This window comes from Levilactobacillus angrenensis, from assembly GCF_003946085.1.
GTDB lineage: Bacteria > Bacillota > Bacilli > Lactobacillales > Lactobacillaceae > Levilactobacillus > Levilactobacillus angrenensis.
Window position 1 is genome coordinate 1 of record NZ_RHOB01000007.1, and the last position, 57,671, is coordinate 57,671.

Annotated in this window: 58 protein-coding genes, 1 other RNA gene, 1 pseudogene and 1 other annotated feature (1 of these 61 running past the window's edge); of the genes and pseudogenes, 44 read left to right on the forward strand and 16 right to left on the reverse strand. The window is 50.0% G+C overall.

Translation table 11 applies throughout. The annotated features are described in order from the left end of the window. Positions 1 to 233: 233 nt before the first annotated feature. Positions 234 to 881: an EAL domain-containing protein gene (locus tag EKM83_RS05230; protein WP_125575580.1), complete on the reverse strand. Its 648-nt coding sequence runs from the start codon at positions 879 to 881 to the stop codon at positions 234 to 236. Positions 882 to 1,367: 486 nt separating this feature from the next. Beyond that, entirely contained in the window at positions 1,368 to 2,486 is a 1,119-nt protein-coding gene (locus tag EKM83_RS05235; protein ID WP_125575581.1) for an LCP family protein, read from the reverse strand. A gap of 368 nt (positions 2,487 to 2,854) precedes the next feature. On the opposite strand from EKM83_RS05235, the gene EKM83_RS05240 reads away from it, so the two are divergent. From EKM83_RS05240 to EKM83_RS05275, 8 genes are all read left to right on the forward strand, one after another. Next, on the forward strand, positions 2,855 to 3,802 hold the full coding sequence (locus EKM83_RS05240) for an AEC family transporter (RefSeq protein WP_125575582.1): 948 nt from the start codon (positions 2,855 to 2,857) through the stop codon (positions 3,800 to 3,802). Between the two features lie 40 nt (positions 3,803 to 3,842). After that, a complete protein-coding gene (locus EKM83_RS05245) occupies positions 3,843 to 4,877 on the forward strand; it encodes a DMT family transporter (RefSeq protein WP_125575583.1) in 1,035 nt (344 codons plus the stop codon). A gap of 824 nt (positions 4,878 to 5,701) precedes the next feature. Continuing rightward, positions 5,702 to 6,013: a hypothetical protein gene (locus EKM83_RS05250; RefSeq protein WP_125575584.1), complete on the forward strand. Its 312-nt coding sequence runs from the start codon at positions 5,702 to 5,704 to the stop codon at positions 6,011 to 6,013. Beyond that, positions 5,940 to 6,881 (forward strand): hypothetical protein, encoded by a 942-nt coding sequence (locus tag EKM83_RS05255; protein WP_125575585.1) that lies wholly within the window; start codon positions 5,940 to 5,942, stop codon positions 6,879 to 6,881. The genes EKM83_RS05250 and EKM83_RS05255 overlap by 74 nt, the downstream gene beginning before the upstream one ends. 299 nt (positions 6,882 to 7,180) lie before the next feature. Further along, positions 7,181 to 7,852 (forward strand): 2,3-bisphosphoglycerate-dependent phosphoglycerate mutase, encoded by a 672-nt coding sequence (locus EKM83_RS05260; protein WP_125575586.1) that lies wholly within the window; start codon positions 7,181 to 7,183, stop codon positions 7,850 to 7,852. Between the two features lie 162 nt (positions 7,853 to 8,014). Further along, positions 8,015 to 9,247, forward strand: coding sequence for a serine hydrolase domain-containing protein (locus EKM83_RS05265; RefSeq protein WP_125575587.1), 1,233 nt, complete (start codon positions 8,015 to 8,017; stop codon positions 9,245 to 9,247). 416 nt (positions 9,248 to 9,663) lie between these two features. Beyond that, entirely contained in the window at positions 9,664 to 10,920 is a 1,257-nt protein-coding gene (locus EKM83_RS05270; protein ID WP_125575588.1) for a serine hydrolase domain-containing protein, read from the forward strand. 11 nt (positions 10,921 to 10,931) lie between these two features. Continuing rightward, entirely contained in the window at positions 10,932 to 11,225 is a 294-nt protein-coding gene (locus EKM83_RS05275; RefSeq protein ID WP_125575589.1) for a hypothetical protein, read from the forward strand. Between the two features lie 122 nt (positions 11,226 to 11,347). Here the strand turns inward: EKM83_RS05275 and EKM83_RS05280 are convergent, their stop codons facing one another. The 4 genes from EKM83_RS05280 to EKM83_RS05295 form a co-directional block, all read right to left on the reverse strand. Then, positions 11,348 to 11,815 carry a YhcH/YjgK/YiaL family protein gene (locus EKM83_RS05280; protein WP_125575590.1) on the reverse strand — a complete coding sequence of 156 codons (468 nt, stop codon included), beginning with the start codon at positions 11,813 to 11,815 and terminating at the stop codon, positions 11,348 to 11,350. Positions 11,816 to 11,839: 24 nt separating this feature from the next. Next, entirely contained in the window at positions 11,840 to 13,090 is a 1,251-nt protein-coding gene (locus tag EKM83_RS05285) for an MFS transporter (RefSeq protein WP_125575591.1), read from the reverse strand. A gap of 10 nt (positions 13,091 to 13,100) precedes the next feature. Beyond that, positions 13,101 to 13,550 (reverse strand): YhcH/YjgK/YiaL family protein, encoded by a 450-nt coding sequence (locus EKM83_RS05290; RefSeq protein WP_125575592.1) that lies wholly within the window; start codon positions 13,548 to 13,550, stop codon positions 13,101 to 13,103. Between the two features lie 416 nt (positions 13,551 to 13,966). After that, on the reverse strand, positions 13,967 to 14,974 hold the full coding sequence (locus EKM83_RS05295; protein WP_125575593.1) for a LacI family DNA-binding transcriptional regulator: 1,008 nt from the start codon (positions 14,972 to 14,974) through the stop codon (positions 13,967 to 13,969). 444 nt (positions 14,975 to 15,418) lie between these two features. Between EKM83_RS05295 and EKM83_RS05300 the strand changes: the two genes are divergently transcribed. From EKM83_RS05300 to EKM83_RS05320, 5 genes are all read left to right on the forward strand, one after another. Continuing rightward, on the forward strand, positions 15,419 to 16,375 hold the full coding sequence (locus tag EKM83_RS05300) for an NAD(P)-dependent oxidoreductase (protein WP_125575594.1): 957 nt from the start codon (positions 15,419 to 15,421) through the stop codon (positions 16,373 to 16,375). Between the two features lie 120 nt (positions 16,376 to 16,495). After that, complete coding sequence (locus EKM83_RS05305; protein ID WP_125575595.1) at positions 16,496 to 17,503, forward strand: hypothetical protein; 1,008 nt, start codon at positions 16,496 to 16,498, stop codon at positions 17,501 to 17,503. 12 nt (positions 17,504 to 17,515) lie between these two features. After that, on the forward strand, positions 17,516 to 19,048 hold the full coding sequence (locus tag EKM83_RS05310; protein ID WP_125575596.1) for an FGGY-family carbohydrate kinase: 1,533 nt from the start codon (positions 17,516 to 17,518) through the stop codon (positions 19,046 to 19,048). Further along, entirely contained in the window at positions 19,045 to 19,929 is an 885-nt protein-coding gene (locus tag EKM83_RS05315; protein ID WP_125575597.1) for an L-ribulose-5-phosphate 3-epimerase, read from the forward strand. Before EKM83_RS05310 ends, EKM83_RS05315 begins: the two co-directional genes overlap by 4 nt. Before the next feature lie 14 nt (positions 19,930 to 19,943). Next, positions 19,944 to 20,675: an L-ribulose-5-phosphate 4-epimerase gene (locus tag EKM83_RS05320; RefSeq protein ID WP_125575598.1), complete on the forward strand. Its 732-nt coding sequence runs from the start codon at positions 19,944 to 19,946 to the stop codon at positions 20,673 to 20,675. Between the two features lie 97 nt (positions 20,676 to 20,772). On the opposite strand, the gene EKM83_RS05325 is transcribed toward EKM83_RS05320, so the two are convergent. The 6 genes and pseudogenes from EKM83_RS05325 to EKM83_RS05350 all read right to left on the reverse strand — a co-directional run bounded on the left by EKM83_RS05325 (position 20,773) and on the right by EKM83_RS05350 (position 25,248). Next, positions 20,773 to 22,107, reverse strand: coding sequence for a C1 family peptidase (locus EKM83_RS05325; RefSeq protein ID WP_125575599.1), 1,335 nt, complete (start codon positions 22,105 to 22,107; stop codon positions 20,773 to 20,775). Positions 22,108 to 22,325: 218 nt separating this feature from the next. Then, entirely contained in the window at positions 22,326 to 22,745 is a 420-nt protein-coding gene (locus tag EKM83_RS05330) for a type II toxin-antitoxin system PemK/MazF family toxin (RefSeq protein ID WP_125575600.1), read from the reverse strand. Continuing rightward, a pseudogene (locus tag EKM83_RS05335) lies at positions 22,657 to 22,872 on the reverse strand (hypothetical protein); the annotation flags it as partial. The pseudogene EKM83_RS05335 and the gene EKM83_RS05330, both read right to left, overlap by 89 nt. Before the next feature lie 69 nt (positions 22,873 to 22,941). Then, complete coding sequence (locus EKM83_RS05340) at positions 22,942 to 23,748, reverse strand: aldo/keto reductase (RefSeq protein WP_125575602.1); 807 nt, start codon at positions 23,746 to 23,748, stop codon at positions 22,942 to 22,944. Positions 23,749 to 24,214: 466 nt separating this feature from the next. Further along, positions 24,215 to 24,901: a ribose-5-phosphate isomerase RpiA gene (gene rpiA / locus EKM83_RS05345; RefSeq protein WP_125575603.1), complete on the reverse strand. Its 687-nt coding sequence runs from the start codon at positions 24,899 to 24,901 to the stop codon at positions 24,215 to 24,217. A gap of 5 nt (positions 24,902 to 24,906) precedes the next feature. After that, positions 24,907 to 25,248 carry an N-acetyltransferase gene (locus EKM83_RS05350; RefSeq protein ID WP_125575604.1) on the reverse strand — a complete coding sequence of 114 codons (342 nt, stop codon included), beginning with the start codon at positions 25,246 to 25,248 and terminating at the stop codon, positions 24,907 to 24,909. Between the two features lie 421 nt (positions 25,249 to 25,669). Here EKM83_RS05350 and EKM83_RS05355 point away from each other — a divergent pair, with 421 nt between their 5' ends. From EKM83_RS05355 to mprF, 18 genes are all read left to right on the forward strand, one after another. Beyond that, complete coding sequence (locus EKM83_RS05355) at positions 25,670 to 26,209, forward strand: dCTP deaminase/dUTPase family protein (protein WP_125575605.1); 540 nt, start codon at positions 25,670 to 25,672, stop codon at positions 26,207 to 26,209. Between the two features lie 92 nt (positions 26,210 to 26,301). Next, positions 26,302 to 27,684 (forward strand): DNA repair protein RadA, encoded by a 1,383-nt coding sequence (gene radA, locus EKM83_RS05360; RefSeq protein WP_125575606.1) that lies wholly within the window; start codon positions 26,302 to 26,304, stop codon positions 27,682 to 27,684. Positions 27,685 to 27,716: 32 nt separating this feature from the next. Continuing rightward, the gene (locus tag EKM83_RS05365; protein ID WP_125575607.1) at positions 27,717 to 28,883 is read left to right on the forward strand and encodes a PIN/TRAM domain-containing protein; all 1,167 of its coding nucleotides are present in this window, start codon (positions 27,717 to 27,719) and stop codon (positions 28,881 to 28,883) included. Between the two features lie 686 nt (positions 28,884 to 29,569). After that, on the forward strand, positions 29,570 to 31,060 hold the full coding sequence (gene gltX / locus EKM83_RS05370) for a glutamate--tRNA ligase (protein ID WP_125575608.1): 1,491 nt from the start codon (positions 29,570 to 29,572) through the stop codon (positions 31,058 to 31,060). A 155-nt stretch (positions 31,061 to 31,215) separates the two neighbouring features. Beyond that, positions 31,216 to 32,628, forward strand: coding sequence for a cysteine--tRNA ligase (cysS, locus tag EKM83_RS05375; protein ID WP_125575609.1), 1,413 nt, complete (start codon positions 31,216 to 31,218; stop codon positions 32,626 to 32,628). Then, the gene (locus tag EKM83_RS05380) at positions 32,628 to 33,035 is read left to right on the forward strand and encodes a Mini-ribonuclease 3 (RefSeq protein ID WP_125575610.1); all 408 of its coding nucleotides are present in this window, start codon (positions 32,628 to 32,630) and stop codon (positions 33,033 to 33,035) included. Before cysS ends, EKM83_RS05380 begins: the two co-directional genes overlap by 1 nt. Beyond that, positions 33,035 to 33,805 carry a 23S rRNA (guanosine(2251)-2'-O)-methyltransferase RlmB gene (gene rlmB / locus EKM83_RS05385; RefSeq protein WP_125575611.1) on the forward strand — a complete coding sequence of 257 codons (771 nt, stop codon included), beginning with the start codon at positions 33,035 to 33,037 and terminating at the stop codon, positions 33,803 to 33,805. The genes EKM83_RS05380 and rlmB overlap by 1 nt, the downstream gene beginning before the upstream one ends. 29 nt (positions 33,806 to 33,834) lie before the next feature. Next, positions 33,835 to 34,404 (forward strand): NYN domain-containing protein, encoded by a 570-nt coding sequence (locus EKM83_RS05390; protein WP_125575612.1) that lies wholly within the window; start codon positions 33,835 to 33,837, stop codon positions 34,402 to 34,404. A gap of 648 nt (positions 34,405 to 35,052) precedes the next feature. Beyond that, a complete protein-coding gene (locus EKM83_RS05395) occupies positions 35,053 to 35,622 on the forward strand; it encodes a sigma-70 family RNA polymerase sigma factor (RefSeq protein WP_125575613.1) in 570 nt (189 codons plus the stop codon). Positions 35,623 to 35,697: 75 nt separating this feature from the next. Further along, positions 35,698 to 35,847, forward strand: a complete 150-nt coding sequence (gene rpmG, locus EKM83_RS05400) for a 50S ribosomal protein L33 (protein WP_082153174.1) — start codon at positions 35,698 to 35,700, stop codon at positions 35,845 to 35,847. A 42-nt stretch (positions 35,848 to 35,889) separates the two neighbouring features. Further along, positions 35,890 to 36,066, forward strand: a complete 177-nt coding sequence (gene secE, locus EKM83_RS05405; protein WP_125575614.1) for a preprotein translocase subunit SecE — start codon at positions 35,890 to 35,892, stop codon at positions 36,064 to 36,066. Between the two features lie 124 nt (positions 36,067 to 36,190). Continuing rightward, positions 36,191 to 36,742 (forward strand): transcription termination/antitermination protein NusG, encoded by a 552-nt coding sequence (gene nusG, locus EKM83_RS05410; protein WP_125575615.1) that lies wholly within the window; start codon positions 36,191 to 36,193, stop codon positions 36,740 to 36,742. A gap of 159 nt (positions 36,743 to 36,901) precedes the next feature. Continuing rightward, positions 36,902 to 37,327 (forward strand): 50S ribosomal protein L11, encoded by a 426-nt coding sequence (rplK, locus tag EKM83_RS05415; protein WP_020088139.1) that lies wholly within the window; start codon positions 36,902 to 36,904, stop codon positions 37,325 to 37,327. A 98-nt stretch (positions 37,328 to 37,425) separates the two neighbouring features. Beyond that, the gene (gene rplA / locus EKM83_RS05420; RefSeq protein WP_125575616.1) at positions 37,426 to 38,124 is read left to right on the forward strand and encodes a 50S ribosomal protein L1; all 699 of its coding nucleotides are present in this window, start codon (positions 37,426 to 37,428) and stop codon (positions 38,122 to 38,124) included. 70 nt (positions 38,125 to 38,194) lie between these two features. Next, positions 38,195 to 38,319 (forward strand) — a sequence feature (ribosomal protein L10 leader region). Between the two features lie 24 nt (positions 38,320 to 38,343). Further along, complete coding sequence (rplJ, locus tag EKM83_RS05425; protein ID WP_125575617.1) at positions 38,344 to 38,850, forward strand: 50S ribosomal protein L10; 507 nt, start codon at positions 38,344 to 38,346, stop codon at positions 38,848 to 38,850. A 50-nt stretch (positions 38,851 to 38,900) separates the two neighbouring features. Beyond that, positions 38,901 to 39,266, forward strand: coding sequence for a 50S ribosomal protein L7/L12 (gene rplL, locus EKM83_RS05430; protein WP_125575618.1), 366 nt, complete (start codon positions 38,901 to 38,903; stop codon positions 39,264 to 39,266). Positions 39,267 to 39,530: 264 nt separating this feature from the next. Further along, a complete protein-coding gene (locus EKM83_RS05435; RefSeq protein ID WP_125575619.1) occupies positions 39,531 to 40,130 on the forward strand; it encodes an NADPH-dependent FMN reductase in 600 nt (199 codons plus the stop codon). A gap of 247 nt (positions 40,131 to 40,377) precedes the next feature. After that, the gene (gene mprF / locus EKM83_RS05440; protein WP_125575620.1) at positions 40,378 to 42,987 is read left to right on the forward strand and encodes a bifunctional lysylphosphatidylglycerol flippase/synthetase MprF; all 2,610 of its coding nucleotides are present in this window, start codon (positions 40,378 to 40,380) and stop codon (positions 42,985 to 42,987) included. Between the two features lie 769 nt (positions 42,988 to 43,756). Here mprF and EKM83_RS05445 read toward each other — a convergent pair. Further along, entirely contained in the window at positions 43,757 to 44,335 is a 579-nt protein-coding gene (locus tag EKM83_RS05445; protein WP_125575621.1) for an LOG family protein, read from the reverse strand. A 181-nt stretch (positions 44,336 to 44,516) separates the two neighbouring features. Here EKM83_RS05445 and EKM83_RS05450 point away from each other — a divergent pair, with 181 nt between their 5' ends. After that, the gene (locus tag EKM83_RS05450) at positions 44,517 to 45,419 is read left to right on the forward strand and encodes a 3-hydroxyacyl-CoA dehydrogenase (protein WP_125575622.1); all 903 of its coding nucleotides are present in this window, start codon (positions 44,517 to 44,519) and stop codon (positions 45,417 to 45,419) included. A gap of 173 nt (positions 45,420 to 45,592) precedes the next feature. Here EKM83_RS05450 and nrdF read toward each other — a convergent pair whose 3' ends face one another. From nrdF to EKM83_RS05465, 3 genes are all read right to left on the reverse strand, one after another. Beyond that, positions 45,593 to 46,588 (reverse strand): class 1b ribonucleoside-diphosphate reductase subunit beta, encoded by a 996-nt coding sequence (gene nrdF / locus EKM83_RS05455; RefSeq protein WP_125575623.1) that lies wholly within the window; start codon positions 46,586 to 46,588, stop codon positions 45,593 to 45,595. Positions 46,589 to 46,626: 38 nt separating this feature from the next. Further along, positions 46,627 to 48,792, reverse strand: coding sequence for a class 1b ribonucleoside-diphosphate reductase subunit alpha (gene nrdE, locus EKM83_RS05460; RefSeq protein ID WP_125575624.1), 2,166 nt, complete (start codon positions 48,790 to 48,792; stop codon positions 46,627 to 46,629). A 109-nt stretch (positions 48,793 to 48,901) separates the two neighbouring features. Then, a complete protein-coding gene (locus EKM83_RS05465) occupies positions 48,902 to 49,129 on the reverse strand; it encodes a redoxin NrdH (RefSeq protein WP_125575625.1) in 228 nt (75 codons plus the stop codon). A 199-nt stretch (positions 49,130 to 49,328) separates the two neighbouring features. Here EKM83_RS05465 and EKM83_RS05470 point away from each other — a divergent pair, with 199 nt between their 5' ends. The 12 genes from EKM83_RS05470 to rsmI all read left to right on the forward strand — a co-directional run. Then, complete coding sequence (locus EKM83_RS05470) at positions 49,329 to 49,931, forward strand: class I SAM-dependent methyltransferase (RefSeq protein ID WP_125575626.1); 603 nt, start codon at positions 49,329 to 49,331, stop codon at positions 49,929 to 49,931. 24 nt (positions 49,932 to 49,955) lie between these two features. Then, a complete protein-coding gene (gene tadA, locus EKM83_RS05475; RefSeq protein WP_125575627.1) occupies positions 49,956 to 50,486 on the forward strand; it encodes a tRNA adenosine(34) deaminase TadA in 531 nt (176 codons plus the stop codon). Between the two features lie 53 nt (positions 50,487 to 50,539). Further along, positions 50,540 to 50,626, forward strand: an RNA gene (ffs, locus tag EKM83_RS05480) — signal recognition particle sRNA small type. A 586-nt stretch (positions 50,627 to 51,212) separates the two neighbouring features. After that, complete coding sequence (gene dnaX, locus EKM83_RS05485) at positions 51,213 to 52,961, forward strand: DNA polymerase III subunit gamma/tau (protein ID WP_125575628.1); 1,749 nt, start codon at positions 51,213 to 51,215, stop codon at positions 52,959 to 52,961. Between the two features lie 22 nt (positions 52,962 to 52,983). Next, positions 52,984 to 53,301, forward strand: coding sequence for a YbaB/EbfC family nucleoid-associated protein (locus tag EKM83_RS05490; RefSeq protein ID WP_125575629.1), 318 nt, complete (start codon positions 52,984 to 52,986; stop codon positions 53,299 to 53,301). A 21-nt stretch (positions 53,302 to 53,322) separates the two neighbouring features. After that, positions 53,323 to 53,922 (forward strand): recombination mediator RecR, encoded by a 600-nt coding sequence (gene recR, locus EKM83_RS05495; RefSeq protein WP_125575630.1) that lies wholly within the window; start codon positions 53,323 to 53,325, stop codon positions 53,920 to 53,922. Between the two features lie 14 nt (positions 53,923 to 53,936). Beyond that, complete coding sequence (locus EKM83_RS05500) at positions 53,937 to 54,188, forward strand: YaaL family protein (RefSeq protein ID WP_125575631.1); 252 nt, start codon at positions 53,937 to 53,939, stop codon at positions 54,186 to 54,188. Between the two features lie 641 nt (positions 54,189 to 54,829). Continuing rightward, the gene (tmk, locus tag EKM83_RS05505; RefSeq protein WP_125575632.1) at positions 54,830 to 55,474 is read left to right on the forward strand and encodes a dTMP kinase; all 645 of its coding nucleotides are present in this window, start codon (positions 54,830 to 54,832) and stop codon (positions 55,472 to 55,474) included. Positions 55,475 to 55,500: 26 nt separating this feature from the next. Further along, entirely contained in the window at positions 55,501 to 55,830 is a 330-nt protein-coding gene (locus tag EKM83_RS05510; RefSeq protein WP_125575633.1) for a cyclic-di-AMP receptor, read from the forward strand. 9 nt (positions 55,831 to 55,839) lie between these two features. After that, on the forward strand, positions 55,840 to 56,853 hold the full coding sequence (gene holB, locus EKM83_RS05515) for a DNA polymerase III subunit delta' (RefSeq protein ID WP_125575634.1): 1,014 nt from the start codon (positions 55,840 to 55,842) through the stop codon (positions 56,851 to 56,853). 29 nt (positions 56,854 to 56,882) lie between these two features. Next, the gene (locus tag EKM83_RS05520) at positions 56,883 to 57,221 is read left to right on the forward strand and encodes a DNA replication initiation control protein YabA (RefSeq protein WP_125575635.1); all 339 of its coding nucleotides are present in this window, start codon (positions 56,883 to 56,885) and stop codon (positions 57,219 to 57,221) included. A gap of 14 nt (positions 57,222 to 57,235) precedes the next feature. After that, positions 57,236 to 57,671 carry the start of a 16S rRNA (cytidine(1402)-2'-O)-methyltransferase gene (rsmI, locus tag EKM83_RS05525; RefSeq protein WP_125575636.1) on the forward strand. 446 nt of this gene lie beyond the right edge of the window, so only the first 436 of its 882 coding nucleotides appear in the window; it begins with the start codon at positions 57,236 to 57,238; its stop codon lies off the right edge, out of view.

Here is a 57,671-nt window from a genome sequence, read left to right on the forward strand (position 1 = left end):
GTTTCAATGACAACACGGTTCTGGAATGATAAAATAGTGGTGCTCATCAAGGTCCTTCTTTCTAATGGATTGTGTGGTAACACCATTAAAGACCTTGATGGGTTTTTCTGTCCACTTAAATGTTCAATTTAAATTTTACAATCTGCCTTACATTAAAATATAACAGTTGTGTTGATTTGGACAAAAAAAGTGGGCGTTCCCCCACTAACAGCTAGCAGGGACGTCCAGATTGGTTAAGCTAAACTTGGTTTGCCGTACAGGTAGCCTTGATGTAACGTGATGCCATATTGTTTGGCTAACGCTTGATCGTCAGCGTCTTCAACGCCTTCCAAAACCAGGCGTAACCGATATTCGCGGGCAATCTGCGCCCAGAAGGCCAGACTGGCGGGAATCAGGTCCCCTTCGCCACTCATCCGCAGATTTTGCATGGCGAATTTGATTTCATCGACGAAGGGTAATAAGTCGCGAATGTTTTGGTAGGTGTTCGAACCGGTGCCCACGTCATCGAGAACTAACCCGATGCCATACTGGTGCACGGCCAGACTGAATTGCTTCATTTCCTCAAGGGTCGGGGCCTCCGTTAGCTCAATGGTCAAGGCCGCCGGGGTGATGCGCTTTTTGAGCGCAATCACGGTCCCCAGGGTTAGGGGATGACGCAACTGTTGATTGTTGAGATTGAACGCGAGCACCTGATTGTTGACAGCGGTCTTCAATGAGGTGGCTGTCTCCTCAAGAAGTTTCGCTTGATCGGCTACGGAAATATCCGTGAAGTGGCGGGGGAGAACCCAATTATCGTCTTCCTGTTTACGCAACAGAACTTCGTAGCCAAAGACGCGGTGGTCATCTTGATTGATTTGTGGTTGTACAAAGAAACGATACATAACCGATCCACTCCTTTTGCCTCTCTACTCGTAAGTTTAAGTTCATTCTACCGCAATTCTTAAAAAGTACAACGCCATATATCGTTCAGTGTGATAACTGCGATAACCTATAACCGGCTCGGGGCGCTAGTTATCACCGAATAAGTCGGTTTAAAAATAAGTTGATCCGGTCGCCCGCTTAACTTTCTAACCACGAATTTAGTCGTGATTATCACGAATCGCAGTGGCGGTCAAACTAAGCGCATCCCCAAAAGTGTGAGTTAGTTAACGATTGATAAGTCAGGTGTTGCCCAATCATTTAAGTCTAAGTAGCTCCGCCAACAATACTGTATCTGTTGGCAAAAAGCAAGCAAAACTTTTTTGGGGGGGGAGGTTGGGTCTCATCCAAGCAGTAGCGGACGGTAGGCGGCCAGGCCAGACCAATTATCAAAAAAAGCGCCATCCGCCAGGTCGCTGTGACCCGTGGATGACGCTCGGTGTGCTGGTTTAATACCCGTAGCCGCTGTTGCCAGTGCTGTCGGTGGCGTAGCCGGTACCAGTCGAACTGGTGTCGGCGTCCGTTGTGAATTTTTTGGTGTTGGCTAATTCCAACGTCTTGCGAATGTGGTTCGAGACGCGTTTTAGCTCTGTCATGGTTGGCACTTGATAGGAAAGGCCGTCGATCATAGCATCTTGTCCCTGAAGTGTTTCGGACTTGATGTGGTGAGAGGCATCGCCGTACTTGGCCCGGATTTGCATTAAATCATCAAAAGTCAGGTCAGTCTTTAAGTTGCCGTTTAACGACTTCAGAATCGTTTGGTAGCGGGTGATGGACGATAAGCCGGCCGCCTTGACGACTAATTTCTGTAAGACTTCGCGTTGACGCTTTTGTCGACCGTAGTCGCCCAGCGGATCTTCGTGACGCATCCGCGAGTAGTCGAGGGCTTGTTTCCCATTCAAATGGGTCTTTTTGCCCTTGACCACGTTGGCCGCCCCGTATTGGAAGGTCAGTGTGGGCTTCACGTCGACCCCGCCGACTGAGTTGACCATCTTTTCCAGCCCGCCCATGTTGACGATGGCGTAGAAGTCGATGGGCACGTCGAGCAGGTTTTCCACGGTCTTGACCGCGGTCTTGGGACCGCCAATCGTATAGGCCGCGTTGATCTTTTGAATCGACGCGTTGACCCCGGAACCGACCGTGACGCGTGTATCCCGCGGAATACTGGTCAGGTAAGCCGTTTCCTTAGTCGGATTGATGGTAGCGACCATCATCGTGTCGGTCCGACCGACATCGGAACGCCCCAAGGCCCCGGTATCCGTTCCCATCAACAGAATTGAGAAGGGCTTGTTGGACTTCAAAACGGCGGACACATTACGACTCTTAGCGGCGTTAGAGGCCTCATAGGTCTGGCTAAACGTCTTCTTGGCCGAATTCCACGCTTGATACCCGTAGGCTAAGCCACCGCCTAACAAGACCAGCAGGGCAATGACGATGGTCCACATGACCGGCCGGTGGGGGTGGACCGCCGGCGTCTTGAAGTGGGAGTTACGGTCAGAGCGGCGATCGTAGACCTGTTCGAAATCCTCAGGTGCGTGTTGCCGTTTTGGTTCATTATCGTTTGGCATAATTATTTCCTCATCCTCATTAAAATCTTGACCAATTTCAGTTTGGGGCCGCACCACGACATCACCGCGGGGCCTCAGCTACATACAGATTGATAAATTCCCCTGAAATCTTATCTGTAGACTCAATTAATTCATTAGACCATAAAAACGGTCATTCGTAAATGTTTCTCCCGGACATTTTCGGGATTTTGTTCGGTTGTCTAGACCGGATAAACGTGGATTTCACAAGTTGTCAAGGTAAGTAAAAGTGGCTAACACCGCTATTTGTAACCGGTTGCGGACATAGTGACCGGTAGAACCGTGCTATAATAAGAAGCGTTGCTTAAGAAAATCTAATTTTTGGTAATGTTTCGAGGGGAGGTCGGCAGATGGCCGTTTTTATTCGAAGTGTTTCGGGTGTCTTAATCATTTTAGTCATGATTGGTCTCGGTTACGTGTTATCGCGGCGGGGCTGGTTTGACGACCAGGCACCGAAGTTAATTGCGCGCCTCGTGACGCAGATTGCGCTGCCGGCCTACATGATCAGTACGATCACCGCGAAGTTTTCAGCGGAGACGTTGAAACGTACCTTGCCGGATCTCCGGTTCCCGGTGGTTTCGATGCTGATCATGTTTGGTCTCTCCATTGTGGCCTTCCACGCCTTTCGCATCAAGCCGGGGCACCGCGGGTTGTTTGAGTCCATGTTTTTGAACTCGAACACCGTTTTCGTGGGCTTACCGGTCAACGAAGCGTTGTTTGGCCCGAAGAGCTTGCCGTTCGTGCTGGTCTATTACATGGCCAACACGACCTTTTTCTGGACGCTGGGGGTGTACCTGATTCAGCGCGATGGCCAGGGCAACGCCAAGTTTAATTTGAAACAAACCCTGCAAAAGATCTTCTCACCACCGTTGTTAGGCTTTATCGTGGGGGTCATCTTGGTCTTACTCGACATTCAGTTGCCGGGCTGGATCATGCAGGACTTTCAGTACATTGGCGGTCTGACGATTCCACTGTCCATGATTTTTATCGGGACGGCCATCGCCGGGGCGGGATTGCAAAATATCCACGTGGACCGCGACAGTCTCGGTATCTTGCTGGGGCGCTTCATCGTGGCCCCCGTGTTGATGGGGCTGTTGGTGTTGCCCACCAGCATGCCAATATTAATGAAACAAGTCTTTATCTTACAAGCAGCGATGCCCGTTATGACCAACGCACCCGTCGTGGCCAAATTGTACCGCGCCGATGCGGATTATGCGGCCATCATGGTAACCGAAACGACCCTCCTAAGTTTAGTGGTGATTCCGATTCTGATGGTCATCGTCCAGCACGTTGCCTAATTGATCTGGTAGTTACTTTAAGGAGGAACAATTTTTCGTTTTGAGAAAAACACTGTTGTACATCGCATTTTCAACGTTAATGTTCAGTTCTATGGAAATCGCTTTAAAGTCCGCGGGCAATGCTTTTAATCCCATTCAGTTGAATCTGATTCGCTTCTTCATTGGCGGTTTGATTCTCTTGCCGATTGCTTTGCGGGCCTTACATAAACAAAGCCACCGGTTGACCGGGCGCGATTGGGCGTTGTTTGCGCTGACTGGATTGGTCTGTGTCATCATCAGTATGACGCTGTACCAGTTGGCCATTAGCGTAGACGAAGCCTCGACGGTGGCTGTGCTGTTTAGCTGCAACCCCGTCTTTGCACTGATCTTCTCGTACTTGATTTTGCACGAACGGCTGGGTCGGGCGAACTTGATCGCCGTCGTTGTGTCAATCGTTGGGCTGGTCGTCATCGTCAACCCGGCCCATTTGACCAATCCGGTCGGCTTAGCGTTGGCCATTGGCTCCGCATTGACGTTTGGCCTGTACAGTATCGTCTCACGGTGGGGCTCTGTGCGTCACCATTTCAACGGCATCATTATGACCTGTTTTACGTTCTTAGCTGGGTCAGCGGAACTGCTAGCCATCATGTTACTGACGCACGTACCCGCCGTGGCTGGTGGCTTGCGTCAGGTCAGCTGGACGCGTCAATTTGCGGCTATGCCCATCTTGCAAAATGTTAGCCTGCAGTACTTCTGGATTCTGTTCTTCATCGGGGTCTGTGTGACTGGTGGCGGGTTCGCCTTTTACTTCTTGGCCATGGAACGCTCCGACGTGTCGACGGCCTCATTGGTCTTCTTCATTAAGCCAGGGTTGGCCCCTATCATGGCGGCCGTTCTGATTCACGAAAAGATTTTGACCAATACCATCGTCGGTATCGTCATCATCTTGATTGGGTCGGTCATCACCTTCATGGGGAACCGGGTCAAGGCGCGCGAATCTGCATTGGCAGAAGAAGACGCCAGCGAGTTCCAAGAAGCAGACAGTGCTGTGGCTGCGGATAAATTAGCTGCTCATTCGGAATCTTCTGTGGATTAAGTTAAAATTAGTTGTGAGTCCCTTCGCTCGGCATGATTAGCTGAATGAAGGGACTTTTTTGCGCTTAGAGAGAAAGGCTATTTTTTTCTTAAGAATACGTAAACAGGGGTATCAAACGCGATTGCATTTCGTTGGTAAAGATATGGGACCTGAGTGCCAACTGATACCAAAGAATTGGTGTAAAAGTAGCCAGTAATATAATAGTCAACTTTTGAAATGTTTTTGTCATATTATCTTGCAATTAGTTTAAGGGAGGCGCAATGTAAGAAATGTAATAATTCGACTTTATTGGGATACTGCTGATTGAAAAAACCGGTGACAAGACAGATGTATTCGGGGATATTCGCAAATTGGGGATGCCGCAAAAGACCCCATGTGAATTAAAGAACAATCGTATCTAACTCCACTAAGGTAAACTTGTGAGGGTACAGATGGAATTGATTGTGCCAGTGAATTCAGTGAATTATCAGTCAATTGTCGGTTACCAGGGGTCGAAACACTATTTTAGTAGGGGGCTTAACAGAAGATCAACGGTAAATAGCCGTAATAGTCTTCACGTACAAAGTCGCTAAACTACGGACTAATAATAGTGGAAAGAATTAGAGTCTATTTAACGTACTACAGTGCTTTTATGTCGTTCCCTGTTAAGAAGATGAGACGAAAAATGACAACTAAGGATGTCAATTTTACTGTCCTTGAGAGTAAGTATTATCGTGAATCGGAAGGCATGGGTATTACCAGTAGTGGATATGGATATATGATTTTTAATCGGTTTGCTGAAGCTGCGCGTTCTGATAGGACAGTAAAGTAGGGAGTGATAGATCATGAAGTCGAAATTTGTATTTGCGTTGTCATTAGGACTGCTGGTTGCTGGGTGTAGTTCGAATGCAATATCTAATGATAATGCAACGGCCAACACCGGTCTTTTTACCAATCCTAAAATTGGGCGCGTCAAAAGCAGTACGAAGCCAGATGTAGACGTTGCCTATAAAATGGCAAATAAAAAGGTTATTTTCTATCGGAGTCTGAAGTCATTTGGTACGAAAGCAGGAGAGCTGTCAGATGCCGTTACCGAAGCAGGAGAAGTGTTTGGGGACAACTACCAAGGGGACATTTTACCATCTGGTTGCGTATGAGTCGGGTGGCTTTGAGGGAATCGATGGACCAAAAACAATTAGTAACTTTTCAGACTTTGCTAACGTGGGTTACGTTAAAGCTAGCGATATGAAGCGGATACAGACAGTTCATTCCGTTAAGACCTGTAAGCGGCCATATTATGTTGCCGATCCCAACTTACATCGAATTTGGAACCGACCAATCTACACGGTGCATTACACGTACGTTTCAGGTGTTTTTGACCGGCTGGCTGCACAACAACTCTATGCCACCAAGGAAGTAACGAAGTATAATGGTGTCCATTTCCTTTATTTGGAGACGGCCAAGGGAAAGAAATTAGGGTGGACACAGAAGACGCCTAAAACTCTGATTGCTGGCAAGTATCGGGATCCGGGGAAACAATTCTTAGCACCCAAAAGACATGAATCGTTGCGAAAAAAGGTGCAAAGTGCTCGCTCAACGGGGAATCGTGTTACCACGAATGAGAGTCTATCAATGCCACAGCGTGCCTATATATTACGAAATCGACAGCATCATATCAGTAAGGTCTTAGTGACGGGGATGGACAATCGCATTTCCAAGATTAACTTTCAACAGGGACGTGCGACTAAGCTGACAGTTTATACGTATCGTCGGAAGCCGTGGAAAGTGATTACGAATCGTAAACGATTACGGACCCATTACCAGGCCGCTCATGCGTACACTCAGGTTGATGAAACGCGGGTGAACTTTCATGCGACCAATAAGAAAAAGCTGGTGACAGTGATTACTTATGGCTATGATGGTACGGCAAAAACGACGATGTATCGTAATGGACATGTGACGTTTAGTACGCGAGCGTACAAGCACATTATGACCTATCCGCTCTCTCAATTTAACTATAAGTGATTAGGGAAATAGAAAGGTGAAAATGGGACGGCTGCGACGTTGGCAGGACTAGTTACCTTTGCTGGTGGTTGCGCATGCAACGCAAGAGAAAAAGACGCCCTAGTTCCGCTTGAATCGGATGGTCAAACGATTCAAACCCGGGATCAATCAGCCTTGATGGTCGCCAGCCGTCTTTTAGGCTACACTTTTCATTTTCGCCAGAAAAATAAGTGAAAACTGACACAAATCACACGAACCCGGCCAAAACCTATGGTATGATGGTCAGTGAGAATTGATAAGAGAGAAAGGGATCATGATCAATGGCAACGCTGGTCATTTTACGGCACGGGGAAAGTGTCGCGAACCGAGATAACATTTTTACCGGGTGGAGTGATGTGCCGCTGACGGCGAAGGGACGTGAGCAAGCGGTGGCGGCTGGTAAATTAGTCGCAGCCACGGGCCTGCAATTCGGGGCGCTGCATACGTCCATGCTCCATCGAGCTATCGTGACTTCCAACATCGTCTTAGAGGCTATCGACCAGCTGTACATTCCAGAGTATAAGTCCTGGCGGCTGAACGAACGCCACTACGGCGCGCTGCGGGGCAAGAACAAGGCGGCGGTCAAGGCTCGCGTGGGGGACAAGCAAATCAAGATTTGGCGGCGAAGCTTCAAGACCGTGCCGCCATTGTTGGACCATGTCAGTCAAGACCGGCGTTATGACCAATTTGGCCCGCACGTCGAACCCCGGGGCGAAAGTCTGGAAATGGCTTACCACCGCTTGATGCCGTATTGGACTGACCAGATTGCGCCGCGACTATTGGATGGGCACAATCAGCTGGTCGTGGCCCATGGCAGTACGTTACGTGCTTTGATCAAGTACCTGGATCACGTGGCGGATGCGGATATTAGCCAGGTGGAAGTTGCTAACGGTGAACCAATTCGTTACGACTTTGATGACCGACTGAATGTCTTACGCAAGCAAACCCTGTGAGTTTTTAAAGTAAATAATAAGTTCACCCAGCCGACGAAGACTTTTATTGTCTTTAGCCGGCTTTTTCGTATAATCAGAACTAAAGGACCGACGACTGGGGAAGTCGTTGCCAACTATGATAGAGTAAGGGGTTCACCAGTTAGCTAATTGGGGGAGAGAAAAGTGAATACACGAAACCTACGCCATTGGGCGGTATTGTTTGCCATCATTCTGGGGATTGGTGGCGTGGTCTGGGGCATGCACGCGATTGACCAGCAAGACCAACAAGAAGTCGCAACCAGCAATCATCAGCACGCCAAGCAAATGCACGCGACGATTGCCAAGGATGCCGCGGCCAGTCAGCGGCAACGCGACCCGGGGAAGACGGCCTTTGACCGAACGAACCGCGGCCAGGCCACACCGAAATTTAGCAAACGCTTCACGCGTGAGTTGAAGGACAAGAAGTTTGTCGGCACGGCGCTGGTCGTCAAGGATGATCAGGTCGTCTACCAGCGGGCCTTTGGGAAGGCCAACGCTAAGAAACACCGCAAGAATAAAGTCACGTCGCAATTCTTGATCAACTCCGTGCAGAAATCTATGACGGGGATGCTGGTCATGAAGGCGGTCCAGGCCGGTCAATTACAGCTGACGGACCGATTGAGCCAGTATTATCCTAACATCCGCCATAGCGGCCGGGTCACGATTCGGCAAATGCTGAACATGGAAGCCGGCATCACGGGCGAGCTACAACCCGGTCGGACGCTGACGGAAAATGAAGTCTATCAGTACGTCAGTCAAAATGCGCAGATTAATACCAGTAAAATTGGAAAATTCGACTACCAGCAGATTTGCTTCACGTTGCTGGCGGGGATTTTGCATCAAGTCACGCATGATTCGTATTACGACTTATTTTATCAACAATTGGTCACGCCACTGAACTTGAATCACACTAGTTTTGCCCAACTGCGCTCGACGACTAAGGGCATGACCACGGGCTATGCCGGCAGTATGCCAGGGGACTACAGCGAACCGCACAAGCCCTCAGCCGCCAGCATGGCCGTCCAGATTGCGACCGGGAACGCCACGATGAGTGCCGGGGACGTTTACCGTGCCGAACGGGCCATCGTTCAGGGGTCGTTGTTGTCCACGCCAGCGGGTGCGCAAGTCTTACACGAGACACAGAATAACCAGCTGCACTATGCGGGGGGGATGTATCACCTCGATCAGCTGGGCTACTACGGCCACGGCATGGGAGACGATTACGAGAGTACCTTTGTCATCAGTAAAAATGGCCGCAATGGGGTCGTCCTGTTGTCTAACAACTTCGTGAAGAAGACGATGTACCCGGACTGGTCGACGGAAGACCTGGCCATTCAAACCTTCAAGCAGATCGACCGAGCCAAGGCGTTGCGGTAAGCGTTGAAATGACAATGTCGACACAACTGGCGTCTTTGAGACGCGGGTTTTCGGCTCAAAGCGAGGCCGAGACCGTCCCTCAGGCTCGGTCCGGTCCGCCCACCGCGTTCCAACCCATAGTTGGCGGACGGTAGGCGGCCAGCTCAAACTACGAAGCTGCAAACGACTAATTTTTACACCATAAGTCGCGTGGTGACAATGTTTCTAGCTGATTTTCATCTTTCAACATTTAGGTAAGACTACTAAGCCGCCAATGGCTCGTTAGTGCGAGTTGATTGGCGGCTTTTTTGCGACAACGTAAGTGCTCAGGACTCGGCAGGTTGCTGGTACCATAATGACCGTTTGGCGGTTGGTATTTTCCCGAGAGTCTCGTATAATCAAAGAAGTAAGTTTGACAAGACAGGGGCTTTGACAAAATGAAACAAGAAACACGAAAGCAACGACACGCCGCGCCCAGCCATCTCCATTGGGGCAGATGGCTGGTACTGGTGGTGTTACTGGGCTTGGCTGGTTACGGGGCTGTCCAGTGGTACCACGTCGACCAGCAACGGCAATTAACAGCTACACCGACGACGGTCAAGCAGACCAACCGCTTGATTCGGCGTAATGCGCAGGTCAGTCGTGAGCAACGGCACAGCCAAACGACGGCGCTAGACCGCACGGCGGGGAGTACCAATCCTACCTTCACGGCCAATCTGACGCAGCAATTGACGGCCAAGAAATTTTCCGGGACGGCGTTGGTCGTGAAAAACGACCGCGTGATTTACCAAAAGTCCTTTGGCTGGGCCAATGTGGCGAAGAAGCAGCGCAACACGCCTAAGACGCAATACCTGATCAATTCGCTGCAGAAATCAATGACGGGCTTATTGGTCATGCGGGCCATTGAGCAGGGCAAACTCAAGATGACGGATACCCTGCATCAATTTTATCCGCAAATCAAGCATGGTCAGCAGGTCACGATTCGCCAGATGCTTAACATGGAGGGTGGCTTACTGGGCGACATGAAGCCAGACAAGGACTTGGGCGAACACCAAATCTACCGGTACGCGGTCAAGCACGTGCGCGTCGACACATCACAGTTGAATCAATTTAACTACCAACCAATCTGCTATGTGATGCTGGCCGCCATTTTAAATCAGGTGACGAACCAGTCGTACTACCACCAATTTTACCAACAAATCGTGACGCCACTGAATCTGAATGGCACCAGCTTCGTGCAGTTACGCCAGCAAAATTCGGCACTGTCGCTGGGTTACAATGGCCAGACACCGGGCACGTATTCAGATCCGGAAACGCCGGCCGCCAAGGATGTCAGCTCACGGCTCGGAACGGGCAACGTCACCATGAGCCCGAGCAACGTGTTTAAGACCGTCCAGGCGATCGTTCAGGGCAAACGGTTCAAGCACGCTGCTAGTGCGAAGACGTTGCTGGAACCGGGAGTCGCGACGCCGAAATACACCGGTGGGATGTACCATTTCGCGGACCAGGGCTACTACGGTCACGGGGTGGGCAACTTCTATGAGGACACCTTCCTGGTCAGCACTGATGGCCGAACCGGCGTGATCTTCATGTCGAACAATTTTTATAAGAAGACCATGTGGCCGACCTGGTCAACCGAAAAGATTGCCAAGGCCACGTTCAAACAGGTGGTAGCCGCCACCACGATTCAGTAGGAGGTGGGCGAGTGAGTGAGATTCGCATTAATTATGGCCTGACGGACCTCTACCAGATTAGTCTGGTCTTGATGGTGGTCCTGTCGGTCATTGTCGTGCCGCTAGTGCAGAAGCATTGGCATCGCCGCTATCCGGTGCTCGAGAGCATGTGGTGGCAGCTGACGCCGATTCTCGCGTTCTCAGCCGTGCAGATTGCCTACGTGACCTTTAATTTGTTTTTGGGTGGGCTGTTCTTGTTGATTGATTTGATGCTGATTTTAGATGGGTATCAGCGACAGCAGGCACGGTTGCACCGGCATCACTAGAGCAGTGAGTTAAAAATCATACCTGTAGCCTATTTATAATGAAATGATATTGTACCTAAACTAAAAAGGTTCGTGTAACTCTGGCAGTAGCCAGGATTACACGAACCCTTTTTAGTCATTCATTAGTTCAACGCAATCTTAACGCAAAGCTTGTGGTTGTGACCAATCTTACCGTCGACCATCCCGTGGGCAGCGTGTAAGTCAGTTGGATCAAAGATAGCGTAGTGACGATCGGTTAAGAGGGCCTTGCTGTGGAAAGCAGGGTGACCAAACCGTTGAATTTCTTCTTCAGGATCGTATGGGCTAACTGGTTCAGCATCGCCATCATCTGCCCAACGAACCCATTCAGCACCTTTGATCATGTAGTGGATATCGATATGTTCGCGGTGAGTTTCGTAGGTCATACCAGCGTAGTCGCGAGTATCGTATTCTTGGAAGCGTAATTCAACGCCGTCAGCAATCACCTTTGGGCCAATAGGTTCAGCTAATAATTCTTCAGTAGAGCGAGCATCGAGCCAATCTAAAGCCGTTTGAATCCGTTGCTGTACCTTTTCGTTGCGTTGGTGATTCTTACTAAGTCCAAATTCCATGAGTAATTTCTCCTTTAAAATAAATTATTTGTTTTTATCGGCGTCGGATTCACGAACGAAGAGTAAAGCGACGACCGCGATAATCGGGAAGACAGAGATAATTAAGTATGAAGATACATAACTACCCGTTGAAGCTAACAATTGTCCTAAGAGGACAGGGGCCAAGAAAGAGCCCACTTGGTTGAAGACGTTGATGAATCCGGAAACAGTTCCTCGCTGGTCAGCAGGAGCGACTTCAACGGAGAGGTTATTGGTAATGGTACTGAACATAAAGGCACCAACACCCATTGCACCAGTCCAGAAGTACAGCATGCCGAGACTACCTTGTGGCGTCAAAGCAAACCCAATAATGGTTGGGGTAAAGATGGCCATGAAAATAGCGGCCCAAACGTGACGAGACCATTTCGAGTGATCAGAGATCCAGCCAGCAACAACCATGGAAACCACGGAAGTAATCCCAAAGATGGACATAGCGGTACCAGCAGTGACAACGTCAAACTTTAAATTCTTAACGATGAACAAGTTGGCCCAGTTAGTAACGCCCCACTTAGCACCAGTAGCAAATAAACCAGTGATGGCAAGCATCCACACACTACGGTTGTTAATGGCTTTCTTCAACCGAGACATGGATGATTCAGTTTCAATTTCGCCGTCTGCTTCTTTTACCCCAAATTGTTGAGGGAATGGTGGATTACCGCGAAGAGCAAAGAAGGCGAAGATTAAAGCAGCTAATGGGAAGACAGCGGTAACACCCAGAGCAGCACGCCAGCCATAATGAACCATGACAGTTGGTGCGTATAAGTTGATAACCGTTAGCCCAAATGAGGTACACGTGTTAAAAATACCAGTTGCGGTAGCTCGCTTTTTACCATCAAACCATTCAGTAATGATCCCCAAACAAGCTGACAAGTCAGGACCACTAACCAACCCTAAGATGAACCGCAAAGCTAATCCATCCCAGTAACCTTGCATGAAGACCATGGCCCCCATCACAATTAAGTTACCTAAAACGGCGGCGAGTAGTAATTTCTTGTAACCGAACTTATCGGCAAGCATCCCACCAGGTAAAACGGTGATGGCATAGCCAATGTAAAAGGCGGTTAGATAGGAGTTACCTTGTTGAACAGTAAAGTGTAACGAATCAATTGCAGAAGGCATGATTGTCGACCAGGACAATCGGGTAATGAAACTGATTAAGAAGGCGAACCAAATGCCCGCGATGACCATCACTTGACGAAATGTCCAGTGACTACTTGTGGCTGTAGAATTTTCCATGATAATGCTCCTATCTACCTAATTTCAAAACGATTTTTCTTACATGGGTGGGCTGATCAATAAAGCCATTAGTCCGATGAGGTTCATGCATCCCGATTAAGACAAAGTCACCTTGGTGCAACAAGACTTGATTGAAATTTGCTGGGCGTTGCACATACTGGAGATCTCTATCCGGATTATAAGGGGAGAGACCGACAAAGTTGGTATCCGGAGATACATCGATACGTTCTTCACCAGACACAATGTAGTGTAGATCCAAACGGTGTTGATGAATCTCAAAATCAAAATTTTCAATGGATTCGGTTTCATATTCAAGCGTTTGGACGTAGAAGCGGTCGCCATCTTGGTGACTGCGCCCAAGCGGCGTTTTCGTTAGATCGGTCTGTTTTAGGAAGTCGACAGCTTCCTGAAGACGCTGATAATCTTGCGCATCAAAGGATGCTAGGTTTACGTAGAGCAAGTTGATTCCTCCTCATGTTTTAGTTAAGCGATTAACTAAAACTTTAAATAAAAAGGCAATACATTAATTGCCGTTATGACGGGCTTATTACAAACAATAGCAGAATTTCTAAAATATAGTTAATCGCTTAACCACCATCAAGCAACGTAAGTGTAAACGATTACAAAAAATAATGCAAGAGGATAATGAAAAAATCACAAAGTTAGATAAGGTGTAAAAGATCTCTTCATAGTGGCAATGACTTGTTAGTGGTGGGTTTGGGTGGGGATTACCCACAAGAAAAAAATATGATCATTTTTTTATTTCACAAATTATATTTGGGTGAATCTTTAAGATAGCATAAAAGCCCGTCATTATGATCGTTAGATGCGTTAACGACCGTAATGACGGGCTTAATGGAATAACAAAGTTAAAAATTAAAAGCTTTGGCGGATAACCTGTTTAGTTGGAATAATCTTAACCTTCGGCGATGGTTCGCTGGAAAAATGGTGATCGAGTTTTTCTTTGATCAGATCCATAGCAGCACAACCAATGGCAAATGAATCTTGTCGAATGCAACTAATTCCTGGCTTCATGAGCTGCATCCAATCGAATTCCTCATAGGTTGCGACTCCGAAGTCGTCAGGGTAGGTGTACTTCAAGCGCTGTGCCGTAATCAGCATTTTCTGTAAGACTCGAGAGTTCATAGTAAAGAACCCAATCTTCTTTTTCTTATCATTGAAGACAGATTTTAGGTGATCGACGAAAAGTGTCATCTCCCGTGGCGAGTCGCCATAAGGAATCGTGATGAGATGGGAGTCATCTAGGTAGCCGGTAGCCAATTTGAAACCATCATAGCGATTCAACCGGGTACTGATGCCTTCAAGTGGCCAAGTGACGAAGTAGAGTTCATCGTACTTTTGATTGACCATTTGGGTGACCATACTTTTAACGGCATCACGGTTATCAGTCACGATGGAATCAATCACACTGCGACGGGCTTGCCGGTCGACAATTACCGTGGTGGCATTGGAGAGTTGGTTGTAGACGTTGCTATCTGGATTGACTGGGTCGATGATTAGGCCAGCAACTTCTTCTGCCCGCAAGCGATTGATGTTTTCAATTTCCCGTTGCTCGTCATTGTTGGAATTGGTAAAGACCATCTTGTAGCCATAGGCTGCACAACGCTCTGAGATTCCTGAAATAACTGGGGAAGTAAAGGGGTTGGTAATGTCTGCAACAGAAACACCAATCGTCTTATTTTCATTTTTAGCCAAACTGCGGGCAGTCGTGCTGGGGTGGTAATCAGTTTTGTTAATAATTCCCGCCAGTTTATCACGGGTATGTTGAGACATTTTGGCATAATTGCCATTTAAGTAGTTCGAGACCGTTGCCGTGGAAACTTCTCCAAGCTTGGCAATGTCCTTGATTGTAAATTTATCCACGATAAACTCCTTCTAAGATGCAAACATCTTTCACACTGAGTAGTCTTTACTGTTAGTTTAGCATGGTTATCGATCTTGGGGGTCGATAATGATAGCAGAAATTAAATTAAAACGGTTGCAGATTGACCGCCAGGCAATGCAATCGCTAACAATACTAACAACAAGTTTAAAATCGACGGTTGACAAATCAGTATAATAGCTTTAGAATTCTTCTTGTAAAGTTAGTTAACCGCTTAACCACATTCTAAATTAAGTTTGATTGAATTACCACCAAATTATTCAGTTTACTGATTTTTAGACCGAATTAACAGGCACTAGGCTTGATGCTCTATCAGGATATATAACTGTTTTGATAGAAAGTTAAGCGAATAACTTAATAACTTGACACCGTGAGACATTTGTAACCGTTGTCAAAGACAAGACACTTTAAGGAGCGTACATCTTATGAGTAAAGCAAAAGTATTAGTTACGGGAATCATTCCAGAAGCTGGATTGACTGAATTACGAGAAGTCTTCGATGTGACTTATGAACCAGAAAAAGAAACTCGTGAATGGATTTTAGCTAACCTTGCCCAATTTGATGGTTTGCTGTTAATGGGAACTAAGGCTGACCGTGAATTGATTGATGCCGGTAAGAACTTGAAAATTATTACCGCCAACGGTGTTGGTTTTGATCACATTGATATTGCTTACGCTAAAGAAAAAGGTATCGTTGTTTCTAACTGCCCAATGGGTGTTCGGGTTCCAACTGCTGAAATGACTTTTGCCTTATTACTGGCTACGGTTCGTCGGCTATACTTCTATGACAAGGTCGTTCGTCGTGGCGACTGGATGGATGTTTCCGAAGAAAAGTACATGGGCATGAGCTTACAAGGTAAGACTTTAGGGATTTATGGTATGGGCCGAATTGGTTCTGAAGTTGGTCGCTTCTGCCAAGCCTTAGGCATGAAGGTTATTTACAATGATGTTCGTCGACTTGACAGTGATTTAGAAAACAAGTTAGATGTCACTTACGTTGACTTTGATACATTGGTTAAGACTGCGGATGTGATTACGTTACATGCGCCAGCTTTGCCATCAACGACTGGTATTTTCAATGCAGATGTCTTCAGCAAGATGAAGAATACAGCTTACATTGTCAACGCTGCACGGGGTGTTCTGATCAAGGAAGCTGACTTGGTTACCGCCTTGAAGACTGGCCAAATTGCTGGTGCTGGTTTAGACGTCTTCGAAAATGAACCAAATGTTTCTGCGGACTTGCGGGCTTTAGACAATGTTATCATGTCACCACATGCCGGGACTGGAACTTTGGAAGCACGGGTAGCCATTGCTCAAGAGGCCTCTCGCAACTTGATTTCGTTCATTCGTGATGGGAAGCCATTGAATCACGTTAACGCATAGATAGACGCAGTATTGATAAAAAAGGTAATCTAAATGGTTTAAGTGAACCACTCTCTTACAGGAGTGGTTCTGCTTTACAGTTTTAGTTAACCGGTTAACAAGAGATTTGGAGGAAGCACATTGAAGTTTGAAAAGATTTTTAAAGATGAATTGGATCATTGTTACGCCATTATGAGGCTACAACATGGTGACCATGACTTTATCGTGGTGGCTTCGGAAGAAAATAAGCCTTGCTATGCCTATGATTTGAACAATGATTACCAACGGACGACTGTCTGGCCCGATGTTGGGGGAACCATGACGATGGTTCAAATTCCCGGAACGCTGAACTTTTTGGCTACTCAGAAGTTCTACCCTGGTTTTAACTCAGCGGCTTGCCGCATTGTTAAAGAGACCTTTAATGGTCAGGACTGGGATCAAACAATTGTTGGAGATTTTCCATACATCCACCGGTTTGACATTCTCCCTAAGGCTGATGGCAAAGGGTACTGGTATGTGGGCTGTTCCATTGCCAATTCTAAGAAAGATACTGATGATTGGACGGATCCTGGCAAAGTTTGGGTCGGTGATTATGACGATGCTGCTGTTCGAGTAGATAATTTGCGTTCATTGCCTAACTTCACGCTGACTAAAAACCACGGTTACAAGCGGATGAACGGCTATTCGTTAATTACCGGAGTTCAAGGGATTTTTAAATTAACACCACCAACAGCAACGGCCGATTGGCAGCTAGAACAATTGTCAGATATTGAGACCTCTGATATTTTCAGTGCTGATATTAATCAGGATGGCCGAGAAGAATATTTGACGATTGAAGGCTTTCACGGTCCTTACTTACGCGTATCAGATGAACACTTTAACTCTATTACGCGGAGCGAAGCGAATACACCATTTGGACACGCTATTTGGGGCGGCAAGTTAGGCGACCGTGATTACTTTATCTTTGGTTGGCGGTCTGGTAAGCAAAATCTGGAGTTAATTACCAGCGATCACCTTGATGCACAATTGATTGACAAGCAAGTTGGCCCAAGTAACGTGACCGTCTATGAAAAGGATGGTCAGACTTATCTGTTATCAGCCAATCGTGAAGCCAATCAGGTCGCTATTTACGCCATCGACATCGATTAGGAGGCTGTAACCATGGCAAACCACTTTTTAACGATTGATAACGGTGGGACAAATACAAAGGTAGCAATCTTTGATGAGCAAGGTAACCAATTGGCGGTTGCAGCGTTTCCGACGAAGAATCGGGAACCGCATCCTGGTTTTCATGAAATCGATTTAAATGAACTACGAAAAGATTTGGGCGTTGCCATTCAGTCAGCACTGGACAAGGCAAAAATTGATGGCGACCAAATTACTGGGATTTCAACAGTGGGACACGGCAAAGGCTTGTACGTCTTGGATCAGCAGCATCGAATCTTTATGAATGGCATTCTTTCGGCAGATAATCGTGCTGAAGAACTGGCGATTGGGTTCGAGCAACGCGTTCATGAAATTTTTGATATCAGTCATCAGCATGTTATGGCCAGTCAAGCACCAGTTATTTTGCGGTGGCTAAAAGAAAATGCGCCTCAGCGTTATCAGCAAATTGGAACGGTCTTGTCGAACAAAGACTTTGTACGCTTTCTGCTGACGGGTGAGATTTACCAAGAAATTGGCGATGTTTCTGGCAATAATTTGATCAATCTTGATACGCAGAACTATGATTCACGGCTGTTTGAGTTCTTTGGAATCCCCGAAGTGGCCGCAAAAATGCCGCGGTTAGTGCAGGCAACAGACCTTTGTGGGCATATTTCCAAGGAAGCTCAACAACTCACTGGTATTCAGGCGGGGACACCTGTATTTGGTGGGATGTTTGATATTGATGCTTGCGCAATTGCGACAGGCGTTTTGGACAATGACAAGTTCAGTCTAATTGCGGGAACGTGGAATATGAATATCTTTCCCAATGACAAAATGGCTTCTGAAAACAGTGGATTGATGAACTCTATCTTTCCTACTGGGAAAAAGCTAATTGAAGCTTCTAGTCCAACCTCAGCTGGTAACTTAGCTATCGTTATCAAGATGTTAATGACGGCGGAACAACGTGATGCTGAGGCCAGTGGCAAATCGATTTATGATAACTTGGAAGTCTTTCTTGAGAATACGGATGCGGCATTTACCAAACTGATCTACTTTCCATTTTTATATGGGAGTAATGCGGATCCTGACGCTTCAGGCGCATTTATTGGGTTGCGTAGTGCAACGACCAAATCAGAAATGATTCGGGCTGTCTATGAAGGGATTGCGTTTGCCCATCGATATCACGTTGAGAAGCTGTTGAAAGTCTTGGGACATCAGCCACAAGTCGTTCGAATGTCTGGTGGCGGAACCAATTCACCTAATTGGGTGCAAATGTTTGCCAATATTTTAAACTTGCCGATTGAACTGGTTACGGCTAATGAATTAGGCGGCTTGGGTGGTGCTATTACTTCAGCTGTCGGGGTTGGGCAGTACCCAGACCTAGAAACGGCAGTTGCTCAAATGTCACGAGTCAAGGTGCGTTACGAGCCACAGCCCGACCAAGTGGCACTGTATAACCAAAAGTACCGGGCTTACGTGAGCTTATTAACCGCGTTAGATGGTCATTGGCAAGACTTGAAGAATTTTCAGGAGGGTGTAGCAAAGTGACTGTGAATGCACTAGGAATTTATGAAAAAGCATTACCACAAGATTTAACTTGGGAAGAAAAGTTTAATTTAGTTCATGAGTTAGGCTTTAACTTTTTAGAATTCTCAATTGATGAAAGTGACGAACGACTGGCACGGCTGGATTGGACCAAAGAACAGCGGACTGCTTTTCGGGAAGCTATGTGGCGGACCAATAGCCGAATCAATACCATGATGTTGTCTGGTCATCGTCGTTTTCCGTTGGGGTCGGCTGATCCAGAGATCCGTGCCAAGGCTTTGGAAATGATGCAAAAAGCAATTAATTTGGCAGTGGACTTGGGTATCCGCAATATCCAAATGGCCGGTTATGATGTCTACTACGAAAAGAAGACGGTTCAGTCGCGAGAATACTTCACCGAAAATCTGGCGAAGTGTGTTCACATGGCCGCTGAAAAGTTAGTCACGTTATCCATTGAAACGATGGACGATCCGTTCATTAATTCGATGAGTAAAATTGCTCATTACAAGTCAATGATCAAGAGTCCATTTCTTCAGGGATACCCGGACCTGGGTAACATTTCGGCTTGGCCTGAAAACAACGTGGTTGAAGATTTGAAAAACAATATCGAACACGTTGCGGCGGTTCATTTGAAGGATACGTTGCCGGTTACACCAACCTTTAAAGGAAAGTTCAAAGAAGTTCCCTTTGGAGAAGGCTGTGTTGACTTTGAGGGGTGCTTACGCTTACTCGAACGGTTGAACTACTCAGGAAGTTATACCATTGAAATGTGGACGGGAACGACTGATGATGCAGTAGAAGAAGTCAAGGCTGCTAAGCGCTTCTTTGACCAATTGTTTGAAAAAGTTGGAATCACGCAAGAACCAGTTAAAATCACGAATTAAAGGAGAATAGTCACATGCTTGAAAAGTTAAAACAAGAAGTCTATGACGCCAACATGCGTCTGCCAGAACTGGGTCTGGTCTCATTTACTTGGGGTAATGTTTCTGGAATTGACCGAGAAAAGGGTCTATACGTCATCAAGCCTTCAGGGGTTGATTACAATGATTTGAAGCCAGCCGATATGGTAGTTGTCAACCTGGATGGTAAAGTCGTTGAAGGGGACATGAACCCATCTAGTGACACGCCAACGCATACGTACTTGTACAATCATTTTCCTAAGATTGGTGGGATTGTGCATACGCATTCTCCGTGGGCTGTGTCATTTGCTGGGGCTAAGATGGACGTACCAGCTATGAACACGACACATGCGGATACTTTCTATGGGGATGTTCCTGCAGCGGATGCATTAACTAAGCAAGAAATCGAAGAAGATTATGAAGGGAACACGGGCAAAACTATCGTTAAGACTTTTAACGAACGGGGATTAGACTACGAAGCGATTCCCGCCGCACTGGTCAGCCAACATGGACCGTTTGCTTGGGGGCCAACACCAGATAAGGCTGTTTACAATGCTAAGGTCTTAGAAGTCGTGGCTGAAGAGGATTATCACACGTTACAATTGACGCGGGCTAACCGTGAATTACCACAATACCTGTTGGACAAGCATTATTTGCGAAAGCATGGCGCCAACGCTTACTATGGGCAAAACAATGCGCATTCTAAGGATCACGCCGCTCGCGAAAACTAAAATCACTTCATCTCCAGAAGCGAATTAAGTTTGACTAGGGTAAAACAAAAGGTACCGGAACCTCTCAAGGATTCCGATACCTTTTTCATTTACGCGATTAAGCCAAAGCACCCATTGGATCCCAAGGCGCTAAGACCGTTGGTTCTTCTGTTTCTTGGATGTGCTTCAAGTCGTCAGGTAAGAATTGCTTGTTGACGACGACTTGGTAGCAGTATTCATCCATCCAGGCGTCACTCATGACGAAGTAGCCCTTGGTACCGACCTTTTCGCCCCATGAGTTTTCGACCTTCCACTTGGTTGGTTGGCCGTCGACCAGATCTACACCGGTCAAGACCATGGCGTGGGTCATCATGCTTTCCCCGTAGTCCAGGCGTTGCGCCTTAGTCGTGGAGAAGTCGATGTTGAAGAGGGCATCCTTGTCGTAGTACTTGGTGTCCATGATCCCCTTTTGCCGTTCGGAAGATTGGCCGACATCACAGCCGAACCAAACGGATTGACCGGCTTGTAGTTGCTTGATAGCCAGTTGCTTGAAGTCCTTCATGGAGACGTTCAAGTGCTTGACTTGACGGCCGCTGACCACGTTACCCAGCATTTCAACCGTGTAAGTATGGTTGTATGGCTTGTCGTCAGTTGGGGCATTGATGATGGAAACGTAATCGTTCAAGTCCCAGTCCACGTACTTGTCGAAGAAAGACTTTGGCGTCAAGCCCTTGTCGATGTGGTAGTTCTTATCATCGTCGCGGTATTCGAAGTCAAATTTATCCACAGGTTGGCCTAACGAGAAGCTCAGTAAGCGGTAAACTTCGCCAAGCATCTTGTCCTTAGCAGCCGCGATATCAGCATCACTGGCCTTGTCGGCGACTAATTTCCGCAGGGTAACAGCGTCTTTGCGCAACTTTAAGTTCAACGTACTGTTCAGTTCGCTAGACTTGGAGCTGTTGTAGGTTTCGGGCATGACCGACTTTGGCACGATCCCGTATTTTTGGATGATGGCACACAGCATGTCCCATTGACCCCCATCTTGTTGTGGGGTCGCCATTAAGAAGGCCACCTTACGACTAGACGTGGGTTGGTCAGCAGTGGCCAAGACATTTTCGTAGAAGTAGTTGGCTTTTTCAAATTTGTCCCAGAAGTTCGTGTAGTTCTGCGATAATTCGAAATCGCTCAGGTTAAACAGGTCGGCTAAGTGATGACGCATCGTGTTCAATGCGGCAAACATCCAGCAACGGCCACTTTGCTTTTGGTTGGCAACCTTGCCAGTGTCCAAATCAATGGAGAACACTGGGGTCATGTCGGTCTCGGAAGCGTAATCGGCAGAGGTTGCTAAAATACCTTGGTGGCTGACAGCGCGTTCCAAAACCTTTGCGGTGGGGTCAGCAGCTAAAGCTTGTTGATAACGGGCGGTTTGATCCGCCGTGATTTTTTTACTCAATGACGTCACTCTCCTATCTTGTTCTCTCATTGTACTCCAATCTTCTCATTTTTTGTATAGGCAAACGAAAAGTTGGGAGTTTTTACGTTGGCTGTCACTTTTTCCATCGCGCATTAGGAAAAATGGCGGGCGGTTAACTTGAGCTGGTTGAGGCAAGAACAGTCAAAGGGCTTCCGCCAATTTCGCCCGTGGAAGTCCTTCAGATTTATGAAATGTGGTTAAAGCATTCTTTTAACGATTTCTTTTAGGTAAGCCAGTTGTTTAGGAGGGAGGGTGATGCCAGTGTCCTCAGCCTGTCTGGCTAGCATATCATACCCTAAAATTTGGGTCAGAATAATGTTTGATGAATGTTTGACAATCACTGGGAGTAAATAGCGACTGCGTTCCTGCCTTGAGGTGATTGGAAAAACGATGGACATGCCGCCCTGGTTATACTGGTTGTTTGAAATTACCACGACAGGACGGCGAATATTTCTGCGATGCACATTATAGCCACCTTCTTCGTGACCAGCATGCGGTTCCGCATTCACCCAGTAAATATGACCTTGTTTAATCTGCGCTTTCTTTTCCAGAGTCACTCCCATCGTCGGATAATCCGATATGTTGGTTAAAGTCGGCAATATCTTGGGGATCGTCATGCCAAATCTCTGGGAAATTAGGCTCCCCAGTTGGCGTAAAGGGTAACTTGTTAGTTTTACTAATTTCCACGAGAAACATGTTAACGGCAGTACTGAGATCAATTCCCATGCCAGAGGCTACTTTAGCTTCGTCGGTTTTTTAGCTGTAGCGGCGTATAAAAAATGCTCGATACATGGCGTATCGAGCATTTTACGATTAATCGTAGTTTAAGTGCTTGTCCTGATCCAAAGCATTAATCTCCGCAATTTCCTCTGCAGTCAGATTAAACCCAGAGATTTCAAAGTTTTCTCGTACCCGGGCTGGCTTGGATGACTTGGGGAAGACCACGAAGCCGGTGTCGACTTGCCACCGCAAGACGATTTGGGCGGGGGACTTGCCGTACTTGTCAGCCAGCTTGGTGATGACGGGGTCTTCAAGAATCAAGTGGCCGTGGCCAATTGGGGAATAACCCTCATTGACGATGCCATTGTCCGTGTCAAATTTACCCAATTCGGCTTGCACCTTGTAGGGGTGGCGTTCGATTTGGTTGACCATTGGCTTGACGGTCGCCATGGCGAAGACCCTTTCTAATTGGTCTTCAGAGAAGTTAGAAACGCCGATGGCCCGGACCTTCTTTTGTTGGTACAAGGTTTCCAAGGCGCGCCAGGTGTCCAGCGTCAGGTCGAAGTTTTCTTCGTTCGGCCAGTGAATCAAGTAGAGGTCCAGGTAGTCCAATTGTAAGTCACTCAAGGTCTTATCGAAGGCGGCCAGCGTCTTGTCGTAGCCTTGATCGGCGTTCCAGACTTTAGACGTGATAAATAGGTCGGACCGGTCAACACCGGAAGCCTTGATAGCGGCCCCAACGGCTGGTTCGTTGCCGTAAATGTGGGCACAATCTAAATGCCGATAACCCGCGTCCAGAGCCGTCTTGATGGCGGCGGGGACGTCCTTACTGTCGATTAAGTAGGTGCCAAATCCTAGCATGGGGATGGTGACGCCGTTACTTAACTGTGTCGTTTCCATGAAATTACCTCGCTCATTTAAGATTTTAAAATCACTTATATAAAATATGATACACTACTGTGCGAATCATTTCATGGTTGCCGCTTGTTAGTTGCTGCGTAAGCGGGATGTTTTTGGCGACGGGACAGGGTTATCCGCCTTACCGTTCAGTAACTATGGGATGGGATAAGCCCCTACCTGTGGCTGGCAGGGGGGCCCACCTGCAATAGGGAACGCCTCTAGCCCGAGAAACGGTCGTCCTGCTCGCTTGAAAGCCTGGCCTCCTTCGGCGAGATTGACGGATTCAGAAAAGTGTTTCGCACTAAGCGGTTGTGAGCAGCCGGTGTCTGGATCAAACCAGTTATTTTGTTAACAGCCACCGTAGCGAACGGTAAGGCGGCCAATGCGCCTCTATGTCGGTCTTCGAAGCAAAAAAGCACCGCTAACTTTCCAGTACAGAAAGTAGCGGTGCTGAGAGTTAATTTAATTAGTCACGGGCGTTCAGGACTTCTGGCCCGTCTTGGCGGCCAACGATGACCGTGTTGACCGTGTCCAAGAACAGACCGTGTTCCACGACGCCGACGATACCATTTAAGGTGTTGGCGAGTTCGTGGGGATGGTCGATACGACCCAGGTGCAGGTCGATGATGTAGTTCTTAGAATCAGTCAAGACGTGGCTACCGTCTTCTTTCATCCGGAAGGTGGGGTTGAAGCCCATCTTGTCTAGTTTTTCCAAGACGTGGCTGGAGCCAAAGGGGATGACTTCCAGTGGTAAGGGGAACTTGCCCAGGTGATGGACCATTTTGCTTTCATCCACGATCCACATGTTCTTGGTAGAGTTGATGGCCACAATCTTTTCCCAGAGGTGGGCAGCCCCGCCACCCTTGATGCCTTGGAAGTTGTCGTCGATTTCGTCGGCGCCATCAATGGTCAAGTCGAGGTGATCGACTTCGTCCAATTGCTTGATGGTGATGCCCAGTGATTCAGCTTGCTTAGCGGAACGGTCAGACGTGGCCACACCAACGATGCTCAGGCCTTCATTCTTCACGCGTTCGCCGAGGGCGTCGATCATGTAGCGAACGGTCGACCCGGTCCCAATTCCTAAAATCATGCCATCTTGGACGTACTTAACGGCTTCTTGACCCACTAAAGCTTTCAATGCGTTTTGATCCATCTTAACTACTCCTCTTCTGTGTGTAGGTGTAAGGCGACTGGTTTGACCGCCGCGTCACCGGTGACGGGTAACTGGTTGGCCGCCAGGATTGCCTGGTCGGCGGGATGGTGGCTGAAGTACCGTTTGGCGTACGGATCCAGCAGGTTGACCGTCACCGATTGGGCGGTTGCCAGTTCAGTAAAACGTTTTATCAGTTGGTCAGCTAACGTGGTGGCAGACTGTGAGGGCCGGACAAAAATTTGTTCCAGCACCCAACTGCGGTCGCTCAAACACAGGTAGTGTAGGCGCGCCAACAGCTGTTCGTCTTGTACCAATTGTAATTGGCCAGGCTGTTCCGTAATCGTCATGGGTGAACTCCTTTCATGACCAGTCTCGCCTTTAATTCTGGTCTATCCGCCGGTCATTGTCAACTCCTTTTCGCGAAGAAAAAAAGTGGTGGCCGAACATACTTTTGCTGGTAATCTGCGGGCAGGTTGCTTATGCTTAGAAGGGCTGGTGTTGACGGCGTCAGGACTGACCTAGGCCAATTGCCGCGTCCTTGGCCGTGAATTAGGGTAGCGGAAGGAGAAATTTCTGTAGTTCCGGCTACGGTTCAATGCCCGGTTTTCCGGCAAATAAAAGGATTGCGTCACGGCAGATTCATGGTAAAATGAAACACTCACGGTTAGGTGCTAGACCAGTTGGCAACAGCGCCAACAATTTAGCCAAGCTATTGACTGTTGGAATCAATGAATAATAATGTAAAAGATTATCGAAGGAGTGCTTGTCATGCAACGCGGATTTGAAATTGTTAGTAAATATGCCAACCAGGGAATCAAGCTGCCATATCGCACCACGAAGCAGGCCGCGGGCTACGACTTTGAGTGTGCCGCGGATTTCACGTTACCATCCATTTGGCATCACGACCTACTGCACGCCTTCAAACGGCTCCGGCACCAAGATGAGTTAACGGCCGAGGAATTATTGGCGGGGCAAAGTGACCTCAAGCCCTGGTTAGTGCCCACGGGTATCAAGGCTTACATGCAACCAGGTGAGGTGTTAGTTTTGGCTAACCGGTCGAGTAACCCACTGAAACACAGCCTGATTTTACCCAACGGTATCGGTGTCATCGACGCAGATTACTACAACAACGAAAAGAACGAGGGTGAAATTTTCGTTCAATTAATTAACGTGGGGCTGAAAGATCAGGTCATTAAAAAAGGGCAACGCATTGCTCAAGGGCTGTTCATGCCTTATCTGCTGGCCGATGACGAGCAGGCGCCGCAACAGCAGCGGACTGGGGGCTTTGGTTCCTCGGACCGTAACTAAAACTTTAGAATTGTCGTTGACAGACTAGTGGGGGATTGCCCGCTAGATATGCTAAAATAAAGGTATTCAGACTAAGAAAAAGGGGGATCTTCGTGGCTAAACCAAGAACAACTTACGTTTGTCAAAATTGTGATTACAGTTCACCGCGGTATTTGGGACGTTGTCCAAATTGTGGCGAGTGGAACACCATGGTCGAGGAGGTCGTGACCCCTACGGCCGCTAAGGCGAAGCCCCAATCGACGCGGACCGCAGTGGGAAGTGCGCAATCGCACCCCCAATTAATGAAAGACATTAAGCATTCCACGGAAACGCGGACCAAGACGCAGATGGAAGAACTCAACCGGGTCTTGGGGGGCGGTATCGTTGCCGGTTCCCTGATTCTGATTGGGGGCGACCCGGGGATTGGGAAGTCCACACTGTTGTTGCAGGTTTCTGGTCAATTGAGCGAGACCGGTGGCAAGGTCCTTTACGTTTCAGGGGAAGAAAGTGCCTCGCAAATCAAGATGCGTGCGGATCGGCTGGTCGTTAACAGTGACAACTTATATCTGTATCCGGAAACGGACATGGCCAGCATTCGGGCCAACATCGAACAAATGCAGCCGGACTACGTGGTCATTGACTCTGTCCAAACCATGCAGGCGCCGGGCATTGAATCGGCCATTGGCTCCGTATCGCAAATTCGGGCCGTGACGGGTGAACTGATGCAGATTGCTAAGACCAATGGCATTACCATCTTTGTTGTCGGCCACGTGACCAAGGGTGGCGCGATTGCTGGACCCAAGATTTTGGAGCACATGGTGGATACCGTGCTGTACTTCGAGGGCGATTTGCACCACACCTACCGAATCTTACGGGCGGTCAAGAACCGGTTTGGCTCGACCAACGAGTTAGGCATTTTTGAAATGCGGGAGGGTGGCCTGTATGAGGTCGCCAATCCGTCGGAAATTTTCCTAGAAGAACGGCTCAAGGACGCGACTGGTTCGGCCATCGTGGTCTCAATGGAAGGAACCCGGCCAATTCTGGTCGAAGTGCAGGCGTTGATTACGCCATCAGTCTTTGGTAACGCGCAACGGACCTCCAGTGGGTTGGACCGCAATCGGGTTTCCTTGTTGATGGCGGTGCTGGAAAAGCGGGCCAATTTGATGCTCCAAAACCAGGATGCTTTCCTCAAGGCGGCCGGGGGTGTCAAATTAGACGAACCCGCCATCGACTTGGCGATTGCCTTAGCGATTGCCTCCAGTTACCGGGATACCGCGACTGCGCCGACCGATTGTTTCGTGGGTGAAGTCGGGTTGACGGGCGAGATTCGGCGGGTCAACCGGGTGGAATCCCGGGTTGCCGAAGCCAAAAAACTGGGTTTCAAACGGATTTTTGTTCCTAAAAACAATCTGCAAGGGTGGACTGCACCAAAGGGCATTGAAGTCGTTGGTGTCTCCACGTTACGGCAGACGTTAAAATTAGCCCTCGGCGTTTAGACGTCAGGGACCTTGAAGGGAGGTGAACAAATATGCGTAAAAAAACGGTTGTTTTAATTATCTTCGCCATCTTAGGTGGGGTCATGGGGGCAGCGTACTTCTCCCGGGCCTGGCTCCTACTTGGCGTGACCAACCGCTTGATCGACAACGTGTTCGTGAATATTTTGCTTGGAGCTATTATTTTCCTCATTCTCGGATTACTCTTCGCGAACGTGATCTTGCGGCTGATCAATCGAATCGAAACTTACCTGAATAAGCAAAACCCGATGACCATCATCTTCGGGAGCCTCTTGACGATTGTGGGGTTGGCGTTAGCCTTATTGATTTCGCAATTCCTCTTTCACGTGCCGTCCTTCTTCATCGGCACCGTGATTCCGTGGATTCTGATGCTGCTTTTCGGTTACTTTGGCTTCCGGATTGGCGCACGATTGAGCAAGATTCGGCTGGAAGAGTGGCGCAAGCTGTTTCAACCGCGGGGCAAGAAGGCCGAAGAAGAGGCCGACAAGAAGGTTTTGGACAAGGAAACCGAACCGAATTTCCACCATTATAAGATTTTGGATACCAACATCTTAATTGATGGCCGGATTTACGATTTGGCCAAGACGGGTTTCTTAGAAGGCACGTTGTTGGTCCCTAACTTTGTCCTGTATGAACTGCAGTACATTGCGGATTCCAGTGACTCCATCAAACGGGTCCGGGGTCGGCGTGGGCTGGATATTTTGAACAAGTTACAAAATGAACACATCATGCCGATTGAAATGTACGAAGGCGACTTCGAAGACATTCCAGAAGTCGACAGTAAGCTGATCGCCTTGGCCAAGCAAAATGGTGGGGTCATCGTGACCAACGACTATAACTTGAACAAAGTCATTCAGTTCCAAAATGTTCAGGTCTTAAACATCAACTCGTTAGCCAACGCCCTGAAACCACGGGTCATTCCGGGAGAAAATCTCCACGTGATGGTCGTGAAAAACGGGACGGAACGCCAACAAGGGGTGGCTTACCTCGACGACGGCACCATGGTCGTGGTCGAAGACGGGCGCTACTTCATCAACAAGCAATTGGATGTGGTCGTCACCAGTGCCATCCAGACGGATGCTGGGCGAATGATCTTTGCCAAGCCACTGCATTCGACTAAGAACATTGAAGACCAAGAAAAAGACAAGAAAAAAGGTCGCAACGCCAAGCAACAGCGTTAGGCGTGACGAGAGCTCGGGCAAATGTCCGGCTCTCTTTTTCTTTACGCAGCTAACGTTGGTGTGAGCCAGTTGCCTCCAGCTATCAGGGACTCCGCCTGCTATGGGGGGCGATTCCAGCCTGGAAAGCGGTCTGGAATCTCGCTTCAAAGCCTCGCACAACCCCGCGAGTCTCTGAAGTCGCCCCACGCTGTAGGCTGAGAAAGGACCTCAGCCAACACCGTCGACACAGCTGGCTCCGTCCCTGGTAGCTTCCGGCAGGTAGTCGTTCGTAATGTAGCTGAGAGTTCGCCAAATATGAGCTTAGCCGTGGGAGTTTTCTTAGCGGCGGGCTGGGCCGTTTAGAAAACTGGCGTCTTTGAGACGCGGGCTTCGGCTCAAAGCGAGGTGTCGAGACCGTCTTTTGGCTCGACCCGGCCGCCCACCGCGATCCAGTCTCATATTTGGCGAACGGTAGGCGGCCAGCAACACCCCCAGGCAACAGAACACATCTACCCCCCTAGAATTTGGCGAACGGCAGGTGGCCAGCAACAGCCGCTGTGGCTGGCAATCGACCACCCAAATTTAAATTTATGCGGCGGATTAGGAGTGAGTCCTTTCTTTTTCCGCCTGAGCATTGTAAAATTAAGACATTCTGTCATAATTGACTATTGATTATGAAAAAAACTTTAGAAAGAGGCGCAAACGTTTTGGCGAAAAATTCAATTCGGGTTCGGTACGCTCCGAGCCCAACCGGTCATTTGCACATTGGTAATGCCCGGACAGCCATTTTTAACTATTTATTTGCCCGTCACAACAAGGGTAAGTTCATCATTCGGATCGAGGATACAGATACGAAACGGAACATTGCTGACGGTGAACGGAGCCAATTAGAAAACTTAAAGTGGCTTGGTTTGGATTGGGACGAAGGTCCTGACGTCGGTGGCGACTACGGTCCTTACCGTCAGTCTGAACGCCGTGACATTTACACCCCATTGATCCAACAATTGCTGGACGAAGGCAAAGCTTACGAATCTTACCGGACGGAAGAAGAATTACAAGCCGACCGGGAAGCCCAAAAGGCACGTAAGGAAATGCCACACTACGAATACGAATATGCTGGCATGACGGAAGACGAAAAGGCTGCGGCCATCGCTGACGCCAAGGCCAAGGGCTTGAAGCCAGTTATTCGTTTCCGCGTCCCTAAGGATGAAGTCTTTGCCTGGGACGACATGGTCAAGGGCCACGTCTCCTTCAACTCCGATACCATCGGTGGGGACTTTGTCATTGCCAAGCGTGACGGCATGCCAACCTACAACTTTGCCGTTGTCGTGGATGACCACAAGATGGCGATCAGCCACGTCTTCCGGGGTGACGACCACGTTGCCAACACGCCTAAGCAATTGATGATCTACCAAGCATTCGGCTGGGAAGCACCTAAGTTTGGCCACATGAGCCTGATCATCAGCAAGGATACCGGGAAGAAGTTATCCAAGCGTGACGAATCCGTCTTACAATTCATCGAACAATACCGGGAATTGGGTTACCTACCAGAAGCCATGTTCAACTTCATTCTGTTGTTGGGCTGGTCACCAGTGGGCGAAGACGAAATCTTCAACCGGAAGCAATTTATCAAGATGTACGACGAAACGCGGCTGAGCTCCTCACCAGCCACGTTTGACAGTGATAAGCTGGAATGGTTGAATAACCGTTACGTTAAGGATGCTGACGACAGTACGATCATGGATCTGGCCTTGAAGCAATTGATCAAGGCTGGCAACATTCCGGCTAACCCAGACAACCAAAAGATTGAATGGGCACGCCAACTGATCAACCTGTACAAACGGCAAATGAGCTACATGGCACAAATCAACGACATGGCTTCGGTCTTCTTTGAAGAACCCGACCAAGTCAGTGGTGAAGCCTTTGACGAAATCAATAACGAAACGGCACCCGTCGTTTTGAAGGAATTCGCTGCGCAAATCGAAAAGCTCGACCTCTTTGATTCTGTGGAAATCTTCCACGTCATCAAAGCAGTTCAAGCTAAGACGGGCATCAAGGGTCGGCAATTATGGATGCCGATTCGGATCGCGGTGACCCACGAAATGCACGGACCAGAATTACCAGAATCCATCGAATTAGTGGGACGGGAGACCGCCTTACAACACATTCACCAGACCTTAGCCCAATTAGAAGGCTAATGATTTGGTAAAGAAGCCGGATGAGGGCCAATTGGCGCTTCATTCGGCTTCTTTGTTATCCCCGGAATATGCTACAATGGACCTAACTCATTTAGTCGGCGGCCGGGTGTTAGGCCCAGGCTGAATTTAACTAATGATGCGAAAGGAGCTTCGGCATGCTCAGAGTTTTTAATACCATGACTCGCCAAAAAGAAACATTCGAACCCATCACCCCGGGAGTGGTCAACATGTACGTGTGTGGCCCGACCGTTTACAATTACATTCATATTGGAAACGCGCGGAGTGCCATTGCCTTTGACACCATTCGCCGGTACTTTGAATACCGCGGCTACCAGGTGAAGTACGTTTCTAATTTCACAGACGTTGATGATAAAATGATTAATGAAGCGCGTAAGGAAGGCATTACGGTGCCAGAATTAGGTGATAAGTTTATTGCGGCCTTCAAGGAAGACACGGCGGCGTTGAACATCGAACCCGCGACGGTCAATCCGCGGGCGACGGACCACATTCCAGAAATCGTGGCCTTTGTGCAGGACTTGATTGACAAGGGGTATGCTTACCCAGTCGATGGGGACGTGTACTACCGGGCCCACAAGTTTGCCCATTACGGGGAATTGGCTCATTTGAACTTGGATGACCTGGAAGAGGGCGCCTCACAGCACACCAACGACGAGGAAACGGCCCGCAAGGAAGACCCCGTCGACTTTGCCCTGTGGAAGGGTGCCAAGCCGGGAGAAATCTCTTGGCCATCCCCGTGGGGCGCTGGTCGGCCGGGTTGGCACATTGAGTGCTCGGTCATGTCCACGCACTACCTGGGCGACACCTTTGACATCCACGGCGGTGGCGAAGACCTGATCTTCCCGCACCACCAAAACGAAATCGCTCAGAGTGAAGCCAAGACGGGCAAGCCATTTGTCCACTACTGGCTCCACAACGGCTTCGTCACGGTCGGCGAGGATGATGAGAAGATGAGCAAATCACTGGGGAACTTTGTGACGGTCCACGATATCTTAAAGACCGTTGACCCCCAGACGTTGCGCTTCTTCATGGCCACGACGCAATATCGGCGGCCGATTCAGTACACGCAACAGAACTTGGATACTGCGGAACGTAATTTGGAACGCCTCCAGACGGCCTACGACAACATGGGCTACCGGCTCAAGGATGCCGAAGTTGGCAATGATCCCAAGGTCGAACAAGAGACCCGGCAAATCGTGGCGGACTACATCGACGCCATGGACGATGACTTTAACGTGCAAAACGGGGTCGCCGAAGTCTTTGAACTCTCGCGGCTCGGCAACGTTTACGCGGAACGCCCCGTCGTCTTTGCGGGGACGTTGAAATTCATGCGGCAAACGCTGGCAGAATTGTTGAGCGTCTTTGGCGTGAAGCTGACCGCTGCGGCTGAACTGGATGACGACCGGATTCAAGGCCTGATCGACGAGCGGTTAGCTGCCCGCAAGGCCCGGAACTTTGAACGCAGTGATGAAATCCGTGAACAATTAAAGAACCAAGGGATTATCTTGGAAGACACGCCCCAAGGGACGCGTTGGCGAAAGGGAAATTAATGACAACTGAAGTAGATTATCAACAACTAAATGGTGTGGCGCTGGCTTACATGGGGGATGCCGCCTATGAGGTCATCATCCGCCGCCACCTGATTGCGGCTGGTTTGGCCAAGCCCAATCATTTACAAAAGAAAGCCACCCATTACGTGTCGGCCAAGGCCCAAGCGGCGTTGATCGACCTGATGGGACAGGACAAAATTTTAAGCGAAGACGAATGGACCATGTTTAAGCGGGGCCGTAACGCTAAGAGCTACACCCACGCCAAGAACACGGACGTCGTGACTTACCGCATTTCCACCGGGTTTGAAGCCTTGATGGGCTACCTGGCGTTGAGCGGACAGCAAGACCGGGTGGATGAGCTCGGCCAGTGGTGCATTGAACAAGTAGAAGCGGGGCGGACTGAATAATGACAGAAAATCAAGCAAACACGGAAACCAGCAGCGACTTTGTGATCGGTCGGCACCCAGCCGTCGCCGCACTGCGCAGCCAACAGACCATCAATAAGGTCTTCTTGCAGAGCGGACTGAAGGCCGAAGCCATTGATGAGATTCGGCAATTGGCCAAGAAACGCCATTTGGTCATTTCAGAAGTCCCTAAGCAAAAATTAGACCTTTTGACGGATCACCAAAACCACCAAGGCGTGGCGCTGGGGGTGGCGGCTTTTGCCTATGCCACAATCGACGACCTCTTTGCGAACGCCGATAAAGCCGGCGAAGCACCATTCTTCTTGATCTTAGACGGTGTCGAAGATCCCCACAACTTGGGGTCTATCTTGCGGACGGCGGATGCCAGCGGCGTACATGGGGTCATCATTCCCAAACGCCGGGCAGTCGGCCTGACCTCCGTGGTGGCGAAAACCTCGACGGGCGCCATCGAACGGGTGCCGGTGGCTCGGGTCACCAACCTGGTCAACACGGTCAAGGAATTGAAGGACCGCGGTCTGTGGGTCTTTGGGACTGATATGAACGGGACCGACTACCGCGACTGGGACGCCAAGGGCGCTAGCGCGTTGATCATCGGCAATGAAGGCAAGGGCATTTCCCGCCTGCTGAAGGAAACCGTCGACGAGATGTTGACGATTCCCATGGTGGGCCAAGTCCAAAGCTTAAACGCGAGTGTGGCGGCCGGCCTACTGATGTATCAGGGCTTTAGCTCACGGCACCCGGTACAACACTGAGCAAACGGCATGAGCGAGGGAGCAAGTCAATGAAAGAGGACATTTTAATTGTTGATGCCTATAACATGATTGGCAATTGGCCCAAACTCAACCGGCTCAAATTAACGGACCGGTTACCCGAGGCCCGCGACGAGTTGCTGAACATGTTGGCCAACTATAAGAAGTTACGGGATGCGAAAATCACCGTGGTGTTTGACGCGATGTACGTGCCAGGCATCTCCAAAAGTTATAAGCAATTCGACTTGGAGGTCGTCTGGACCAATCGTGACGAGACCGCGGATAGCTATATTGAAAAATTAGCCAAGGAACGGCAGACGCGCTTCACCCAGGTGACGGTCGCCACCAGCGACCAAGCCGAACAGTGGACCATTTTTTCAGAAGGGGCACTGCGGATTCCGGCGGGGGAACTCCTGACGGACATCGAGCGGGCGCAAAACGAGGTCAAACAAACGGCCCGCGAGTTTGCGGACCGCGGTATCGTGCGCAAGTCACCGTGGAACGATCAACAGCTCTACAAGCTGGAAAAACTGCGCGACCAAATGATGGCACAGCCGGAGAAGTCACCGCAGCGGTCCAAGACAAAGAAAACGAAACGCTAAAAAAGTCGTGCGTGAGTGCGGCTTTTTTGCTTACATGGTGGTGGCTGGCCGCCTACCGTCCGCCAACTAAGGTGTGTGGTAGTAACCGTCGGCTTAACCCCAGATGGTAGTTGATTTAGCGACTAGTCTCTAACGCATTGTTGTAGGCGGTCATCACCCCGCCGGAGGCAGCCAGGGTGGAGCCAGCTGTGGCGACGGTGTTGGCTGAGGTTTTTTCTCAGCCTACAGCGTGGGACGACTTTGGAGATTTGCGGTTTCGGCAAGGCTTCAAAGCGAACCGGAAGCCCGTTCCTCAGGCTGGAGGTGTTCCCCATAGCAGGCGGAACCCTGGCTGACGCAGGCCTTGGTTTTACTAGTTCTAGTGGACAAAACGCTGTCGCTCGGGGAGTCAAGACATTAATTCAACTTTCAACCTTTAGACAACAGCCTTTAACTGGAGAGTTTCGCCCACAAATGGCTAAACCGGCGATGGCTGACAACCACAACCATAGCCTAGAGCTTCGCGTAACGGTAGGCGGCCAGCAGACACTAAATCATGGTGATCAACCGGTTTATAACAAAATAAATTGCCCATTAAACGAGCGTTCGCTATGGCTCGGTGGTGACCTCCCGTAGACTGAAAAGACTACGTAAAGGGAGGCGTTACCCGTGTTTGATTTGTCCGATGATGACTTGATCGACTTGCTCCGCCAAGACCTGGATTCACCCGCATTGCTGATTTTATTTGAGCGCTACCACCCCGTGTTGCAACGCATCCAAAAGCAGTATTTCATTCCAGGCTATGAACAAGCAGACTGGGATCAAGAGGCCCTGTTGGTTCTGTGCAGCACGGTGCAGCGCTTCAACCGCGAGTTATCGCGGAGCTTCGGGGCGTTTTATCGGCTGCGGTTGCGTCATCGGGTCTTTGATTTGATTCGACAAAGTCAGGCATTGAAGCGACAACTGTTGCAGCAATCGCTGTCGTTAGAGGCCGAGGCGGAGTATTTTGCCGATACGTTATCGGATCAGCGTTGGTTGTTACGGGAACAGCTCGAGGCTAAAGAGGCGGTATATCAAGTCTTACCTCGGTTATCACCGGTCGAACACGGCGTTTTTCATGGCATTTTGACCGGGCAATCTCTACATGCCATCAGCCAGCAACAAAATTTGACCGTGCCACAAGTCCAAGCAGCGTCGCACCGCAGCCAGGCGAAGTTACGCGAACTGCTCGCGGAATGATTGACGGGGAGGGCAAACGATGGTAAGCTACTACAGTATGAGTGACGCTAGGTTTTAATAAAAGGTGGTGGCAAGATGGCTCAACGGAAAATTGCCTTGGCTTGTTCAGTTTGCGGGTCGCGGAATTATACCATCACCGCAAGTGCGACCCGCACCAAGCGACTAGAGGTTATGAAATTTTGTAAATACTGTGGTAAACACACATTACACCGTGAAACCCGTTAATTTGACGTCAATGACAAACACTAATTTTAGGGAGGCAACACCATGCGTTTAATCCGTTTCTTCAAATCGGTCGGAGCCGAAATGAAACAAGTTTCTTGGCCCGGCGTTAAGCAGACCCGGCATGATACTGGTACTGTGATTGGCATCTCAGTTCTGTTCGCAATCTTCTTTGCGGTCGTGGACTGGGTCGTACAATATGGCTTAAAGTTCCTCTCCTAGTGGAATTGTCAGTAGTCAAATCACGTAAAATATGCTATATTAGTTGGTAACAGGGAACTTCGTGTACACGGAGTTTTTTTATTTTGCTCGAAAAGTCAATGATATTAAAAGGAGTGCACCAAACATGGTTGAGTCAGCTGAAAAGCAATGGTACGTTCTTCACACCTACGCGGGTTACGAGAACAAGGTTATGGCAAACTTGGAATCCCGGGCCGAATCAATGGGGATGCAAGACAACATCTTCCGCGTGGTTGTGCCGGAAGAAGAGGAACACGAAGTTAAGAACGGTAAGGACAAGGTCACGATGGAAAAGACCTTCCCTGGCTACGTCTTAGTGGAAATGGTGATGAGTGACCAAGCTTGGTACATCGTCCGGAACACGCCTGGTGTTACTGGGTTCTTAGGGTCTCATGGGCAAGGAAGTAAGCCAACGCCACTGTTGCCTGACGAAGTGGAACGCATCTTGCGGCGGGTCGGTATTTCTGCGCGGCACGCGGATCTGGACGTGGCGCCTGGCGATTCCGTGACGATCGTGGACGGTGCCTTCAGTGGCTTAGTCGGGAAGATTACCGAAGTTGACAACGAAAAGATGAAGTTGAAGGTCAACATCGACATGTTCGGTCGTGAAACCAGTACTGAACTGAACTTCGACCAAGTCGATCCAATTCTGAAGTAGGACCGGCATCACAGTTTTCGCAATGTTTTCAGAAAAGAACTTGTTGCGGTTAGTAAAGTGTGGTATGATTCTCAGGTATGCGTGACGCATATGCACAAAGTGGGAGGGGCAAACTAACAGCCCCACTTACCACACACGGACTCAAGGAGGTATTGTCTCGTGGCTAAAAAAGTAGCTAATGTCGTTAAATTACAAATTCCTGCGGGTAAAGCAACCCCAGCTCCCCCAGTTGGACCAGCTTTAGGTCAAGCAGGTATCAACATCATGGGCTTCACTAAGGAATTCAACGCTCGTACCGCTGACCAAGCTGGTATGATCATTCCTGTTGTGATCAGTGTCTATGAAGATCGTTCCTTTGATTTCATCACCAAGACCCCTCCAGCAGCAACTCTGTTGAAGAAGGCTGCTGGTGTTGAAAGTGGTTCCGGCGAACCTAACACGAAGAAGGTTGCTACTGTAACCAAGGATCAAGTTAAGCAAATCGCTGAAACTAAAATGCAAGATCTAAACGCAGCTGACGTTGAAGCAGCTATGCGCATGATTGAAGGTACTGCCCGGAGCATGGGCTTCACGGTCGAAGGTTAAGCTCAGTTTTCGGATAGTCGGACACTTCACGAAAATGAAATGTGTCAAGTGGGAGGTTTATCCGTTACAACCACATTTGCAAGGAGGAATACACAAAAATGGCTCACAAACGAGGTAAGAATTATCAAGACGCTGCCAAAATGGTCGAGGCTGACAAGGTCTACACTATGGGCGACGCTGTTGATTTAGTTAAGAAGATGGATTTCGCTAAGTTCGATGCAACTGTTGAAGTTGCTTTCAAGCTTAACGTTGATACGAAGCAAGCGGACCAACAACTCCGTGGCGCATTAGTATTACCAAATGGTACCGGTAAGGAAACCACGGTAATCGTATTCGCTAAGGGTGATCAAGCTAAGGCTGCACAAGCTGCCGGTGCTGACGTTGTTGGCGACCAAGACTTAGTTGAACGTATCCAAGACGGCTGGTTAGACTTTGACGTTGCCATCGCAACGCCAGACATGATGGCCCAAGTTGGTCGTTTAGGTCGGGTCTTAGGTCCTAAGGGCTTAATGCCTAACCCTAAGACGGGTACGGTTACGATGAACGTCGAAAAGGCCGTTTCCGATGCTAAGAATGGTCAAGTTACCTACCGGACTGACCGTGACGGTAACGTCGCTGTTCCTTTTGGTAAGGTTTCCTTTGATGCTGACAAGCTTGCCGGCAACTTGAAGACCATTGCTGAAACGATTGTTCGTATTCGCCCAGCCGCTGTGCGTGGGACTTACGTTCAACACGTTTCAATTTCTTCAACGTTCGGCCCTAGTGTCGACGTTGACTTGGCTTCCTTATTAGCCTAAGTTAATTAGAAATAAAAAAATCCCTAACAATTCATTGACAGCAATGTCGAAGTATTGTATGCTATTGAAGTTGTATTTAATAGATCTACCTAAGACTCAGGTGGCCTAATGGTCTTAATTTCCTGCCGAGGCAGAAGTTTACTTAAACTTTTGACTCCTTATGTCTTGGTGGCATAGGGATTTTTTTATCCCACCAAACTACTCCGGGAGGTGAACAATTTGAGTGAACAAGCTATTGCAATTAAAGCTAAAAAGGTTGATGAGGTTGTTGAAAAATTCAACAACGCCACCAGTGCTATCGTGGTTGACTACCGTGGTTTAACCGTTGAACAAGTAACGGACTTACGGAAGCAATTACGTGACGCCGGCGTTCAAATGAACGTCATCAAGAACAAGGTTTTGGTCCGGGCTGCAGAAAAGGCTGGCTACGAAGGTTTAAACGAACTCTTCGCTGGTCCTACTGCCGTTGCTTTCTCTGACGAGGATCCAATCGCCCCAGCTAAAGTTTTGAAGAAGTTTGCAGATAGTGTTGACGCCCTTGAAATCAAGGGTGGTTACATCGAAGACAAGATCATGTCTATCGACGAAATCAACACCTACGCAACGTTGCCTAGCCGTGAAGACCTGCTCTCTATGCTGGCTAATGTCTTACAAGCACCAGTACGGAACGTGGCTTACGCTGTTAAGGCGATTGCTGACAAGGGTGACGAAGGCGACGCAGCCTAAGTCCCTGATTGAAACATAAATATAAAACCCAATTATTGGAGGAAAATAACATGGCTTTTGATAAAGATGCTATCATCGCTTCTCTTAAAGAAGCATCCATTACTGACCTTAACGACTTAGTTAAGGGTATCGAAGACGAATTCGGCGTATCCGCTGCTGCCCCAGTTGCTGCAGCCGGTGCTGCTGGTGGCGACGCTGCTGCCAAGGATTCATTCGACGTTGAATTAACTGAATCTGGTGACGCCAAGGTTAAGGCCATCAAGGCTGTCCGTGAAATCACTGGTTTAGGTTTGAAGGACGCTAAGGGTCTTGTTGACAACGTACCATCTGTCATCAAGGAAGGCGTTTCTGAAGACGAAGCTAACGACATCAAGGAAAAGCTTGAAGCCGTTGGTGGTACTGTTACGCTTAAGTAATGACGTACTAAAAACGAACCGTTGCCTTCGGGTGACGGTTTTTTTTGCGTAAAAATAAGCGCAGAACCAACTGTCTTGGGACGCGCCAGGACCTGAGAGATCAACCGTCAGCGAACCAAGTGCCACGCCACGTTGTGATAGGTGTAGGTGACCGTGCGGCAATTCACTTACTTTTAGTTATCAAATGATTAATTAGTTTTTATTGTAATTAGTTAACCCGTATGTTATAGTTGGCTTTGTCAATGAAAATAGGAGGCCACAAACATGACAGTAAAAATTGGAGTAATTTTAGGAACGACGCGGACAAACTCACTCGGGGGCCGGCTCTTTCAGTATCTTCAGCGGTCTTTGGCAACGACCGACGTGACGTACACGTGGATCGACTTGCAAGACTACCCGTTACCGCTGTATGACCATGCCGAGACGCCATTGTCTGAACCCATTCAGCATTTGGCCGCACCGGAGAAACGCTGGTTAGATGTGTTGGCCGATCAGGATGGTTACCTCATCTTGAGTCCCGAATACGATCACGCCATTCCTGGTAGTCTCAAGAATGCGTTGGACTTCGTGGGCCCCGAAGTGGCAGCCAAGCCAGTTCAAATCGTGACCTACTCCAAGTACAGTGACGGCGGTATGTTGGCGGCGGCCTCCTTTGTCGGCATCCTCCAAATGCTGAAGATGCTGGTCTTGCCGACACCAGTTCTGTTGTGGAATGCCGAACCCAACTTTACGGCGGCTGGGGAACTGGTACCTGACGCAGCTAACAGCGCTCATTTCGCGCAACGCCTGGTCGCGGCCGCCGATGAGCTACGCCACTACGCTCAGATTACTAAGGACCACCCGTATACTGGGCTGAACAATTAGATTAAGGCAGAACCTGCGTCAGTCAGGCTGCTCGGTCGATTGTTTACGCCGTTAAATATTATCCGAAGCCTTAAAATTCGCGTAAGGCCGCCGAAAGTTGTGGGCGGTCTTGCGCCTTTTTGGTATGCTGGTAGCAGATACGGTTGTTGTTAAGTGGACAAATTAACCGCGTCCTTCAGCGGGGTTAAGATTGTTCTTTGCCAGCCAGCTTGCGATAATGAAGAACTACGGGGAGGGGTCAATCATTATGGGGAAAAGATTGTGGGGGAGTATACAGAAACACCTAACGTTAATTAAAGGCATTTTTATCTTTTCGATTTTAATTTTTGTGATTCAAATGGTCGGGCACATTGCCCATGAGGTCAGTGGTGAACAGCTTCAGGCGGAACTGGCCTCCCTTGATACCGGGACGTTTATCCTACTTCTAGTCTGTGGCTTCATCGCCGTCTTGCCCATGTTGATCTATGATTTTTCAATCGTGCAATTTTTACCGGGCAAGTTTTCACGCGGTTATGTCATCCGTAGTGGGTGGACCACCAACACCTTTACCAATTTGGCTGGGATGGGCGGTCTATTGGGGGCCAGTTTGCGCGCGAATTTTTATGCCAAATCAGCCACCAAGAAACAGGTCGTCTACGCCATCTCGAAGATTGCGCTCTTCTTATTGGCTGGGCTGTCGCTGTTGTGTTGGGTAGCGTTGGTCTGCTTATTTGGGTTCGACATCGGCGCGCCATTCCGGGGTTACTGGTTTTGGCTACTGGGTGGTGGTCTGTATTTTCCAGTGGTCTTCATCTTTACCCGCATTAGCGACAGCGAATTCTTTCGCGACCTGACGTGGCGCCGTGAAGGGATCCTCATCCTCGGTTCCAGCTTGGAGTGGGGGAGCTGCGCGCTGTTCTTCCTCCTGATTGGCTGGGCCTTGCGGTTACCGATTCCGCTGGCAGCGGTCTTTCCCATGTTCGTCGTCGCTTCGGTGGCAGGGGTCGTCTCGATGATCCCCGGGGGCTTGGGTTCTTTTGACGTCTTCATGATCATTGGTTTAGGCTTTCTGGGCGTCAGTCGCGCGGATGCCACGGGCTGGCTGTTGTTGTATCGACTGTTCTACTACCTGCTCCCATTTGGCGTGGGGGTCGGCTTTTTCATCCACGATGTCGGTCGGCGGGTGAACGGGTTCTTAAATGGTCTGCCGGTGGCGACACTGCGGCGGGCGGCCCATTTATTCGTGACCATCTTCATGTACTTTTCGGGCGTGATGATGCTGCTGTTTGCCACGATTCCGGACGTGGTCTTGGCTAACCGCTTTTACCTCCGTTTGGTGCCCTACATGTTTTACTTCCTGAGCCAAATCACCAACATCGTGATGGCTTTTCTACTGATTGGTCTGGCTCGCGGCGTAGGGGCGCGGGTGAAACGAGCCTACTGGCCGACTCTGGTCGTCTTGGTCGTGGCCATAGGCGTGACGTTGTGGCGGGAGAATTTCCCCGTCAGCCTCGCCATCTTACTGGGGCTAGTCCTGGCCTGCTTGATCTTTGCTCGGCCTGAGCTCTACCGAACTGGCTTTCACTACTCGTGGGGCGGCCTACTGGTGGACGGCGTGATTTACGTGGGGACCTTCGTGTTGTACACCATCTTGGGTCTTTCCAGTTTTCAAGGGAGCCATCACCGGCCATTTTTGCCGAGCGCTTGGCTCCTGCCATCGACGCAGGTCTGGCTGACCGGTTTAGGGAGCCTACTAGCCGCGCTGCTGATTTTGATTGGCATTTACCGGTACTTGGCCGCCCCCAAGCCACAATGGCTCCACGCGCCTTACGATGCGCCGAGGATGCGGGCAATTATTACCAAATTCGGCGGCAATGAAGTCAGCCACTTGGCCTTCTTGCGTGATAAACGGGCGTACTTCTACCAAGCTGACGGCGCGGACCAGCTGTTCTTGTTGTTCCGCCAAAAGGCCGACAAGTTGTTGGTGATGGGCGAGCCGATTGGTAATCAAGACTATTTAACGCCGGCATTGCAGGCCTTCATGCACGACGCCAATCAGGCCGGTTTGCGCCCCGTCTTTTACGAAATCAGTGAATCATTGACGTTGCGGCTCCATGAAATGGGCTTTGACTTCATCAAGGTGGGCGAAGAAGGGCACGTCGATCTGGCGACCTTCAGCCTCGCAGGCAAGGCGCACCGGGGAGAACGCGCCTTGATCAACAAGTTTAAACGCGAGGGGTACCAATTTGACCTGCTCCAACCGCCGCTGAGTGACGCGCAATTCCAGGAACTCAAGGCCATCTCGGATTCGTGGCTGCATGACGAAACGGAAAAGGGCTTCTCCATGGGCTTCTTCGACCGAGACTACCTGAATGAGGCGCCAGTGGCGGTCATGAAAAATGCGGCCGGTGAGCTGGTGGCCTTTGCCAATCTCATGCCGACCGGTGACCATCGCATGACGTCCATCGACTTGATGCGGGCCAGCCGCGAGGCACCGTCTGGGATTATGGATGGTCTGTTCGTTTATCTATTTGAGACTTGCCGGGAGACCGGCTATCTGAGCTTTAACTTGGGGATGGCGCCGCTAGCCAACGTCGGGGTCTCCGAGTTCAGCTTCATTGAAGAACGAGCTGCCCATTTGATCTATCAGTACGGTTCGAACTTCTACAGTTTCCAAGGCTTGCGTGCGTACAAGGAAAAATACGTGACCGACTGGGAGCCGAAATACCTGGCTTACCGGCGTCGGCAGTCACTGATCTTCAGCATGCTCCAACTGATGTCCGTGATCAATCAATGGTCACCGGTGGGCGTGCGGGTGGCCCCCAAGTGGTTCAGCCACTGGGTCACCGATGAGGTTCGTTGGCAAAATCATGGGTAAGTAAATGAGAGTGGGACAAAAGGCGGTTAGGCGGCGAGCATTAAGGCTGATAACCGAATAATCCCGGGCTTGGATTGTTTGGTTATCAGTTTTAAGCGGAACCGGCTGCCTTTTGGCGCACGTTTCGGCCATTTAAAGTTGGCGCAAAATGGGTCTGGGATGTTTTGTCCCAGGCCCATTTTAATTTAGAGGATGAAAGTAGCATTAACGCGGTAGTTCCCGGAACGACAGTGTGCTGTCCACTAAAACTAGCGAAACCAGAGGCCTGCGTCAGCCAGGGTTCCGCCTGCTCTGGGGAACACCTCCAGCCTGAGGATTGGTCTTCCGGTTCGCTTGAAAGTCTGGCAAGGACCGCCAGACTCCCAAGTCGTCCCACGCTGTAGGCTGAGGCAAAACCTCAGCCAACACCGTCGTCACAGCTGGCTCCACCCTGGCTGCCTCCGGCGGGGTTGCTGATTATCAGCAACATGGCGTTAGGTAACAGTTGCTAAATCAGCTGTTATCTGGGGCTAAGCAGCTTGTTACTAGCACACACTCTAGTAGCCGAGAGTCCGTCAAATATGGGTTCAGCCGTGGGAGTTGCCTTAGCGGCGCGGTTCATGCCGCTTAGACAACTGGCGTCTTTGAGACGTGGGTTTCCGGCTCAAAGCGAGGCCGAGACCGTTTCTCAGGCTCGGTCCGGTCCGCCCACCGCGTTCCAACCCATAGTTGGCGGACGGTAGGCGGCCAGCCCAAACTACGAAGCTGTCAACGACTAATTTTCACGCCATTAGTTGGTGTACTTGAATGGCAGCTGGTGGTGGAAATTGGCGAAGCCGCTAAAGATATCGTCGATAGTCGCCGCGTCGATGAACAGATTCATGTTTTCTTGGGGCGCAAAGCCAGCGTCACAGCTATTTTGCATCATCGTGACCAACGGATCGTAGTAGTGGTCGATATTAAAGAGGGCGATGGGCTTTTGATGAACGTTGATCTGGCTCCAAGACAGCATGGTCGTGAACTCTTCAAAGGTGCCAAAGCCTCCTGGTAACACGATAAAGGCATCGGACTGGCGGAGCATTTCGTCCTTGCGTTCATCCATGGTGCTGGTCTCTAACAGGGTGGTGATGTCTGTCTTGGCCAGACCGAGTTCACTCAAGAAAGTCGGGATGATGCCGATGACCTGGCCCCCGGCCGCCATGGTGGCACTGGCCACCGCGCCCATTAAGCCTTCCTTACCGCCACCGTAGACCAGTGGATGACCATTGTCGGCTAAGTATTTGCCTAAAGCGTTCGTTTGTGCGAGAAATTGTGGATCGTACCCGTGGTTGGACCCGCAGAAGACGCAGACATTTTTAATCGTTGGCAAGTAAAAGACCCCCAAAGTTTAGTGTTTAAAATTAGTATACCGCAAAAAGGATGGGCTACCACTTGGTTTTGGCCCTTAGTTAGGTATTTCCCCTAACCGGGTGACCTGAATGGTGGTGTGCCGCGCAACTGCGTATGCTGGGGAGCATGTAAAAGCTAATTAGTAGGGAGGATGACACGCAATGAAGTTTAAGAAGATCGTGGTGGCTGGTGGCGGATCGCTGGGCAGTCAGATTGCTTATCAAATTGCCTATAGTGGGTTTCAGGTCGTTATTGAGGATGTCAATGCGGCGGCCATTGCTGCGACCAAACGGCGTTTAGCCACTTGGAACTTGTCCTATGCGCAAGCGAAGAACGCAACGCCCGCTGTCATCTTTGATACGAATGAACGGATCAGTTTTGCGACGGACCTGGAGACCGCGGTCGAGGATGCCGACCTGGTCATTGAGGCGGTACCCGAGGTCGCGACCATCAAGCAGGCATTCTACGCCGAACTGGCCAAAGTCGCGCCAGCACAGACCGTGTTTGCGACGAATTCCGCGACGATGGTGCCTAGCCAATTCGCGGCGATCACCGGGCGACCAGCCAAATTTTTGGCCATCCACTTCATGGACCATATTTGGGAAAATGGGTTGGCCGAGGTCATGGGGCATGCCGGCACTGATCCAGCGGTCTTCCACCGGGTCTGCCATTTCGTTCATCAGATTGGCCTCGTGCCGATTGAAGTCAAACGAGAGCACCCGGGCTACGTGCTCTCGGCCATGTTACTGCCATTTGTGAATACGGCGTTAACGTTGTGGGTTCACGGGGTTGCGGAGCCCCAAGCCATCGACCGGGCCTGGATGATTGCGACTGGCGCGTCCATGGGGCCGTTTGGCATTTTAGATGAGATTGGTCTGCGCCAAGTCTACCAATTGTTGTTAGCGACCAGTGGCGAACCGGGCAAGGGGTATCTGGTAGATGTCGCCCACAAGCTCAAGTGTGAGCTGCTGGACCAACAAAAATTTGGCCAGGAAAATCAGCGGGGCTTTTACACTTATCCAGTGCCAGCGTTTGCGTCGGCCAAGTTCCTGACGGCGGGGTGACGGTCGGCGGCCAGTCCGCACTACGAAGCTGTAAACGCCTGATTTTTACGCCACGAGTCGTGTGGTGGCAATACTCCTAGCTGATTTTCATTTTTAAACCTTTAAACAAACTACCAAGACGCAAAAAAGGATTTGGGCGCGACACGCTCAAATCCTTTTTTGCTGACATCGAATTACTTACTAGGGTCATCCGGATCTGCGGGCTCACCAATGTTGTAGTCGTCATTGTTCATGGCTTCGACGTTTCCCAACAGGTAACCGTTACCGACCTGCGAGAAGAAGTCGTGGTTGGCCGTGGACGTGGAAATCCCGTTCATGACCACGGGGTCGACGTCTTCGGCCGTATCGGGGAACAGGGGATCTTGGCCCAAGTTCATCAGGGCCTTGTTGGCGTTATAGCGAATGAACGTCAACACCTTGTCTGACCAGCCAATTTGGTCGTAGAGGGTGTGGGTGTACTTTTCCTCGTTGGCGTAGAGCTTGTAGAGAAAGTCGTACATCCAGTCCTTCATGGCCTGTTGTTCGTTGTCGGTCAGTTCTTTCATGCCCAGTTGGAACTTGTAGCCGATGTAGGTGCCGTGCACAGACTCATCGCGCAAGATCAGCTTGATGATCTCGGCCACGTTGTTTAACTTGTTGTGCCCCAGGTAGTACAGCGGCGTGAAGAAGCCGGAGTAGAACAGGAAGGTTTCCAGAAAGACGCTGGAAATTTTCTTCTTTAGGGGGTGCTCATCGTCGTGGTACAAATCATAGATGCGCTTAGTTTTGTTTTGCAGAAATTCCTCGGAATCGCTCCATTGGAAAATTTCGTCGATTTCATCCGGCGTGTTCAGCGTGGAGAAAATGGTGGAGTAACTCTTTGCGTGCACGGATTCCATGAATTGAATGTTGTTTAAGACCGCCGTTTCGTGGGGCGTCCGGACATCGCGCCGCAACGCTGCCATCCCGTCTTGGGACTGGAGCGTATCCAGCAAGGTCAAGCCACCAAAGACGTGGCCTACGGCCCATTGGTGGTCGGTGTCTAGCGTTCGCCAGTCATCCAAGTCGTTGGAGACGGGGATCCGCGTGTCTAACCAAAATTGCTCGGTGAGTTTTTCCCACGTTGCCTTGTCGATTTCATCTGAGACTTGATTCCAATTGATTGCGTTATAATTTTCAGTTCTTGCCAATGACACCCACTCCTTTTTCGTTTCCTGACTTGCGCTGGCTAAATGACACAGCTTTCACATTGGTTGGCGCCGACTTCGTTGTTGTCGTCGGTGAAGGTCCGCACGTAGTACAGCGACTTGATGCCCTTACGGTAGGCGTAGTTGCGCAGGATACTCAGGTCACGCGTCGTCATCTTATCTGTGCGGCCGTTCTTCCATTCGTACAGGCCGGTTGGAATCGTGGAGCGCATGAACAGCGTCAGGCTCATCCCTTGGTCCACGTGTTTTTGGGCAGCGGCGTAGACGTCAATAACGCGGCGCATGTCGGTGTCGTAAGCAGATTTGTAGTAAGGCATGGTGTCGTTATCCAGGTATGGCGCTGGGTAGTAGATCTTCCCAATCGTCTTTTCCTGGCGTTCCTCGATCCGGTTGATGATGGGGTGGAGACTCGCGGTGGTGTCGTTGATGTATGAAATGGAGCCGTTCGGTGCCACGGCCATCCGGTTTTGGTGATACAAGCCGTCGCGCATGACGTCCGCCTTCAAGGCCGCCCAGTCTTCAGGGGACGGTAGCCAAATGTTGGCGAAGAGTCCCTGGACTTTTTCACTGCTAGGGCGCCAGTCAGTCTCGGTGTAGCGGTCGAAATAGGTGCCAGACGCGTAGGTACTCTTCTCAAAGTTGTGGAACGTTTCGTGGCGTTCCTTGGCAATTTGATTGGAAGCTTTGAGCGTCCAGTAATTCAGCAGCATGAAGTAAACGCTGGTGAAGGCGATACTGTCTTTGGAGCCGTACATCATGTGGTTCTTGGCAAAGTAGCTGTGAAGCCCCATGGCACCCAGGCCAATCGTGTGGGCCAGCCGGTTGCCTTTTTGAATTGAGGGGACCACGTCGATGTCGGAGTGATCCGTGACAAAGGTCAAGGCCCGGACCATGGTTTCTACGGAATGACCGAAATCAGGTGCCGCCATCAGGTTCACAATATTTGTGGAGCCGAGGTTACACGAAATGTCGGTACCTTTTTGAATGTATTCTTGTTGGTTGTTAACGGTCGATGGCGTTTGGACCTGCATGATTTCTGAGCACAAATTACTCATCACGATGCGGCCGTCGATCGGGTTCTCACGGTTAGCCGTGTCAATGTTGACGATGTAAGGGTAACCGGATTCTTGTTGGAGCTTGCCGATGTCCGTTTCCAGGTCGCGGGCCTTGAGCTTCTTCTTACGGATATCCGGGTTGGCAACCATATTGTCGTATTCCTTGGTGATATCGACGTAGGAGAAGGGCTTGCCGTAGATGCGTTCGACATCGTAGGGACTAAATAAGTACATGTCCGCGTCAGCCGCACACAACTCGTAGAACTTGTCGGGAACCGTAACGCCCAGGGACAAGGTCTTCAAACGAATCTTTTCGTCGGCGTTTTCCTTTTTGGCACTCAAAAAAGCCACGATGTCTGGATGGAACACGCTGAGGTAGACCACGCCGGCCCCTTGCCGTTGGCCCAATTGGTTAGAATAAGAAAAGCTGTCTTCCAGTAATTTCATGACGGGGACGACACCGGAAGCGGCGCCCTCGATGTGCTTGATGGGATCGCCAGCCCCGCGCAGGTTGGATAGGCTAATGCCGACCCCGCCACCGATGCGGGAGAGCTGTAGCGCAGAGTTGATGGTCCGGCCGATGGTGTTCATGTCGTCGGTCGATTGGATCAGAAAACATGAGACCAATTCACCGCGCCGAGACCGCCCGGCATTCAAGAAGCTGGGGGTAGCGGGTTGGTAGCGTTGATGAATGATTTCATCGGCGAGATCATGGGCCAGTTGTTGGTCGCCATCCGCAAAGTCCAGCGCGTTCATGGCCACCCGGTCGATGAAGTTTTCCAGGTAGTAGTCGTTATCATCTGTCTTCAAGGCGTATTGAGCATAAAATTTATAAGCGGCCATGAAGGATTTGAAATGAAAATTCTGAGCCCGCAAGTAGGCGTAGAGGTCTTCGATGAAGCTCATTGGGTAAGCGTCGATCACGTGCTTTTCGACGTAGTTGTTGGCAATCAAGAAGTCGAAACGCTCCTGTAGGGACGCAAAGGTCTTGGTATTGGGAATCACATTTTCCTTGAGGAAGGCCTGCAAAGCTTCCTGGTCCTTGTTCAACGGAATCTGACCGTTCACGGGGATGTTAATTTCGTTATTTAAATCATAATACGTGACGTCGGTTAGGTCTTTTAAACTCATACTAGTCAACTCTTTCTAGGTTAGAATGCGCAAGTGTCAAATAAAAATGGCGCCACCGTGCAAAACACGACATCGCCAAAAAACAATTCTGGACCAACTCAAAAAGAGTCTAGCCCGCGATTTGCGTTAATTGATCTGGCCGGAAGCCATAAAAGGCCGGGTGACCAGAAGCCTCAACAACGGGAACGGCTTGAAAACCCTTCTCCTTGAGGTATGTCACATATTCGGGATTCTGGTTAATATTACGTTCTTCAAAATCCACGTTGTGTTCACTCAGAAAACGCTTTGTCATCTTGCACTGCATACAATTGTTCTTGGAATAAACGGTTACTTTCATTGTTGCCACTTCCTCATCAATTTCAATATCAATGAGTACAGTTTACACCAGCCAGCGAAAATTACAATCAAAAAAGACACCATATTTGGTAGTTGATACATACAATAACTACCAAATATGGTGTCTCAGCGAATAAACTTTTTTTATTAGCCACCAGGAAGTATCTACGGTAAAATAAGAGGTAAAGGTGGCGGAGAAATTGACTAATCACTATTATACACAAAATCCAGACGTTTTACACGAGGAACATCATTGGCCGTTTACCCTCTTAGGCAACGAATTGTTGTTTACCACCGACAACGGTGTTTTTTCCAAAAACAGGGTGGACTATGGGTCCCGGGCGTTACTCAACGCTTTTAATGCGGACAAGACGCCGGCTGGTCCTTGGTTGGACCTGGGCACCGGGTATGGGCCAATCGGCTTGGCACTGGCAAAGAAGTGGCCTGATCGTCAGGTGACCATGGTCGATGTCAACGAGTTGGCACTGAGCTTGGCACGACAAAATGCGGTGGCGAACCAGATCGACAACGTGGAGATCAAGACGTCTGACGTCTATGCCAACATCACGGAGCGTTACGCGGCTATCGTTACGAATCCACCGGTTCGGGCCGGTAAGCAGGTCGTCACGGCCATGTTGACGGGCGCGAAGGACCATCTGTTGCCCGGTGGGACGTTGACGGTCGTCTTGCAGAAGAAGCAAGGGGCGCCATCGGCGGAAAAAACCATGCAAGCAACGTTTGGTAACTGTACCAACATTAAAAAGGATAAGGGCTATTACATTTTAGAGAGTACGCTGGCCTAACGAAGTAGAAAGGAAGGGGTCTGGATGCGCGATCAGCATTATACGGGCCGGCAACGCCATTACATGGAAGAGGCCCTCTTCGAAGCAGACCAGGCAGCCTTGATCGGCGAGGTCCCCATCGGTGCGGTCATCGTCCACGACAACCAAATCGTGGGTCGGGGGCATAACTTGCGGGAACACGGCAACGACGCCACTATGCACGCGGAGGTCCGAGCCATTGAAGAGGCTTGTGGGACCTTGAAAAGCTGGCGACTAGAAGATTGCCAGCTGTATGTGACGATTGAACCGTGCCTGATGTGTAGCGGAGCCATCATCAATTCCCGGATTCCCGAAGTCTTTTACGGCGCGCGGGACCCTAAGGCTGGTGCGGTCGATAGCCTCTACGAAACGCTCACCGACAGTCGGTTGAACCACACGGTCACGGTGCACGAAGGCTTGCTGGCTAAGGACGCGGGGGAACGCATGGTGCAGTTCTTCCGGGCGGCCCGGGTGCGGCAAAAGGCCCGCAAGAAAGCACGGCGGGCAGCGGCCCAAGCCGGCCCAAGCCGAAAATGAGAAGACGCTAGACAACCAGAAAAAAGCATGATACACTAGTACTTGCCGTTAAGGCCTTGAAGCAAGGGTGGGCTTACGAATCGTGTCAGGTCCGGAAGGAAGCAGCACTAAGTTTGTTTCGCTTTGTGCTTCAAGTTTATGAGATTATAACAACTCCTAGTCGCTGGACTGGGAGTTTTTTTATACCACCCGCTAACGCACTTGCAACCGGCTTACCCAGTCAATGATGGCTTGTCGGGCTAGCGTCAACGAGGTATGGTTGACGTCGCCAATCAGCTAGTGACGAAGTGATCGGCTAATGCGATGATTTTATCGGTATTTAGTTAGCGACTGCTTGTCATTGACAGTTTGATTATTTAATGGAAGAAATGATAGTGTTTGTTGGCTGAAAATGAGGGTCGCGCCTCTCTGTGGCAGGTGACACACCTGACAGCCGTAGACAATTGGTTTAAGCTATTTCGGTGAACAGTGGATTACGGCAACTGGCTGGTTTGCGAATACCTGGATTAATTTTGCGTAAATCTACTAGTCAATCCGTGACAGCGACTACCGAAAAAGGCTATAATATTAATCAGCGAATTTAGTAATGAACAGGCGGTTATCAGCCTTAAGCGAAACCAGCTACCTTTGGCGCAGGTTTCCGCTATTTAAAGTTGGTGCACAGAAGAGTTTGGGCGGTTTTGTCCCAAACTCCGCAAAGAATTATGAACGAAAGGAACGGATTGCATGGCTTATCAAGCACTTTACCGGGTTTGGCGGCCCCAACGATTTGAGGATATGATTGGGCAAGAAGTCATTACCCGGACCTTGAAGAACGCCATTACGACGAATCAGATCAGCCACGCTTATCTTTTTGCGGGTCCCCGGGGAACTGGGAAGACCTCGGCAGCCAAGATTTTTGCCAAGGCCATCAACTGCCATCATCAACAAGATGGCGAGCCCTGCAACGAATGTGAGACCTGTAAGGCCATTACGGCGGGGACTTTAAACGATGTCATCGAAATCGATGCCGCCTCGAACAACGGGGTCGAAGAGATTCGTGACATCCGGGACAAGGTCAAGTATGCGCCCACGGTTGCCGACTACAAGGTCTACATCATTGATGAAGTGCACATGCTGTCGACGGGGGCGTTTAACGCCCTACTGAAAACGTTGGAAGAGCCACCGGCTAACGTGATCTTTATCCTGGCGACCACGGAACCCCACAAGATTCCCGCCACGATTATTTCTCGGACCCAGCGATTTGATTTCAAACGCATCGCGGCCAATGACAGCTACAATCGGATGATCTACATTCTGGATCAAAAGGGCGTCACCTACGACGAGCAGGCCGTGAAGGTGATTGCCAAAGCAGCCGAAGGGGGAATGCGGGATGCGTTGAGTATCCTGGATCAGGCGTTGTCCTTTGGCGATAACGAAATTACCCTGGATAATGCGCTGCTCGTGACGGGGAGTGTGACCCACGAACTGTTGGCTACCTACGTGCAACAGGTGCTGGGCGGCGACACCAAGGCGGCCTTAGCGACGTTGCAGTCCGTGTTGGAAGCCGGTAAGGACGCGGAGCGCTTCACTGAAGACCTGATCAGCTATGCCCGGGACCTGCTATTGTACCAACAGGCGCCACAGCTAGTTGAAGAAGCCGAGATGGGTAGCGTCAGCGAGGACTTCCAGCAACTGGCCAAGCAGACGCCAGCGCAAACGATGTACGCAATGATCAACGAACTCAATGCGATTCAGCAGCAGATGCGTTTCACTACGCACCCGGACGTTTATTTGGAAATCTTGACCATTAAATTGGCCGAGATTGGCCGGCAAAATGGGGCGCCGCAAGCGACACCTAGCGCGACTCCAACTGCGGCGGCTGCGACACCGAGTGCGCCGGCGGCTAGTTCATTAGCATTGACGGCCTTGCAACACGAGGTCGATCAACTGAAGAGCACGGTCAAGCAATTAGAGCAGACACCGGTCGCGGCGAAACCAGCGGCTAAACCGCGAATGACGAAGAAGGCGCCCGCCAAGGAAGTCAACTTGGCTAAAATCTATCCGGTCTTGGGCGCCGCTACCCGCGAGAAGCTCAATCAACTCCAAGAAGTCTGGCCAGACGTGCTGGATAGCCTGTCGATCACGCAACGCGCGGTCATGAAGGTCTCCCAACCGGTCGCTGCGGCCGATTCAGGGGTGATTGTCGCCTTTGACTACGCCTTCTTGTATCAACGAGCCACGTCTGATCATGAATTGACGGACGCGTTGGAGAACGGCTTAGACCGGATGATTGGCACGGCGTTACCCGTCGTGTTTGTGCCGAAGGAGGATTGGCCAGTGATCCGGAAGAATTATTTGACAGCCCACAAGGATGAGCTGCAGAATAATCACGCCGGGGCGGCGGAAGAACCCGCCAAACCAGCGGCCAATCCGGTCGTCACTAAGGCCGAAGAATTATTTGGTAAAGATGTTGTTGATGTGAAAAACGATTAAAACCTTGAAAGGATGACGAACAATGCGGAACATGGGTAATATGGGTAGTATGATGAAACAAATGCGGCAAATGCAAAAGAAGATGGCTGAGGATCAAGCCAACTTGAATGCGCAGACCTTCACCGGCGTCTCACCAGATAGTATGGTCCAAGCGACCTTTACTGGGGAACGGAAGATGACCGACCTGACCATCAAGCCAGAAGCCATCGACCCCGACGATCCCGACATGTTGGCCGACTTAGTCTTAGCCGCTGTCAACGATGCCTTGGACCAAGTGGAAACGGCGACGAAACAATCCTTAGGGAAGTACACACAAGGCATGAACATTCCCGGGATGTAATTTAGAAAGGACGTTGAGACCATGCAATATCCAGAACCGATTGCGCAGCTGATCGACAGCTACATGAAGCTGCCGGGCATCGGCCAAAAGTCAGCGACGCGGCTGGCCTTCTTCACGATTGATATGCAAGAAGATGACGTTAAGGCGTTTTCTAAAGCGCTGGTCTCAGCTAAAAAGGACCTGCATTTTTGCTCGATCTGTGGCAACATCACGGAGAGTGACCCGTGCACCATTTGCGCTGATAAGACGCGGGACCAGACCCACGTGTTAGTGGTCGAACAGGCCAAGGACATCATGGTCATGGAAAAGATGAAGGAATACCACGGCCTGTATCACGTTTTGCACGGGGTCATGTCGCCCATCGAGGGCAAGGGCCCAGAAGACCTGAACATCACCAGCCTGATCAACCGGCTACAGAGCAATCCCGCTATCAAGGAAGTCATCATCGCCACGAACGCGACGCCAGAAGGGGAAGCCACGGCGATGTACTTGTCACGGTTGATCAAGCCGGCGGGAATCAAGGTAACCCGCTTAGCTCACGGTTTGTCCGTGGGGAGCGACATTGAATACGCGGATGAGATGACCCTGTTTAAGGCGGTTGAAGGCCGGACGGAAATGTAAGGAGGGGCTTGGGCATGTTTGGACGAAAGAAACGGCAACTCTCACGGTTAAAGGCAGTTTATGATGACCAATTACTGGTGACCATTGATAACGCCAAGGATCGTTGGGACCACGCCAAACAAACGGAAGAAGCCATTGCGGATGCCGATAATCAAATGACGGCCAACACGGCGTTAGCACGACAAACGTACCTCTTCTTGTACCGCGAAGCACGGCGGCGTCAAGTGAAAGGCAAGCACATTTCCGCGGCAGTATTTCGAGATTAGCTGAATACCAAGTAGGGGCGGACTAGAAGTGGTTTTCTGGTGCGCCTTTTGCTTGTGATGGAGCGGCGCGTCTTCGCGTGGACAAAACTAACGGGAAGCCGGCGCGGCAATAGACATCAATTCTGAATTCAAGTACAATGTAACTATCAAGCTAAAGATTGAAAGATAAAAATCAGTTGATCATGCGACTCATGTGTTAAGTCTGATCGTCCATGGTTTTGTAGCGTGAACTGGCCGCCTACCGTTCGTCAAAGATGGGTTGGAACGCGGTGGGCGGACCGGTCGAGCCAAAGTGCGGTCTCGACCTCGCTTTGAGCCGAAAACCACGTCTCAAAGACGCCAGTTCCCTAAACGCCCAAGACCGCCGTTAAGGGAACTCCCACGGCTGAACCCATATTTGACGAACTCTCGGCTACAAGACTGATAGTCAGCAACGGTTAGTTTAATTCGCGATAACAACTGATTTGTCAGTTGTCTTGGGGTTAACGTCGTATTTCGGATAGCTACCAATTTGCCGGAATCCCTGACTGACGCAGGCTCCTGGTTTCGCTGATTTTAGTGGACAGAATACTGACGTTTCAAGAAGTAACGCGTTAATTTTGCTTTCAATACTTTAGTATCAAACAAAAATGGGGTCGAGTATGTTGTCAGGAACGTTTATTAGTTTTGAAGGACCCGACGGCGCCGGGAAGACCAGCGCGCTGCAGGCCATTACCGCAGAAATCGCGCCTGCCTTGGGCGACCGGTTGACGATTACCAGAGAACCGGGGGGCAATCCCATTTCCGAGAGCATTCGGTCAATCATTTTAGACCGGGCCAATACGGCGATGGATTACCGAACGGAAGCCCTCTTGTATGCGGCAGCGCGGCGGCAGCACTTGGCCCAAACGATTCTCCCTGCATTAGCGGCGGACAAATTGGTGCTTTGCGACCGTTACGTCGATAGTTCGGTGGCCTACCAAGGGGCCGGACGAGAAATCGGGGAGGCAGCGGTTGCCCAAATGAATGAGTTCGCGACCGATGGGTTACTACCGGAGCTCACGATTTACTTTGATGTGCCGGCTGAGGTCGGCCTGCGCCGCATTCAAGCACACCGTGACCCGCAAAAGGTCGATCGGCTCGATGTCGAACAGACGGCCTTTCATGACCGGGTCCGGGCGGCTTATTTGAAGCTACAAGCTGCGCACCCCGACCGCATTAAATTGATCGACGCCACGCAGGACCCGGCCACTGTGGTCGCGCAGTCCTTGGCTTTGATCAAACAGACCGCACACGCTTACTTTTAACATCGGCATAAAGGGAGGAACCCAGTATGAAATTATTAATCGCCATTGTTCAGGATAAAGACGCGAATCGCTTGAGTAATCAATTTATTGACCACGACATTCGGGCGACCCGCTTGTCGACGACCGGGGGTTTTTTGAAGTCCGGGAACACGACATTTATGATTGGTCTGGAAGATGACCGGGTCGACGAAGTGTTGAACATGATCAAAGAAGCCAGCCATACGCGTCAACAGTTCATGACGCCACCCGTTAATTTGGATGCGCAATTGGACAGCACGTCGTCTTACCCCGTTGAAGTGCAAGTCGGTGGGGCCACGGTGTTCGTGATGCCAGTGGATCAGTTTCACCAGTTTTAGGGGGTCAAGATGAGCGAAGAATCCGTGGTGGCCACGGCCCAACGGCTGCAGCCGCAACTCGTGAGCCATTTTATGCAGTTAATTCAAACCAATCATTTGGCACACGCGTACCTGTTTAACGGCGCGGATGGGACCGGCCGGCAGGAAGTCGCGCGGACCATTGCCATGCGGTTATTTTGCCAAAACGTTACCGCTGACGGGATGCCGTGTGGTCAATGCGCGGAGTGCCGTCGCATCATGGCGGGGGACCATCCCGACGTGGTCAGCGTCGTTCCCGACGGCCAACGCATCAAGGTCGACCAAGTCCGCTATCTCAAGGCGGAATTCACCAAGAGTGCGGTGGAGGGCAATCAAAAGATCTTCATCGTCGATCAGGTCGACCGGATGACGACGGGGGCGGCCAACAGCCTGCTGAAATTCATTGAAGAACCCGTAGGCAATACGGTCGCACTGTTATTAACTGCCAACAAGAATTTGATTTTGCCCACGATTTTGTCACGGACGCAAATCGTGGACTTCATCAAGGTCGCGCCCCAAGCGCTGACCACGGCGCTGGCGCAAGCGGGCATCGTGCCCAGTCAACGCTACCTGTTGACCACGTTGACGGAGAGTGTCAGTGCGGCCCAAGATCTAGTGGCCGACGACTGGCTGGCCAATGCGCAAACGGCGGTCGGCCAGTGGTTTACGGCTTGCTGCGACCGTGATGAACGGGCCTTTGTGCGGGTCCAAACGGAACTCGTGCCCCTCGGTAGTAATCGGGACCGTCAAGGCGTGGTTCTCGACATGGTCGTTCAGGTCTGGCACGACGCCTTGCGCCAACAGGCCAACACCATCGACCCGGCCGACCTGGCTTATCCGCAGGTGGCCCAAGTCAGCCAGCGGGTGGCCCAACAATTGTCGATCGACCGGCTGGTCAACATCATGACCGAAACGTTGGCGACACGCGGCCAATTAGCCGGCAACCTGAATTTTCAAGCAATTTTAGAAGCCTTAACGTTACAGATTCTGGCGCAGATGCGCTAAAACTAGTCAGCATTGGAGGGGTGGCAACTTTGGATAAAGAAGCGCTTTACGATCAGTTTAAAAGTCTTGAGGGCCAGCTACAGCAGATGCTTGCCCAATTTTCTGACTTACAAACGCAGATGACGCAGGTGTTTGAACAAAACGCCGAGCTGGAAATCGAGAATCAACATTTACGCGAGTTGGTCCGCGAATTACAAAAGACGCTGCCGGAAGACCCGGAGACCCCCCAAGGCCTCTCAAAGTCCCGACAGATTCTGGAAAAACTTTACGAGGAAGGCTTTCACGTGTGCCGCGAATTTTACGGAACCCGGCGCAAGCAAGATGAAGAGTGTGCCTTTTGTCTGGAAGTTATTTATCGCGATCAGTAGGAGGACCCAACTTGATGGAACGAACACGCAGTTTTAAGACCGAGGCGCAGGGGCATTTGTATTTGGTACCCACGCCCATCGGTAATTTAGACGACATGACTTTTCGGGCCGTGAAGACGTTAAAAGCCGTCGACCTGATTGCTGCCGAAGATACGCGTAACACGCAGAAATTATTAAATCATTTTGAAATTACGACTAAACAAATCAGCTTTCACGAACACAACACCCAGGAGCGGATTCCCCAGTTGGTGGCCAAGCTGCAACAGGGATTAGACATTGCCCAGGTCAGCGACGCGGGGATGCCGTCCATTTCGGATCCCGGCCATGAACTGGTCAACGCTTGTATCGCCGCGCACATTCCAGTCGCGCCGTTGCCCGGGGCCAATGCGGGCTTGACGGCGCTGATTGCGTCGGGGTTGGCGCCGCAGCCATTTTATTTTTACGGCTTTT

Excerpts from the sequence above, each read along its gene's own strand:
- EKM83_RS05230 (WP_125575580.1), bottom strand. The coding sequence starts at position 881 with ATGTATCGTTTCTTTGTACAACCACAAATCAATCAAGATGACCACCGC.
- EKM83_RS05235 (WP_125575581.1), bottom strand. The coding sequence starts at position 2,486 with ATGCCAAACGATAATGAACCAAAACGGCAACACGCACCTGAGGATTTC.
- EKM83_RS05240 (WP_125575582.1), top strand. The coding sequence starts at position 2,855 with ATGGCCGTTTTTATTCGAAGTGTTTCGGGTGTCTTAATCATTTTAGTC.
- EKM83_RS05250 (WP_125575584.1), top strand. The coding sequence starts at position 5,702 with ATGAAGTCGAAATTTGTATTTGCGTTGTCATTAGGACTGCTGGTTGCT.
- EKM83_RS05255 (WP_125575585.1), top strand. The coding sequence starts at position 5,940 with ATGCCGTTACCGAAGCAGGAGAAGTGTTTGGGGACAACTACCAAGGGG.
- EKM83_RS05260 (WP_125575586.1), top strand. The coding sequence starts at position 7,181 with ATGGCAACGCTGGTCATTTTACGGCACGGGGAAAGTGTCGCGAACCGA.
- EKM83_RS05270 (WP_125575588.1), top strand. The coding sequence starts at position 9,664 with ATGAAACAAGAAACACGAAAGCAACGACACGCCGCGCCCAGCCATCTC.
- EKM83_RS05280 (WP_125575590.1), bottom strand. The coding sequence starts at position 11,815 with ATGGAATTTGGACTTAGTAAGAATCACCAACGCAACGAAAAGGTACAG.
- EKM83_RS05285 (WP_125575591.1), bottom strand. The coding sequence starts at position 13,090 with ATGGAAAATTCTACAGCCACAAGTAGTCACTGGACATTTCGTCAAGTG.
- EKM83_RS05300 (WP_125575594.1), top strand. The coding sequence starts at position 15,419 with ATGAGTAAAGCAAAAGTATTAGTTACGGGAATCATTCCAGAAGCTGGA.
- EKM83_RS05310 (WP_125575596.1), top strand. The coding sequence starts at position 17,516 with ATGGCAAACCACTTTTTAACGATTGATAACGGTGGGACAAATACAAAG.
- EKM83_RS05320 (WP_125575598.1), top strand. The coding sequence starts at position 19,944 with ATGCTTGAAAAGTTAAAACAAGAAGTCTATGACGCCAACATGCGTCTG.
- EKM83_RS05330 (WP_125575600.1), bottom strand. The coding sequence starts at position 22,745 with ATGACGATCCCCAAGATATTGCCGACTTTAACCAACATATCGGATTAT.
- EKM83_RS05340 (WP_125575602.1), bottom strand. The coding sequence starts at position 23,748 with ATGGAAACGACACAGTTAAGTAACGGCGTCACCATCCCCATGCTAGGA.
- rpiA (WP_125575603.1), bottom strand. The coding sequence starts at position 24,901 with ATGGATCAAAACGCATTGAAAGCTTTAGTGGGTCAAGAAGCCGTTAAG.
- EKM83_RS05350 (WP_125575604.1), bottom strand. The coding sequence starts at position 25,248 with ATGACGATTACGGAACAGCCTGGCCAATTACAATTGGTACAAGACGAA.
- EKM83_RS05355 (WP_125575605.1), top strand. The coding sequence starts at position 25,670 with ATGCAACGCGGATTTGAAATTGTTAGTAAATATGCCAACCAGGGAATC.
- EKM83_RS05365 (WP_125575607.1), top strand. The coding sequence starts at position 27,717 with ATGCGTAAAAAAACGGTTGTTTTAATTATCTTCGCCATCTTAGGTGGG.
- cysS (WP_125575609.1), top strand. The coding sequence starts at position 31,216 with ATGCTCAGAGTTTTTAATACCATGACTCGCCAAAAAGAAACATTCGAA.
- EKM83_RS05380 (WP_125575610.1), top strand. The coding sequence starts at position 32,628 with ATGACAACTGAAGTAGATTATCAACAACTAAATGGTGTGGCGCTGGCT.
- rlmB (WP_125575611.1), top strand. The coding sequence starts at position 33,035 with ATGACAGAAAATCAAGCAAACACGGAAACCAGCAGCGACTTTGTGATC.
- EKM83_RS05390 (WP_125575612.1), top strand. The coding sequence starts at position 33,835 with ATGAAAGAGGACATTTTAATTGTTGATGCCTATAACATGATTGGCAAT.
- rpmG (WP_082153174.1), top strand. The coding sequence starts at position 35,698 with ATGGCTCAACGGAAAATTGCCTTGGCTTGTTCAGTTTGCGGGTCGCGG.
- secE (WP_125575614.1), top strand. The coding sequence starts at position 35,890 with ATGCGTTTAATCCGTTTCTTCAAATCGGTCGGAGCCGAAATGAAACAA.
- nusG (WP_125575615.1), top strand. The coding sequence starts at position 36,191 with ATGGTTGAGTCAGCTGAAAAGCAATGGTACGTTCTTCACACCTACGCG.
- rplA (WP_125575616.1), top strand. The coding sequence starts at position 37,426 with ATGGCTCACAAACGAGGTAAGAATTATCAAGACGCTGCCAAAATGGTC.
- rplL (WP_125575618.1), top strand. The coding sequence starts at position 38,901 with ATGGCTTTTGATAAAGATGCTATCATCGCTTCTCTTAAAGAAGCATCC.
- EKM83_RS05435 (WP_125575619.1), top strand. The coding sequence starts at position 39,531 with ATGACAGTAAAAATTGGAGTAATTTTAGGAACGACGCGGACAAACTCA.
- mprF (WP_125575620.1), top strand. The coding sequence starts at position 40,378 with ATGGGGAAAAGATTGTGGGGGAGTATACAGAAACACCTAACGTTAATT.
- EKM83_RS05450 (WP_125575622.1), top strand. The coding sequence starts at position 44,517 with ATGAAGTTTAAGAAGATCGTGGTGGCTGGTGGCGGATCGCTGGGCAGT.
- nrdE (WP_125575624.1), bottom strand. The coding sequence starts at position 48,792 with ATGAGTTTAAAAGACCTAACCGACGTCACGTATTATGATTTAAATAAC.
- EKM83_RS05465 (WP_125575625.1), bottom strand. The coding sequence starts at position 49,129 with ATGAAAGTAACCGTTTATTCCAAGAACAATTGTATGCAGTGCAAGATG.
- tadA (WP_125575627.1), top strand. The coding sequence starts at position 49,956 with ATGCGCGATCAGCATTATACGGGCCGGCAACGCCATTACATGGAAGAG.
- dnaX (WP_125575628.1), top strand. The coding sequence starts at position 51,213 with ATGGCTTATCAAGCACTTTACCGGGTTTGGCGGCCCCAACGATTTGAG.
- EKM83_RS05490 (WP_125575629.1), top strand. The coding sequence starts at position 52,984 with ATGCGGAACATGGGTAATATGGGTAGTATGATGAAACAAATGCGGCAA.
- recR (WP_125575630.1), top strand. The coding sequence starts at position 53,323 with ATGCAATATCCAGAACCGATTGCGCAGCTGATCGACAGCTACATGAAG.
- EKM83_RS05500 (WP_125575631.1), top strand. The coding sequence starts at position 53,937 with ATGTTTGGACGAAAGAAACGGCAACTCTCACGGTTAAAGGCAGTTTAT.
- tmk (WP_125575632.1), top strand. The coding sequence starts at position 54,830 with ATGTTGTCAGGAACGTTTATTAGTTTTGAAGGACCCGACGGCGCCGGG.
- EKM83_RS05510 (WP_125575633.1), top strand. The coding sequence starts at position 55,501 with ATGAAATTATTAATCGCCATTGTTCAGGATAAAGACGCGAATCGCTTG.
- holB (WP_125575634.1), top strand. The coding sequence starts at position 55,840 with ATGAGCGAAGAATCCGTGGTGGCCACGGCCCAACGGCTGCAGCCGCAA.